The following is a 57,671-nucleotide window of genomic DNA, read 5'->3' on the forward strand; positions in this document are numbered from 1 at the left end:
TGACGTGTGTTCAGCGGTGTGCTCTTCCGAACCCCGCCCCCCGCGCGGTGCGGCCCGCCGGGCCGCCCCGGACCCGCACGATCGGAAACCCAACGCCATGGCCCACACCCCCCGCCCGAAGGCCCGGCTGCTCGGCGCCGCCGCACTGGCCGTCGCCGGCGCGCTCGCCCTCACCGCCTGCTCCTCCTCCGCAGGCGGCGACGGCGGCACGGCCGCCGCCGTGCACCGGGCGAGCAGCTCGTCCGCGTACCAGGGCAGCGTGCTCAGCAAGCACTTCGACAAGCCCGACCTGGTGCTGACCGACACCGCCGGGCAACCGTTCGACCTGCGCAAGCAGACCGCCGGCCGGCCGGTGCTGCTCTTCTTCGGCTACACCAGCTGCCCCGACGTCTGCCCGACCACCATGGGCGACATCGGTGTCGCGATGTCCAAGCTGTCCGCCGAGGACCAGAAGAAGATCGACGTCGTGTTCGTCTCCACCGACCCCGAGCGGGACACCCCGAAGGTGCTGCGCACCTGGCTGGACTCGATGGGCACGGGCTTCATCGGCCTGACCGGCGACCTGGCGAAGGTGAAGACCGCCGCCCGGACGGTCGGCGTCGCCGTGCAGGACCCGGTGGTCAACGCCGACGGCACGGTCACCTCCGCGCACGGCGCCCAGGTGCTGGCCTTCCTGCCGTCCGACGACAAGGCGCACGTCCTCTTCATGGGCAGCAGCACCGTCGAGACCTACACCCACGACCTGGCCCTGCTCGCCCGGGGGGTGCCGGCATGAGCCGGTCCTTCCGGCGTTCGGCGCTGATCGGCGCGGGGCTGGCCACCGTGCTGGCCACCGGGACGATACTCGTGGCGTGCGGAACGGGATCCGACGGCGGACGGGCCGAGCTCAGCATCCGGGACAGCTACGTCCCGGTGCCGGCGCTGCCCGGTGGGATGGGCGCGGGCTACCTCACCGTCCGCAACGACGGCGGCTCGGCCGACCGGCTCGTCGCGGTGACCAGCCCGGACGCCGGCTCCGTCACCCTGCACACCTCCGGCGAGTCGACGATGACGGCGGTGGAGAGCCTCCAGGTGCCGGCCCACGGCGCACTGGAGCTGGCCCGCGGCGGCCACCACCTCATGATCATGGGATGGCAGAAACCTCCCGCCGTCGGCGACGAACTGGAACTGGACCTCACCTTCGCCAAGAGCGGCACGATCACCGTCACCGTGCCGGTGAAGCCGCTCACCTACCGGCCCGGGAGCTGACACAGATGCCGAGGAGAGTCGCGTCGCTGCTGGCCGTCCTGGCGGCGGCCGTCGCCGTGCTGTTCGGCGGCGCCGGCACCGCCGCCGCGCACGCCACGCTGGTCTCCACCGACCCGGCGCAGGGGGCGGTCACCGCCACCGCGCCCGCCGCGGTCACCCTCACCTTCAGCGAGGGCGTCTCGCTGACCGCCGACTCCGTGCGGGTGCTCGACCCGGCCGGCAAGCAGGTGGACAACGGCGACGCGGCCCACGCCGACGGCAAGGAGGCCAGCGCCCGGGTGACGCTGCGTTCCGGGCTCGGCAACGGCACCTACACCGTCGCCTGGCGGGCCGTCTCCGAGGACTCCCACCCGGTCGGCGGCGCCTTCACCTTCTCGATCGGCGCGCCCTCGGACACCACGGTCTCCGCCTCCTCGGTGCAGGGCGCCGAGCCGGACGCCGTGGTCGCCGCCGCGTACGGCACGGCCCGGACGGTCGCCTACGCGGCCTTCGCGCTGCTGGTCGGCGCCGCCGCGTTCGTGCTGATCTGCTGGCCTCGCGGGGTCGCGGTGCACCGGGTGCAGCGGCTGCTGATGACCGGCTGGATCGCGCTGCTGGTCTCCACCGTCGCGGTGCTGCTCCTGCGCGGCCCGTACGAGCGCGGCACCGGGCTCTCCCAGGCCTTCGACCTCTCACTGGTGCGGGCCACCCTGGACGAGCGGATCGGCACCGCGCTGGCCGCCCGGCTGCTGCTGCTCGCCGCCGGCGGCGTCTTCCTCTCGCTGCTGGTCGGCCAGCTCGGCCAGGACCGCGCGCCGGAGGAGGCCGCGGACCCGGCGGATGCCGCCGAGCCGCCGGAGAGCCGTGCCGAGGACGGCGAGGAGGCGGAGCTGCGCGCGCTGGAGCGGCGCGCCGCCGAGCGGCCGCTGCGGGACGCCCGGCTGGGCCTGGGGGTCGGCGGGGCGGTGCTCGCCGTCGCGCTGAGCGCGACCTGGGTGGGCGCCGACCACTCCTCGGTCGGCATTCAGGTGCCGCTGGCGCTGCCCACGGCCGCCCTGCACCTGCTCGCGATGGCGCTCTGGCTGGGCGGTCTGGCCACCCTGCTGGTCGGGCTGCGGCACGGCGTGCCGACCGCGGCGGTCGAGCGGTTCTCCAAGCTGGCGCTGGGCGCGGTGACGGTGCTGACCGTGACCGGCGTCTACCAGTCCTGGCGCGGACTGGGCAGCTGGGGGGCGCTGGTCGACACCGAGTACGGGCGGCTGCTGCTGATCAAGACCGGCCTGGTCGCCGGGATGGTCGGCCTCGCCTGGATCTCCCGCGCCTGGGTCGCCCGGCTCCGGACCGCCGACGAGGCAGCGGACGGAGAAGCGGCGGACGAAGAGGCGGAGCAGGAGGCCGGGGCCGGGGCGGCCGTCGGCAGCAAGCAGGCCGCCGGGGCCACCGCGCGGGGCGGCGACGACCCGGCGCGGCGCGCCCAGCTGGCCCGCCAGCAGGCCGCCCGCGACAAGGCCACCGAGCGGCGCACACGGGACGGTGTGCCGGCCCGGGCCGGGCTGCGGCGGACGGTGCTGGTGGAGTCGGTGGTCGCGGTAGCCGTGCTGGTGGTGACGACCATGCTGACCAACTCGCCGCCCGGCCGGGTGGCCGAGGCGGTCGCCGCGACCTCGCAGTCGCCGGCGGCCGGGGCGAGCACGGTGCCGGGCCGGACGGTGGAGCTGAAGCTGCCGTACGACACCGGCGGCAGCACCCCGAACGCCAAGGGCACCGCCACGGTGACGGTCAACCCGGTCGCGACCGGTCCGAACGAGGTCACGCTGAGGCTGGACGACAAGGCGGGCAAGCCGGTCGAGGTGCCGGAGGTGCAGCTCGCCTTCACCCTGCCGGACCGCGACCTCGGGCCGCTGCCGGTGACGCTGGCGCCGCAGGGCACCGGGCGCTGGTCGGGCACCGCCCAGCTGCCGCTCGCCGGAAACTGGGTGGTGTCGGTGACCGTCCGCTCCTCGGACATCGACCAGAGCACGGCCACCGAACAGCTGAAGGTCGGCTGACGGCGTCCCGCCCCCGGCCGACCCGCGCGGTCGAACGGGGGCGGGCGACCACTCGGCGGAACGGTGTCCGGACGGGCGCCGGGAGTGACTATCGTGGCAGGCCGAGTCCTGCTCAGCACCACCCTTGCGTACGGAGGCGGCATGTCGGCGACCCGCTACACCTATCTCGGGCCGGAAGGCACCTTCACCGAGGCCGCCCTGCGCACGCTGCCGGAGGCGGCGACCCGCGAGCTGGTGCCCTTCGCCTCCGTCCCGGCGGCGCTCGACGCCGTGCGGGCGGGCGAGGCCGCGGGCGCGTTCGTGCCGGTGGAGAACTCGGTGGAGGGCGCGGTCACCGCGACCAGTGACGAACTGGCCTCCGGTGCGCCGCTGATGATCTACCGCGAGGTGCTGCTGCCGATCACCTTCGCGCTGCTGGTGCGGCCGGGCACCTCGCTGGCCGACGTCAAGACCGTCACCAGCCACCCGGTGGCGCAGCCGCAGGTGCGGCGCTGGCTGGCGGCGAACCTGCCGGACGCGCAGTGGGAGGCGGCGGCGTCCAATGCGGACGGTGCCCGGCTGGTCCAGGAGGGCCGGTTCGACGGTGCCTTCGCCGGTGAGTTCGCGGCGGCGCTCTACGGGCTGGAGCCGCTGGTCAGCGACATCCACGACGCGGCGAACGCGACCACCCGCTTCCTGCTGGTGGGTCGGCCGGGGCGGGTCTCCTCGCCGACGGGGCTGGACAAGACCTCGATGGTGGTCTGGCTGCCGGACGACCACCCGGGTGCGCTGCTGGAGCTGCTGCAGGAGTTCGCGGTGCGCGGCATCAACCTGATGCGCATCGAGTCCCGGCCCACCGGCGAGGGCATGGGCAACTACTGCTTCCTGATCGACTGCGAGGGGCACCTGAGCGAGCGGCGGGTCAGCGAGGCCCTGATGGGCCTCAAACGGATCTGCCCGCAGGTGCGGTTCCTCGGCTCGTACCCGCGGGCGGACCGGGGCAGCCAGCGGCCGGTGCGGCCGGGCACGTCCGACGCGGACTTCTCCGAGGCGGCGGACTGGCTGTCGCGCTGCCTCGACGGCCGCGGGGAGATCTGACCGGTTCGGTCACGGTGGGGAGAACGGCCGCCGGGCGGCCGTTCATCCACAGGCGGTGCGCTTCGTCCACAGGCTGTACGGACTCCGGGTTATCCACAGGCTCAGGGTCGAGTCGACAAAACGGTATAGCCACTGCCGGAACTGGTCAGATCATCACACTTGGCTGCAGAGGCGACTGATCGCACCAGAGTCACCCTTCCGCCAGCAAATCACCCGTCCGAGCGAGCGAAATCCCTCACCCGAGAAGGTCTATCGAGGTTTCAAACCTCAATTCCTTCGCCGATCGAGGCGCGCGCCTCGAGTTTCGGTTCGTCCACAGGGCCGGAGCGGAACCTGTGGACAAACTCCGCCCGGCGGGGTTTCCCACAGGAGTTATCCACAGGATCGCGGGAGTTATCCCCAGGGCGTCGGCGGCTCTCCACAGCCCCTGCCGCGCCCCCGCAGCGGGCGCCGGCGGACGGGATCGCAGAATCCCGGACAGGAAAGGACATAGCGGGCGGAGTTCTCGGTCGGACCCGAAAGCAGTGAATCACGGGGCCCGGCCGCCACTTCCGGGCACCGTGCCTCCCGGTCGGCAGCGGGGCGGTTCGGCGGGCGAAACCCGGGAAACCGGTTCCGGTCCGGGGCCCGCCCACCGGTAGGCTTGGCCCGTGATTGACCTTCGCCTGCTCCGTGAGGACCCCGACCGAGTGCGCGCCTCGCAGCGCGTCCGTGGTGAGGACGTCGACATCGTCGACGCCCTCCTCTCCGCCGACGAACGGCGCCGGTCCTCGGGCAGTCGCTTCGACGAGCTCCGCAACGAGCAGAAGTCGCTCGGCAAGCTGGTCGCCAAGGCCCAGGGCGAGGAGAAGGCGGCGCTGCTCCAGCGCACCAAGGACCTCGCCGCCGAGGTGAAGGCCGCCGACGCCGAGCAGAACGAGGCCAAGGAGGAGGCGGACCGCCTGGTCCGCTCGCTGGCGAACCTCATCGACCCGGCCGCCCCGGTCGGCGGCGAGGAGGACTTCGTCACGCTGGAGGAGGTCGGCACCCCGCGCGACTTCGCCGCCGAGGGCTTCGAGCCGCGCGACCACGTCGAGCTGGGCCAGCTGCTCGGCGCCATCGACACCGAGCGCGGCGCCAAGGTCGCCGGCGCCCGTTCGTACTACCTGACCGGCGTCGGCGCGCTGCTGGAGCTCGCCCTGGTCAACATGGCGATGGCGCAGGCCACCGCCGCCGGCTTCACCGCCATGATCACCCCGGCCCTGGTCCGCCCGGCCGCCATGGACGGCACCGGATTCCTCGGCCAGGCCGCCGAGAACGTCTACTTCCTCGCCGAGGAGGAGCGCTACCTGGTCGGCACGAGCGAGGTCCCGCTCGCCGCCTACCACATGGACGAGATCCTCGACGGCGACCGACTGCCGCTGCGCTACGCGGGCTTCTCCTCCTGCTTCCGCCGCGAGGCCGGCACCTACGGCAAGGACACCCGCGGCATCATCCGGGTGCACCAGTTCGAGAAGGTGGAGATGTTCGTCTTCACCTCGCCGGAGGAGGCCGAGGCGGAGCACCGCCGCCTGCTCCAGTGGGAGAAGGACTTCCTGAACGCGCTGGAGCTGCCCTACCGGGTGATCGACGTCGCCTCGGGCGACCTCGGCGCCTCCGCCGCGCGGAAGTTCGACATCGAGGCGTGGATCCCGACCCAGGGCAAGTACCGCGAGGTCACCTCGACCTCCAACACGACCGAGTACCAGTCGCGCCGGCTCTCCATCCGGATGCGCGAGGAGGGCAAGGTCCGCCCGCTGGCGACGCTGAACGGCACGCTGGTCGCCGTCCCGCGCACCATCGTGGCGATCCTGGAGAACCACCAGCAGGCCGACGGCTCGGTGGTCGTGCCCGAGGCACTGCGGCCCTTCCTCGGCGGCCGCACGGTGATCGAGCCCGTCGCCAAGTGAGCACCGCCCCCGGTGGCGGCCTGCCGTACCGGCTGGTCGCCACCGACCTCGACGGGACCCTCCTCACCTCCTCCGAGAAGGTGACCGAGCGGACCCGTGCCGCGCTCGCCGGCGCGGTCGCCGCCGGGGCGCAGCACATCATCGTGACCGGCCGCTCGGCGGCCTGGGCCCGCCCGGTCTTCGACGAGATCGGCTACACGGGTCTGGCGGTCTGCGGCCAGGGCGCCCAGGTGTACGACGCCGGGGCGCACCGGCTGCTGACCTCGCTCACCCTGGACCGGCTGGTGGCCGCGCGGGCGCTGGCCGCGATCGAGGAGGCAGTGGGCCCGCTGGCGGTGGCCGCCGACCAGGACGGCCTGGACGGCCTGGTGCTGGCCGGGCCGGGTTTCCGGCTGCAGATCGGCACCGAGCTGCCGGTGGTGTCCGCCGCCCGGGACGGGCTGCTCGCGGAGCCGGTGGCCAAGCTGTACATCCAGCATCCGGAGCTCTCCGACGACGCCCTCGCTGCGGCCGCCGTGCAGGCGGCCGGCGGCCTGGTGGGCGTGGTGATGGCGGGGCCCGGCGTGGTCGAGCTGCTGCCGGTCGGGCTGTCGAAGGCGACGGGGCTGGCGGTCGCCGCGCTGCGCCTGGGGGTGAAGCGCGGCGAGACCATCGCCTTCGGCGACATGCCGAACGACATCCCGATGTTCTCCTGGGCCTCGTACGGGGTCGCGATGGCGGAGGCGCACGAGCAGCTGCGGGCGGTGGCCGACGAGGTGACCGCGGGCAACGACGAGGACGGCGTGGCCGTCGTGCTGGAGCGCGTCTTCGGGCTGGGCTGAGCCCGCCCGTGCGGGCCGCCGGGCCGGTGGGTCCGGCCCGGCGCGGCCCCGGTCAGCCGTAGCTGACGTTGGAGCAGGGGTCGTCGTCCGCCGAGCGGGCGTCGTTGGCGACGCTGGACGGCAGGGTGCTGGGCACCGCGGCCGCTCCGCCGCCACCGGCGCCGCCGGCGTAGTCGGCGCCGAGCACCAGGCTGACTCCGGCCCTGGTGGAGGACTGCAGGGTGGCGCCGGGGAAGAGCTTGGCGACCTGCTCGGCCTCGTCCTTCTGGCCGGGGCCGTACTGGACGAGCGTCGTGTCGTGGTTCTGGGCGGCGGCGTTGCCGCGGGCGGCGATGGTGAAGCCGGAGCCGGTGAGGGTGGCGGCGGCCTTGGTGGTGAGGCCGCTGGTCAGGGTGCCGTTGTAGACGCCGACCCTGATGCCGGCGCCGTTGACGGTGACCGGGGTGGGGCTGGGGGTGGCGGCGGCGGCGGGGCTGGTGCCCGCGCCGGCGCTGGCGTCCTGGCCGTCCAGGGTGCGGTCGGCCTTGAGGGCCTGCCACAGGGTGTCGACGTCGGGGTGGACGAGGTCGATCCGGGCGCCGGAGAACTTCCACGGCGTGGTCAGGAACTTGATGTTGTGGAGGTCGATGTCCTTCATCTGCATGGCGAAGGAGATCAGCTTGGCGGGGGAGTTCAGCCCCGGGTCGACGATCATCGACTTGGTGGCGGCGTCGGCGAGCGGCAGCAGCGTGGTCGGGTCCATGCCCTTGCTCTTGACGCTCTTGATCAGCGAGGCCATGAAGGCCTGCTGGCGCTTCATCCGGCCGACGTCGGAGCCGTCGCCGATGCCGTGCCGGAGGCGGACGTAGTCGAGTGCGGCCTTGCCCTCGACCTTCTGCTCGCCCTTGGGGTAGAGCTCCTTGCCCTTCTTGCCCAGGTTGGGGTTGAGGTCGCCCTCGTAGATGGCGTTGGGAAGGCAGACGTTGACGCCGCCGACGGCCGAGGTCATCGCGGAGAAGCCCTCGAAGTTGACCACCATGGTGTGGTCGACGCGTATGTTCGTGAGCGCCTCCACCGTGTTCTGGGTGCAGGCGGGGTTGCCCTCCTCGGTGTTGCCGGTCGAGAAGGCGCTGTTGAACATGACGTCGGTCTTCTTCTTCGTCCACGAGCCGTCGGGCAGCTTGCACGGCGGAATGTCGACCAGTGCGTCGCGGGGGAAGGAGACGCCGACGGCGTGCTTGTGGTCGGCGTAGACGTGCAGCAGGATCGTGGTGTCCGAGCGGGCTCCGCCGTCCTCGCCGCCGCCGAGGCTCTTGTTGTCGCCGCTGCGCGAGTCGGAGCCGATCAGCAGGACGTTGATCGGGGTGTGGCCGTTGGCGTCGGGGGTGGCGGCGTCGGGCCGGTTCTTGCTGAGGCCGTCGCCGTCGAAGGCCTTGATGTTGCCGCTGAACTTCAGGTAGAGCGCGCCGCCCGCGGCGGTGACCAGGGCGAGTGTGGTGACCGCGACCCAGACGACGACCTTCTTGCGGCCGCGGGGTTTCTTCCGGTTGCGGCGGGCCTCGGCTCGGCCGCCGCCGGGGCCGTCGTCCCCGCCGCCGCCCCCGCGGCCCTGCTGGGCGCGGCGGGCCTCGGCGCGGCCGCCCTGGCGGGGTACCTGGCGGCTGTCCTGCTCCTCGCTGCGGCCCGGCCGGGGCGCTGCGGGGCGGCGCGGCGGGGCGGTGAAGGCGTCCTCGCGGTACGGGGCGTCGTCACGGTACGGGGCGTCGTGGCGGTAGCCGTCCTGGTAGCGGGCATCGTCGTGCCACCAGCCGGCGTCGTGGTCCGACGCCCCCGCCCTCTGGCCTGACATTCGTACACCTTCCACCGGCGCAGCCAACACACGAGCCGCAGCGACGCACCCTGGTGGCGTACTGCCGCATGAGCTTCTGCGGAGCATATAAAGGCATCATTGAAGAGTCACGGGCCGGGCCGCCGATTGCACAATCGGACAAGACCGGTGCCCGACTCTCGAAGAAGATGCGACGAACTCGGGAGTAGCCGATTCTAGGTCGGTTGTCGCACCAGTCCAGTTGTAGGATGACTGGGCAAGCCGACCTCCGACCCGAAGGGAGCCCCCATGGCCGGCCGTACCGACGGTCTGCACGCCGCAGGGCGCCGCTCCCTGGTGGACGAGACGATCGAACAGTTGCGCGATCAGCTGGGCTCGGGCGTGTGGCAGGTCGGGGAGCGCATCCCCACCGAGCACGAGCTGGCCGAGCGCCTCCAGGTCGGGCGGAACACCGTGCGGGAGGCCGTCCGGGTGCTGGCGCACGCCGGGATGCTGGTCTCCCGGCAGGGCGAGGGCACCTTCGTCCGCTCCACCAGCGACCCGGCCGCGGTGCTGCGCGGCGTGCAGCGCTCCGGCGTCCGGGACGTGCTGGAGGTGCGGGCCGCGCTGGAGGCCGAGGCGGCCCGGCTGGCCGCCGTCCGGCACACCGCGGAGGACGTCGCGCGGATGCGTGCCGCGCTGGCCCGGGAGGCCGAGGTGATGGCCGCCCACCCGGAGCGGGCCGGCCGCGAGGCCACCGTCGAGCACGACCTGGAGTTCCACACCGCGCTGGTCGAGGCCGCCCACAACCCGGCGCTGGCCGAGCTGTACCGCTACTTCGGTGCCTCCGTGCACGAGGCGATGCAGGCCGCGTTCGGCGACCACGAGATGCCCGAGGTGTCGCTGGAGACCCACGGCGCGCTGGTCGACGCGGTGGAGAGCGGCGACCCGGAGCGCGCCGAGGCGGCCTGTCGCGCGCTGCTCGCGGGGCCCACGGCCGCCGTCGAGCAGCTGATCGCCGCCATCGCCGCCCGGAAGTGAGGCCGGGGCCGCGCGCCCTCCCCGGCACTCCCGACCTCTGACGCACCGACTTCGAAAGAGCTCTGCCAACCATGGCGGTCACCCGCGCCCCGCAGCCCGTCGCCACCCCGGTGGTCCGTACCCGCACCGCCCTCGCGCACCCCGCACTGATGCTCGCCGGCATCCTGCTGGTCGCCCTCAACATGCGCGCCTGCCTGGCGGCGATCTCCCCGATGGTCGGCGAGATCCAGCGTGCCCTCGGCCTGTCGGCCACCGCCAGCGGCCTGATCACCACCGTGCCGGTGCTGTTCCAGGGCGTCGGCGCGCCGCTCACCCCGCGGCTGACCAGGCGCTTCGGCGCCGAACGGGTGGTGCTCGGCGCGGTGCTGGTGCTGGGCGCGGGCGTGCTGCTGCGGGTGCTGCCGTCGGCGGCGGCGCTGTACGCCGGGTGCGTGGTGATCGGCGTGGCGATCGCCGTACTGAACGTCTCGATGCCGGCGCTGGTCAAGCGGGAGTTCCCGCACCGGGCGGCCGCGATGACCGGCGTCTACTCGACCACCATGCTGGTCGGCGCCACCCTGGCGGCCGGGGTGTCGGTGCCGCTGGAGCACGCCCTGGGCGGCGGCTGGCGGGCCTCGCTCGGCGCCTGGTCGCTGCTCGCCCTGGTCGCGGCGCTGGCCTGGCTGCCGCAGCTGCTGCACACCCGCAGGCCGCGGACCGCCGCGCCGGCGCCCGCACCGGCCGCCGCCCCCGGGTCCGCTCCGGCGGCGGGCCGCGGGCCGTGGCGGTCCGGCACGGCCTGGCAGATCAGCGCCTTCATGGGGATCTCCTCGCTGCTGGTGTACAGCCTGGTCGCGTGGCTGCCCACGGTGCTGGCCGACCACGGCATGGACCGCGGCGAGGCCGGCCTGGTCTTCGCCTTCTCCAACCTGGTGCAGGTGGCCGGCGCCTTCCTGGTGCCGCTGATCGCCGGCCGGATGACCCGGCAGCGGGCGCTGGCCGCGACGATGGCCGCGCTCAACGGCGTCGGCATCGCGGTGCTGCTGCTCGCCCCGGTCTCCGGCGCGTGGGCGGCGGCGGCCGTCCTCGGCGTCGCCCAGGGCGGTTCGCTGGGCCTGGCGCTGGCCTTCATCGTGCTGCGCACCGACAGCGCGGCGGGCGCGGCCCGGCTGAGCGGGATGGCCCAGGCGGTCGGCTACCTGGTGGCGGCGGCCGGCCCGGTCGGTGCGGGTGCGCTGCACCAGCTGACCGGCGGGTGGACGGTGCCGCTCGCCCTGCTGCTGGTCCTGGCGGTGGGCGCCGCCGCGGCCGGCTGGGGAGCCGGCCGGAACGTCACCGTGCGCTGACGGAAAACGGCGGGGCACGCCGAGCTCTCGGCCCGCGTGCCCCGCCGTTCCGTACGGCCTGCCGCTCTTCTCCTACTCCTCGCCCGCGAGGGTGAGGCCGCCGAGCCGGACGGCGGCCAGCACCGTGGAGGCGACCGCGACCACGGCGAGCAGCGGGACGGCGGCGGTCAGCGCCACGTCCGCGGCGATCGAGCCCGGAGCGGCGATCGACTTCGCCACCGAGAGGCCCCACTGCTGGACGCTCAGCGTCCGGGCGCCGGGCACGAAGTTGCCGACCAGGCTCTCCCAGATCAGCGCGTAGCCGAGGCCGGCCACCACCGCGTGCCGGGTGGCGACACCGAGCAGCAGGAAGAGCGCACTGTAGGCGGCGCCGGCGACCAGCGTTCCGGCGGTGTAGGCGACGGCCAGGCCGTCCCGGGTGCCGCAGAGCACCAGGCCCGCGATCAGGGTGGGGACGGCGGCGAGCAGCCAGGTCGCGGCGATCGCCACGGTGAGCTTGGTGGTGACGATCCAGTGCCGCGGCAGCGGCTTCGCCAGCAGGTAGACGATCGAGCCGTCCTCGATCTCGGTGGCGATCACGCCGGTGCCGACGACCAGCGAGAGGATCGGCAGCAGGGTGCCCATGCCGAGCCGGCCGAGGACGGTGGCGGCGAGGTCCTCCGGGGTGTCGGCGGTCAGCCGGGCGATCACGGCGACGAGCAGCAGCAGGGCGGGGACGACCAGCAGCAGGATGCCGCGGCGGCGCCCCAGCAGGCCGCGCGCGGTCAGCCTGGCGACGGTCACGTTCACGGTTCGGCCTTCCTTCGGGCGTGGTTCGGAAGTGGTTCGGGGCGGTTCGGAAGTGGTTCGGGGCGGTTCGGGAATGGGTCGGGGACGGTCCGGGACCGGCTCAGGAGGCGACGAGATAGGAGAAGACGCTCTCCAGCGACTCGTCGGCCGGGGACACGGTGTACAGCCGGATGCCGGCGTCCTTGGCGACCCGGGGCAGCAGGGTGGTGAAGCCCTGGAAGTCGACCGCCTGGATGCGCAGGGCGCGCTCCTGCCCGTCGAACTCGATGCCGCTGGTGGAGCCGTCCGCGATCAGGGCGGCGGCGAGCCGGCGGTCGTCGCTGGAGCGGACCAGGTAGCGGTGCGGACGGCTGGTCATCAGCCGGCGGATCTTGCGGAAGTCGCCGGAGGCGGCGTGCCGGCCGGCCACCACGACCTCGATGTGCCGGGCGAGCTGCTCGACCTCCTCCAGGATGTGCGAGGAGAACAGCACGGTGCGGCCCTCGGCGCCGAAGCGCCGCAGCAGTTCCATGAGCTGGAGGCGCTGGCGCGGGTCCATGCCGTTGAAGGGCTCGTCGAGCAGCAGCACCGCCGGGTCGTGGACGAGCGCGGAGGCCATCTTGACCCGCTGCTTCATGCCCTTGGAGTAGGTGCCGGTCTTCCGGTCCTGGGCGTACTCCATCTCGACCAGGCCGAGGGCCCGCCGGGCCGCGGCGGCCGGGTCGGCGAGGCCGTGCAGCTCGGCGTTGGCGAGGACGAACTCCCAGCCCGTCAGGTAGTCGTACATCGACTCCCGCTCGGGGACGAGGCCGATCGCCCGGTACGCCTCCTGGTTGCGCCAGATCGGCACGCCGTCCAGGGCGACCTCGCCGGCGGACGGCGGCAGGAAGCCGCTCATCATGTGGATGAGGGTGGACTTGCCGGCGCCGTTGGGGCCGAGTAGTCCGGTGACACCGGGCCCGATCTGCATCGAGACGTCGTTCACGGCGACGACGTTGCCGAACCAGCGGGAGACCCGGTCGATGGTGATGACGGCCATGGCGAGCTCTCAGATCTTCCGGTAGCGGCGGTCGGTGAACCAGTAGCAGGCGCCGGTGAGCAGCAGGATCTCGACGCCGAAGAGCACGGCGGCGCCGGCCCCGGGGGCGTGCACCACGCGGGAGTTGGCGACCAGGCCGAAGACCTGGTTGGTGAAGCCCTGGACGAGCCAGCTCGGGGAGAGCATCGCGGCCCAGTTGGCCTTCTCCGGGACATCCGCCCACTCGCCGCCGCCGAGCACGTACACGATCCGGGCGATGACACTGCTGACCGCCATCACGCCCATGATCGACGCGACGCCGAAGCCGCGGCGCGGAGTGCTCGCCGCGATCAGCAGGCCGATCGCGGAGTAGAGCACCGCGTAGAGCAGGGCGGCGGCCAGGCCGTAGAGCAGGTGGACGGTGTGGTGGCCGAAGTCCATGCGGCCGAGCAGCGCGCCGATGTACAGCACCAACAGCGGCGCACCCATGACGATCATCATCGCGCTGATCATCGCCGCGAACTTGGCGCGGACGTAGTCGGCGCGGGTGATCGGGCGGGAGAAGTACAGCGGGACGGTGTGGTGGCGCAGGTCGCGGGAGAGCAGGACCGGTGCCTGGGCGGCCAGGAAGATCCAGGTCATCAGGACGACGGCGTCGAGGAGCTCGGTGTAGTCGAGGATCGGCTTCTCGATCTTCATGAAGATCTGGATGGAGGCCACGACCAGGGCGATGATCAGCGGCAGCGCCAGCATCGCCATCGGCAGCACCTTGGAGCGGCCGGAGCGGCCGAGGCCGAAGGCGGCGCGCAGGCTCTGCTGGTAGAGCGAGCGGGTGGCGTAGCCGCGGCCGAGCCGGGGACCCTCGTAACGGCGGTAGCCGATGTTGTGGATCACTCCGCCGTCGGCGGCGGTGCGGGCGTCAGGAGACGGCTGCATCTGCGGGACCTCCTGTCCGCTCGGTGCTGTGCGCGGGCTGGGTGAAGATCTCGGCGACCCGGTGGCGGCGCTGCTCCAGGCGGACGAGGCCGAGGCCGAGGTCGGCGACGGTGTCGCGGACGGTGTCGTAGGTGCTCTCGTCCTTGATCTCGACGAGCAGGATCCGCGAGCCGTCGATGGTGACGGAGAGCCCGGCGGCGGCGAGGCGCTCGCGGACGGCGGCGTCCGGGTCGGGCAGGGCGTCCTGCGGGTGGTCGGTGACCTCGACCGCGAGGAGCTGGGTGGCCTCGGTGAAGGAGGCGGTGGAGGACGAGCGCAGCAGCCGGCCGCCGTCGATCACCACGAGGTGGTCGCAGGTGCGCTCCAGCTCGCCGAGCAGGTGGGTGGTGACGAGCACCGAGATGCCGAAGTCCGAGTGGATGCGGCGGATGAGCGCCAGCATCTCGTCGCGGCCGACCGGGTCGAGGCCGTTGGTCGGCTCGTCGAGCAGCACCAGCTGCGGGTCGTGGACGAGCGCCTGGGCCAGCTTGACCCGCTGCTTCATGCCGGTCGAGTAGCCGCCCATCGGGCGGTAGCGCTCCTCGTACAGGCCGACGTGGCGCAGGATGTCGGCGGTGCGTTCGCGGGCCGCGGCGGCCGGCAGGCCGGTCATCCGGGCCATGTGCACCACGAACTCCGTCGCGGAGACGTCCGGCGGCAGGCAGTCGTGCTCGGGCATGTAGCCGACCCGCTCGCGGATCGCGGCGCCCTCGGTGGCGATGTCCAGGCCGAGGACCCGGCCGGTGCCGGAGGTCGCCGGGGACAGCCCGAGCAGGATCTTGATCAGGGTGGACTTGCCCGCGCCGTTGGCGCCCACCAGGCCGACCACCCCGGGCTGCACCTCTACGGTCAGCTGGTCGAGGGCGGTGACCCGGGGGAACCTCTTGGTGAGGCCGTCCGTTGCGATGACTGTGGACACGCCCCTCAACGTAGTGGTGCGACGCCCCCACGGGAATGAGCTGGGATGACGAGCCCGGCGTGATCCTTCGGGATGACGCGGTGGCGGCGTCCCCTAGGGGTCGCCGCCACCGCGTGTCCTGCCCGGTGGCGGCGCCGGTCAGCGCAGCATCTGCGACTGCAGCAGGGCGACCTGCCGGTAGGCCTGCTCCGCGACCCCGCGCGGGTTGGTCATCACGATGCTGGCGGCCACGTCGCCCTGCGCCAGGAAGGCCGCGCGGGCGGTGGGCCGCCCGTTCGCCTTCTCGTCGGACGCCCGCACGGTCAGCGAGGCCGGGCCGAGCGCCGGGTCGACCGCGGTGTCGGAGAAGCCCAGCACGGGCACGCCCTTCGGCCGGGACGAGCCGAGCTGCGCCAGCATGCCGCTCGCCTCGGCCCGCGAGCCGAACCGGAACAGCCAGATGTCGGTGCGGGTGCCGTCGGCGGCCGTCCAGGTCCTGCGGGTGGCGGCCCGGCAGGCGAACTCGGCCATCCCCGCATCGAGCCCGGCCTTCGCCGAGTTGTCCGCCGTGTAGGCGGCGCACGGCAGCCAGGGCACGCCGGGTGCCGCGGCGGACGCGCTCGGCGCGGTGCCCGCGGCCTGTTCCAGGACGGCGCCCTTCGGCGGCGGCAGCAGCAGGCCGCGCAGGTCGGCGAAGTGCCGGCCGTACGAGCTCGGCTCCTCCGGGGCGGCCTTCCCCGCGGGGAGCGGAGGGAGCGTCAGCGGCGGGAAGGCGTACCGCCCGTCGCCGGGGGTGGCCAGACCGGGGATGTCGGTGCGGTCCGGTGCGGCGACGGCCAGCGCGGCGCCGGTGCCGGACAGCAGCAGCACCAGCGCGGCCGCACCCCAGCGCACCAGGCCGGCCCGGCCGCGCCGACCGTCGGGGGCAGGCTCCGGGCCCGCGAGGACGTCGGGACCGGGAACGGCCTCCGGAACGGACTCCGGACCGGCCTCCCGACCGGGAGCGGTGTCGGGGACGGGCACGGCGTCGGTCGGCGCGGGTGCCGGCTGCGGCGGCACGGGGGCGGTGGTGTCGGTCATGCGGACGCTCCGGGGACTGCCAGTCGGTCGAGCTGCTGGGCGAGGAGGGGGACGATGCGGTCCTTCGGCAGCGGGGCGATGCCCTGCACGCCGAGCACCACCCGCAGGTCGCCGACCGCGGCCGAGCACTCGAGTTCGTCGATCTCCGCACCCGGGGCGGCGTGCGGCAGGAAGCAGTGCGCCTCGGGATGCCCCGGGATCTGCGGGCCGACCCGGTACAGCCCGGAGTCCGAGCCGAGCGCCGCCACCCAGGCGTCGTGCGCCTTGACCGCGGTCTGGTGGTACTGGAGCAGCCAGACGGTCGCCTGCAGGCTGCTGTCGTCGGACACCAGGCTGCGGACGCCGCCGCCCTTGAGGGCGGACTCCTGCCAGGCCTTGCGGACGCCGTCCTGCAGCTTGACGGGCAGTCCGCGGACCTCGTCCTCGACCCACGCCTTGCGCTGCTCCTCGGTCAGCTCGGTGTCGTTGCCGAACTGCCCGGAGTCGGGGCCGAGGTGGTAGCCGGCCGGCACGGGCAGCAGCAGGTCCTTCATCGAACCGAAGTGGCTGCCGTTCTGCTTGGCACCGAAGGACGGGCCGGCCGAGGCGGTCGGCGAGGCCGAGGGCGCCGCCGGGGCGGCCGAGACCGCCGGGCCGTCGTCCTCGGCCTTGAGGACGCCGAGCCCGATGCCGACGCCGAGCAGCGCGGCGACCGCGACGGAGGCCGTGGCGCGGACGGCGAAGCCCGTCCGCGCACCGGCCGGGGCCGGGAGCTGCGGAGCCGGCACGGGCGGCAGGTCGGCCGGCGCCTGGGCCGGCTCGGGGACGGCCGGGTTCATGGTGGTGTCGCTCACTTCAGCCGCTCCCACTGACGCATCGCCAGTTCCTTGATCTCGCCGCCGTCGACCGGCTTCGGGGAGAACATCTCGATGTGCATGACGACGGTGCCGCGGACGGCGGTCGCCCGGGCGTAGTAGAACTGCTCGGTGCTGTCCGCGTAGTGCTCGGGCTCCCGGGGCGCCTCGTAGTGGCCGTTGACCGTGCCGTCGAGCGATCCGCCGTTGTGCGGGACGAGGATCGTGAACGCGCCGTCGACGGAGGCCATGTCGTCCGCGCCGAACTGGATGAGCTCGATCCGGTAGTCGACGTCGCCCCTGTGGTACGCGAGCATCGCGTCGCGCCGGAAGTGGTGCTGCATCAGGCGGCGGTACTCGGCGGCCGAGTCGCCGAGCATCATCGCCTTGCCGCCGGCGGTCAGCCAGCCCGTACCGGCGACGCCGTAGTCGTCCCAGTCCTCGGCGTCCGCGGGCCGCCCGACGAGCAGCTTCCGCAGGTCGCCGTCGATGGCGAGCGGCTTGGGCTCGGCGGCCGCGGCGGCGGCCGGGTCGAGCGGCTCCGTCGGGTAGTGCAGGGTGTCGACCGACAGCGGAGGCAGCGGGGTCGCCGGCCGGGCGGCCTGGACGGCGTAGCCGACACCGGCGCCCAGCAGCGGCCCGAGCAGCACGGCGGCGAGCAGCAGCCGGGCGGTCCGCGGGGCCCGGGCGGGGCTTGCGGCCTCAGCGGCCTCGGCGGGCGCTTCGGACTCGGTGGCCTCGGTGGGTGCTGCGGCCTCGGGAGGCTCGGTGGGCTCCGGCCGGTTCTCGGTGTCCGGGGACGCCGGGGTGTCGGTGGTCACGGGGTGCTCCTGGTCGGAGGGGGAGGGCGCCGGTTCCGTGTCCGGCCTGGGCTCAGCCACCGGTGGCCAGCCGTTCGCGCTGGCGCTTCATCGCGTCGACCAGCAGCGCCTTGTCCGGCGTGCCCTTCACGTACACGGTGACCTCGTACTCGATGTCACCGGAGAAGGAGACGCCGACCATCTTCCCGGTCCAGGCCTCCTGTTCGGGCTTGAGCATGATGCCCCGCGCGTTGCCGTCGCCCGCGATGTCGAAGGTGTCGCCGCGCTTGAAGCTCAGCCCGTCGGCGAACTCCTCGGCCATCTGGCGGCTCTTGAAGCGCAGCAGCCGGACGTACACCTCCTGGGTGCCGTCCGCGGTGCGGTAGCGGCGCTCGGCGGCGTCGTCCCGGTAGCCGTAGGAACGGAGGATCTCCGGCATCTCGGAGGCGTTGCCGAACTGCTGGGCGACGTCGTCGGTGCTCAGCTCGGTGCCGTCGGACGACCCGTAGGACTCGGCGCGGGCCGGCATCGGCAGCAGGAAGTACCGGATGTCGCCGCCGTGCGTGGAGCCGTCGACGGTGCCGTGCACGGTGCTCGCCGGCGTGGGCGTCGGCGCGGGCGCGACCGAGGACGGGGGTGCGGAGGGTGAGACGGACGCGGAGACCGTCGGGGAGGGTGCGGCGGCGGGTGCCGCCGCGGCCGGCCGCCGGGTGTCGGGGCGGCCGACGGCGACCGTGGCGGTGGCGCTGGCCGCCGTGACGGCGAGCAGCCCGGCGGCGGCCAGTGCCACCCGTACTCCGCGCGGCAGTCCGCGGAGGGGGCCGGCGGGGGCGGCCACCGCGGCTTCCGGCGCGTCAGCAGCGCTCTGGGGCGCGGCGGACGGCGGAAGCGGCGGCTCGGCGGCGGGCTCGGGCGGCGCGTTCTCGGGCGGTGCGTTCTCGGGCGCGGCCGCGCTGTCGGGCACGGTCGCGTTTTCGGGCGCAGACAAGGGACTCCCCGGAAATGGCAGACGGATTGCCGCGTGCGGGCTCCGGACGGGCGCCCCCGTCGACCGGTGTCCGGGCCGCTGACCACGCGTGACACGGAATTATGAGAGTCCGGTGCCGTCGCCGACAACGGAGTTGTCGGCGACATTCCGGCGAGGTCCGCCCATGTCCGACACGTCGTGATCGAACCGCAACGAGCGGCGGTTCTGCCGGTGTCAGCCCTCCGGGGTCTCCGGCTTCGCCGTCCCCGGCTCCGTCCCAATCTCCGTCCCCGGCGCGGAGGCGGACGGCTCGCCGGCCGCGGTCTCCGCGGCGGGGGCTCCGGGCTGGCCCGGAACGTGTGCGGCGGGCCCGCCGCGCAGGCCGGCGGCTTCGGCGAGCGCGATGTCCAGGCTCTCGCGGCGGATCCGGCGGTCGATGTACAGCAGGCCGTTGGTGAGCGGCGTCAGCGGCACGGTCAGCGCGGTGGCCAGGACGGTGCCCACCGCCAGGCAGAAGAACAGGGTCACCAAGCCGGCCACGGGGGGCGGCGCGCCCGGTCCGTACGGGTCGGCCGTCGCGGAGTCCGTCGAGGAGACCATCACGAGCATCCCGCCCACCATGAACGGCACCAGGACGATCTGGGCGGCGAACGATCCGATCAGGCCGACCACGTACGGGATGCCCAGGCTGCGCCACCAGTTGCCCTCGTTGAGCCGCCAGGCGCGGCGCAGCGCGGCGACCGGCCGGGTGTTCTCCAGCACCAGGACGGGGATCTCCAGGACCAGCCGCACCTGGATGTAGACGGCGCCCGCCCAGCCGGGCACGGCGAACAGCAGGCCGGCGGCGAGCGCCGGGCCGGCGCCGAGGAAGAGGCCGAGCAGCGCGGCGGGCAGCAGCGAGACCAGCATGACGGCGGCGGCGAGCAGGCCGGTGAGGATCTGCGCCACCGTCACCCGCCAGAGCAGCGGCCTCGACTCGGCCCAGACCGCCCGGGCGGAGGCCTTCCGGCCGATCACCGCGGACCGCAGCACCACGGTGGCGGTGGCGGAGGAGACCGCGTAGAGGGCGGTCAGGGCCACCGTGAAGAGCAGCAGGGCGGCGGCGGCCGTCGACACCACGGTCAGCAGCTCCGCCGTGGTGGGCGTCCGGTCGGCGCGGATGGCCTCCCACGGCCCGTCCAGGACCTGGACGGCGACGACGGCCATGACGCCGAAGGCCGCCAGGCTGCCGAACGCCGTCCACAGCACCGGGACGAACAGGGCGGCCGGGTAGCGCTGCAGGGTGGCGAAGACGCCAGAGATGATCTCGCCGATGCCCAGGGGCTGCAGCGGGACGACTCCGGGTCTGGGCGCCTGCACGGCGTACCCCCACGGCGCCCCGCCGCCGGGCCCGGGCCCGTACTGCGGCCCCCGCCAGTCTCCGTTGCTGCTCATCGCCGGTCCTCTCCCCTCGACCTGCCGCGGCCGCGGCGCGAGACCGAAGCGTAGAAGGCGGCGCCGACCACGGCGGACCGGGGGTCGGGGACGAAGCACCGGGGGCGGGCGGGCCCGGGAGCGGGGGCCTCGGCCGACGCCGGATCAGCCCAGCTGTGCCAGGCCCTCGGTGGCGATCTTCTCGAACACCGCGAGGTCGTTCTCGAAGATCGAGTCGGGGACGGGCCAGTGGATGACCAGCTCGGTGATGCCGAGCTCGCGGTAGGTGCCGGCCCAGTCGACGAAGGCGTCCAGCGAGACGAGCGGCCGCTCCGCGGTCGAGCCCTGCAGCAGCACCTTCTCCAGCTCGGCGGCGTCCCGGCCGCGGGCCTCGCAGGCGGCCGCGAGCTTGGCCAGCTGGGCCCCGACCACTGCGGGGGCCTGGTCGACCGGCACGTCCGCGGGGCCCTTCGGGTCGCCGTAGGTGACCCAGCCCTGCCCGTACTCGGCGGCCAGCCTCAGCCCGCGCGGGCCGGTCGCGGCCACGTAGAACGGCACCCGGGGCCGCTGCACGCAGCCGGGGATGTTCCGTGCCTCGACCGCGGAGTAGTAGGTTCCCTCGCGGGTCGTGGCATCGGTGGTGAGCAGCTCGTCCAGCAGCGGCAGGAACTCGCCGAAGCGGTCGGCGCGCTCCTTCGGCGACCACGGCTGCTGGCCCGTCGCCGTCGCGTCGAAGCCGGTGCCGCCGGCGCCGATGCCGACCGTCAGCCGGCCGTCCGAGACGTCGTCGACGGTCAGCAGGTCCTTCGCGAGGGTGACCGGGTGCCGGAAGTTCGGCGAGGTGACGAGGGTGCCGAGGCGGATCCGCTCGGTCGCCGTCGCGGCGGCGGTCAGGGTCGGGACCGCCCCGAACCACGGCGCGTCCCGGAAGGTCCGCCAGGAGAGGTGGTCATAGGTGTACGCGGCGTGGAATCCGAGGTCCTCGGCCCGCCGCCAGATCTTCTGCCCCTCGCTCCACCGGTGGATGGGGAGGATCACCGTGCTCAGTCGCATGTCCCCGACCCTAGCCCGACGCACCGGCCGTGCGGCGGGTTCGTCGTCCGACCCAGCCGCTGGGCCGTCGAGTGCAGCTCACGGCAGGCACCAGGACGGCCGGAACGTCTGACATCCCTCCCGTGGGCCATTGCAGCCGTCTGTGGTGCCGGGCCCCGCAGTCCTCAAGACCGGAGCGACAACACCCACTGAAAACACCCGAGGCCGACGAGATCGAGGGCAGGGGGAAACCGGTTGTCGGTGCTCGCACGGCTTCTTGTAGCCTGACGCCGCCACAGGGGTGATTGTCAGATCCTTCTAAAACTGGGGGGCCGGTGCACAACCGCCGTCTCGTTGCGACCGCTGCGGCTCTTGCCGCCGGGTTCGCCTTCCTACCGGGCCGGGCGTACGCCGCCGACCCGGTCCCGAACGCCGTACCGGCTCCGGCCCGGAGCGGGTGGGAACTGCCCGGCGCCAAGACGTTCACCAGCCCGGCGGGCAACTCGTCCCGGGTGCAGGGCCGGGCCGTGGTGGCCGCCCGGGCCGCCGCCGTGCCGTCCACCGGCCGGACGGTCTACGTCCTCACCCGCACCACTTGCACCACGGACACCGGGACGGGCACCCAGGCGGCGCCGTTCTGCAGCCTGCAGCACGGCGTGGACGCGGCCGTCCCCGGCGACACCGTCCGGGTCGACGGGAAGGACGAAGGGGTCAGCCCACCCGGGGACATGGAGGCCGTGGTCGTCCGCACTTCCGGTCTGACCCTCGTCGGCGGTACCAACGCCCCGCAGATCAGTTCGTTCAACAACGCGGCCGGAAGGCCCGCCCTGACCCTCGACGGCGTCAGTGATGTGACGGTCGGTCATCTCGCCTTCGCCGGGGGTAACGCGCCGAGCCTGCTCGTCAAGGGCTCCAGCCGGATCACCCTCGACTCCGACCGCCTCGACGGGTCCGGCGGCAACGCCCTGACCATCGACGGCACGTCGAGCGCGATCACCGTGACCAGATCGCACGCCTCGATGTTCTACCCGGTCGCCGGCAGCGCGACGATCTCGGTGGCCGCCGGGGCGAAGGACGTCACCCTGGCCGGCAACCTGGTCAGAGGCGCGACCACGGACAACACCCAGACGACGTACCAGGCGACCGGCGGCATCGCTGCCACCGGAGTGCAGGGCCTGAACGTCACCGGCAACACCGTTCAGCGCGGCTGCCTCCCGGGCATCGCCGTGGACGGCGCCTCGACCGCCGTGTCGATCCAGAACAACCTGCTGGTCGAGACGGCCGCCGTGGCCGACTGCGACTCCGGCCAGCCCGCCGTGACGGTCTCGGCCGAGTCCGCCCCCGCGACCACCACCGACTACAACGACTTCTACGCCGAGTCCGCCACTGGCGCCGGGCCCTACCGCTGGGCCGGCACCGCGTACCCGACCGTCGCCGCCTTCAAGGCCGCGCAGACCCAGGGCGCGCACGACACCGTCGAGACGGTCGCACCGCAGCAGGTCAACAGCGGCGGGGACTGGGGCGTCGCCTACGCCCTGCAGACCGGCTCCGCCGCGATCGGCACCGCCAACCAGTCCGCGCCCGGCGCCCTGACCACCGACTACTTCGGACACGGCCCGATGTCCGACCGGGGAGCGGTCAAGTTCCAGAGCAACAACCCCGGCTTCGCGATGGCACTGACCGCGAAGAACACCAGCGCGTTCGGCGTCTCGCTGGACCTGGACGTGACCACCCTGCCGGTCGCCCAGGACGTCTACATCCAGTGGGGCGACGGCAGCGCCGTCGACGTCCTCAACTTCTACGGCGACAAGCCGGTGAAGATTACCGCGGGTCACACCTACGAGAAGCTCGGCGACTACACGATCACCGTCACCGACTACGAGAAGACCGGCAACACCATCCGCAACACGGTGAAGGTCTCCACCCTCGGCTCGCAGTACACCGCGTACGGCCCGAAGCGGCTGCTGGACAGCCGGGACGGCACGGGTCTCGCGGCCGTCGGCCGGATCCCGGCGTACGGGACGGTCAAGCTCAAGGTCGGAGGTGCCAACGGCATCCCGGCGAACGCGACCGCCGCGGTGCTGAACCTGACCGTGACCGGCCCGGCCGCCGACGGCTACGTCACGGCGTACCCGGACGGCGGCCCGCGGCCGACCACCTCGAACGTCAACTACCGGGCCAACCAGACCGTGCCGAACCTGGTGATGGTGCCGATCGGCGCCGACGGCCACGTCGACCTGTACAACGGCGGCCGGGGCACCACCGACCTGGTCGCCGACATCACCGGCTACTTCACCCCGACGGCCGCGGCCGGCTTCGCCCCTGTCGGCCCGAGCCGGCTGGTCGACACCCGGAACGGCACCGGCGCCCCGCGTGGCCAGATTCCCGGACGCGGCTCCATCCCGGCGCAGATCGCCGGCGCCACCCCCGGCCTGCCCAACGGCAGCATCACCGCGGTCGCGCTGAACGTCACCGTCACCAACCCGCGCGGGGACGGCTACCTGACCGTCTACCCGAGCGGGCAGGCCACGCCCACCGCGTCCAACCTGAACTTCACCTCCGGGCAGACCATCGCCAACTCGGCCGTCGTCCCGGTGGGCGCGGACGGCAAGATCCGGCTGTTCAACGGCGCCTGGGCCGGGGCCGACGTGGTCGTCGACGTGGTCGGCTACTACAGCGACTACGAGATGGGCGCGTTCATGCCAGTCGCCCCGGAGCGGCTGCTCGACACCCGCGACCCGGCGACCTGGGGCAGCGGCCCACTGAAGGGCCGTTACTACGCCTACATGTCGATGACCACCCACACCGACATCCCGGCGTTCGTCTTCAACGCCACCGTCACCAACACCGGCGCCGACGGCTACTTGGCCGTGGCCTCCGACCCGAACGTCCTCGCCGACTACAGGAGCGGGCACCCGTATCCGGTGTACCCGCCGAACACCTCGTCGCTGAACTGGCGGCGCGGCAGCACCGTGCCGAACCTGGTGCAGGTCACGCCGGGCCGGGGCGTCATCGACTTCTTCAACCAGAGCGATGGCGACATCGACCTGATCGTCGACATGTTCGGTTACTACCAGAATGCCTGACGCTCACTCGGCCCGAACTCCGGTCAGCGACTGACGCGGACAGGGATGACGCACAGAGGTGCCTTGCTTCCGGCCCGGAGCAAGGCACCTCTCTCGCATCGGCCTCCGGCACACCACCTCCAACGCCCCCTGCCACGACCGATTCCGTCCGTGCTCCCGGCATCCCCCGGACCCTGCGCGTGCGCTCCGGCGGGTGAGGTACAGAGCAACCCGCGGTGACGACACCCTTCGGGCTTGAGCGATCGGCTCAGCTCTCGACGAGGTGGGCGAAACCGATCTCGAAGCGTTCGACGGAGACGATGGCGGTTCGGTCGCGCTCGGCGCTCTCCTCGCGGATCTCGGTGGCGCGGACCTCGCTGGCGCGCATCGCGGCCTCGTCCGCCCAGAGGGTGAGGGTGAGGGTCTTCCCGTCGGCACGGTCGGCCAGCAGGTAGACGCCGCGGAAGCCGGGGATCTCGAGGACCTGCTTGAGTGCGGGCTCGCTGTCGGCGGTCAGGTCCTGCGCGGCGGGGATCGGGTCGCCCCGGTAGGTGCTCAGCCGTGCGTACATCACGGCCATCTCCTTCGGTTCGATGCCGACCCAGGTCGGCCGGCTTCTCGACTTCCAGGTTCGTCGGGACCGGTGGCGCGCCGCATCGGTGGTTTCCCCCATCTTCCGACCGTTGCTCTCGCAAGCCCGCCGGTCCGGCTAGTGCCCGGTGAGCAGCCCGTGCTCCATGGCGTAGAGGGCTGCCGCCGGGCGGGTCGCGCACCCGGTCTTGGCGTAGATGTGTTCCACGTGGTGCTCGGCCGTGCGCGGCGAGATCGTGAGCCGCTCGGCTATGGCCCGGTTGGTGCTGCCCCTGGCGAGCAGCCGCAGCACGTCCACCTCGCGGTCGCTGAGTCCGGCCGGCCACGGGGCGCTGCGGTGCCTGGCGGCGCCGGCGGCGTCCAGGACGGCATGAACGGCCTGCGGGTCGAGTCGCCCCTCCCTGGCCTCGCGTTCGAGTTCGACAGCCGCACGCGCGGCACTCAACTCCTCTCGATACGGGCGGGGTTCGGTCATTGCGTGGTAAACGTCGGCTGCGGCCAGCAGCCGGGAGGCGGGCAGCACGGCCGCACCCGTGGCCTGCCGGTGGTAGCCGGAGCCATCGAGCCGCTCATGGTGCTGGCCGACCACGGTGGCCAGTTCGCGCAGCGCCGCGCAGCGCCCGAGTACCCGTTCCCCGTGGTAGGCGTGCAGGTGGACGGCCTCGCGGTCGAGCGCGGTGAGCGGGCCGGACATGTCCCAGATCCGGCTGGGTACGGCGATCCGCCCGAGGTCGTGGACGAGTGCCGACCGTCGCGCCAGGGTGCGGTCCCCCGGCTCGGCCGCATGCTGGGCGAGTTCCGCCACTCCTCGTGAATGCCCGTGCAGAAAGGTCGACTTGAGGTCGGCCAGGTCGCCGAGTGCGGCGGCCAGCCGATCCACGTCGGGGTCGGCGAGCCGCCGCCAGGGCACCGGCTCGGCGGCCAACGCGTCCTCGTACGGGTCCGTCGTCTCGGCGAGCAAGTCGGTGCCGTCCGTTCCGAATTCGGCTACCAGACCCGGGCCGAGCCAGCTGCCGCGCTTCCGCAGCGCCGCAACCGCTGCCGCGGGCCCACCGGTCGCGGCGAGCCGTACGGCCTGGGCGGCGAGCACCGCGATCCGGGCGGGCAGTGTGAACTCCTCGTCCCGCACCCCGTCGGGTCCGCCCTTGCCGTCCCAGCGCTCGAACTGCTGGTGCAGCGCCTCCTGCACCCCCGGCCCGAGCCCCAATCGTCCCGCCATCGCCGCCGCCACCTCACAGGTGGCATGCTGCACGCCCGCGCCCCACCGGTTCGAGGCCGCAAGCCGCCCGGCGAGCCCGAGCCGCCGGCCCGGCGGCACCTTCGCCGTGGCGGCCCGCAGGAAGGGCAACATCTCCGTCGGACCGGTGAAGTCCGTGACCGTGACGAGGGGCCGCAGCACCGTCTCGTCCACCCGGAACCGGGCGGCCTCCTCCGCCGCCGTGGCCGTACAGCCGATGTGGTGCAGCAGCGCCGTGTAGTACACCTCCGTCAGGCGTTCCCCGGTCAACCCGAGCCGCCGGCCCAGCCCGACCGCCACCAGGCACGCCCGGACCGCCTCCCCCTGCTCCTCGCCCATCCCCAGATCCGTGACCAGCGAGACGGCGGCGAGCACCTCGGCCAGGCGCGGCGCGCCCCCGGCACCCGCGACAGCGGCGCCCATGCCTCCGTTCTAGCCGAGTCCCGGCCGGTTCGCGACCGGCCCACCGGGCGCAGCGTACGAATCCTGCGGGACAGGCCAACGAAATGCGTCCGTCGTTCGTGGGAGTCGGCGAGAGGGAGAAGGAAGAGGTGAGGTGTGAGCTGGCATGACGTCGCGGGCGAACTCGTGCAGGTCAGGGGATCCGCGCTGAAGAGGTACGGGTACCTGCTGTGCGGTGACCGTACGGAGGCGGACGACCTGGTGCAGGACGCACTGGTCCGGGTGTTCGCCCGGCCCCGACGGGGTTGGAGTGTCGAGTCCGCGGAACCGTACGTTCGTCGCGTCATGCTGAACCGCTACCTCGACCAGCACCGTCGCCGGGCTCGCTGGACCAGCCTGCTCCCACGTCTGGCGACGCCGGCCTCGACGGGTGACTTCACTGCCGCCAGTGGTCATCGGATGGACGTGGTCGGCGCACTCGACACCCTCTCCCCGCGGCAGCGCGCCTGCGTGGTCCTGCGCTTCTACGAGGACCTGTCGGTGGCCGAGGTGGCCGCCCGGCTGGGCTGCAGCGCGGGGACGGTCAAGCGGCACCTGAGCGAGGCCGTCGCGAGGCTCGGCAAGGTCTTGGTGCTCACCTCTCTCGATGGGGACGGACATGGTGAATGAACAGGACGTGATCAGGCAGCTGCTGCTCGACGCAGCGGACCGGGCCGGGCCGCTCGGTGCGAGCCCGGACAGGGTGACCGCACTCGTCAGAAGGCGGCGGCGCGTGCGCAACTGCGCCCTGGGGCTTGCTGCGGGCTGCATCGCGGCGGGTGCAGCGATCACGGTGCAGGTCGCCGACGGACCGTCATCACGTGTGGACGGTCCGGTGTCGACACAGCCGATCGGCACACCCACGGCACCGAACTGCGTTTCCGCACCGCCGCTGCCCGGCGACCGCCCGGTCGACCGGCTCGGGGACTTCCGATCCTGTCAGTACGTCGGACTGACGTTGGAGGCCGCTCGCACGCTGGCGGCCACGGAGCACCGCGACCTGCAGATCATCAGCCGGGACGGAACGAACTTCGCGATCACCTTTGAGCGCCGCGCCTCCAGGGTGTGTGTCAGGGTCGTCGGGGACCGTGTGACCGCTGCCTTGATCGGCTGACAGCACGCCCGATGCCCCGGCGGGCGGCGTGCCCCGGCCGAGAAGGCGGCGAAGCCGGCCCGGTACTGGTCCGGGCCGGCTTCGGGTCTGCTGGGGCAGCTGTGGCTACTCGGGGTCCGGCACGACGCCCCAGCCGGAGGAGCTGCTCAGGCCGGACACACCGGCCACGCTGGTCGCGGTGGCACCGACGATCAGGTCGTACCGGTCGGTCACGGTGTGGGTGAAGGTGGCACGGCCGTCGACCGCCTGGACGGTGGCGCAGGATGCCTTGACGACGCAGTACCGGAAGGACGCGACCCTGTCCCGGTCGGCAGGGCTGACGATGCGTTCGGTGATGGTGAATTTGACCGTGTCGCCGACGTGGATCGGGTACGACTGCGGATCCGCCGTCACGTCCGGCGGCTCGGGGACGGCGTCGGTGCCGACCCGGAAGCTGCACGGGTAGCTGGGCTCCGAGGAGTGCTCGCCGTCGGTGGCGTAGGCGTACCAGGTGTAGGTCGCGCCGGGCGTCAGGTTGTGCGCCACGCCCTGCAGGTGGCCGGTGCCTTCCGCCGTGTCGACCACGGTGCTGCCCTCGGGGCCGGTCAGGACGAACCGGCCGCGTTGCGGCGCGGTGGCACCGGGGACGGGGAAGAACTGCGCGGTGAGGTTGAAGGCGCGGTCGGTCGGGGACAGGTAGCGCGGCTGGAGCACGCCGGGTGTGCTCGTGCAGTTCGGAACGCCCTGGTACGGGAGCGGGAATCCGAGGTCGGTGGGGCCGTGCGTCGGGAGCTGGAAGTAGCCGAACACGTCGGCCACCACGTCGACGTCGCCGCTGTTGTTGTAGAAGTCGACGAACCCGTTGCGGCCGATCCGGGCGACGACCAGGTTGGACACGGTCTGGTCGGCGGTGAAGTTCAGGTTCGACGTGGCGGGCCGGGGTTCGAGGCTAGGCCCGACCGCCAGGTATCCGGCCGCACTCGGCCTGACGGCGGTCACGTTGAGGACGACGGCGGCCGGGCCGGTCATCGGAATGCCGTTCGCCCCCGAGACCCGCAGGGAGACGTGCCGGCCGGAGCCGACACGCTGCACGACGCCACCGGTGCCCGTCCCGTCGCGGGTGTCGAGCACCCTGCCGGGCGTCAACGGCACGAAGCCGGCTCCGGTGGGGGCGCTCTCGTAGTAGCCGAACACGTCGGCCACCGCGTCGACGTCGCCGAGGAAGTTGTAGAGGTCGACGCTGCCGTCCGCGCCGAGCGGGACGGTCACCAGGTTCGGGACGGTCTGCCCGGCGACGAAGTTGAGGTTCGACGTGGCGGGCCGGGGCGTGCCGTGCGGGAAGACGGTGAGGTAGCCGCCGGACGAGGAGCCGGTCGCGGTCACGTTCATCACGACACCGGTGGCACCCGCCGGAACGCCGCCCCGGCCGGCGACCTGGAGCCGCAGGGTGGCACCGGCGTGGATCGGGGCCTTCGCCCGGTCGTCGGTGGACGTGCGGGTGTCTAGCAGGCGGGCGGGGCTGAGCGGCTGGAACGAGGAGCCGGGCACGGCCGGGTCGTCGGTGTAGTAGCCGGCCAGGTCGGCGGCGATGTCCGTGGTGCCGCGGAGGTTGTAGAAGTCGACGTACCCGTTGGAGACCGGGACGGTGACCAGGTTGGGAACGGTCTGGCCGGCGCGGAAGTTCAGGTTCGAGGTACCGGGGCGCGCGGTGCCGTCCGGGTGGACCGTGACGAAGCCGTCGGCCGTGGGATTGATCGCGGTCACGTTCATGACCACGGCCTTGGCGCCGGACGGCACACCCACGGGCACCCGAATGCTGCCGCCCGGGCCGACCGGGTGTGCGGCGGGGACACCGACGGCCGTGCGGGTGTCGAGTATCCGGGTGGGCCCGGTCGGCACGAACTTTCCGATCTGGGCCGGGGGCGGAAGGGGCGCGCCCTGGTCGGCGGCGGCCGGTGGGACGGTGGCACAGGCCAGCGCTGCCGCGGCAAGGCCGGACAGGGCTGTCCGGCGGGCGGTTCGCGGGTGGGTCCGCCGAACGGACGGCTGGATCATGGGAGCGGCTCCGGATCGCGGGACGGGACGTCGGCGCCCGGGCCATGGCCCGGCGGCCTGTCGGGGGCGAACTTTCGTGGGCCTTTCTATCGCAGGCCGGTCCGTCCACGACGTACGGGGTGGCGGGTGACCGCGCAGGCCGGCACCCGGGCACAGGACCGTGGTGGGGCCGATGCGGTGACGCGGCGTCATGCGACGGTCGTACGGATCTCCACCCATGGGAATCTGATGATGATTTAGTAGTTCTCCGTGACCAGTCCATTCATGCGCACGTCGGCCGCCGTCTTCGGCCTCGCCTCCCTCCTGTTGCTCTCCTCCTGTTCCGACGCCGGGACGGGCGGTGCTGCCGCGCCCTCCTCCGCGCCGGCGACCGCGCCGACCGCCGCGGGGGCGGCCGGCGCGAGTGCGCCCGCGGTGGTGGAGGCGCCCGATGCCCCGTCGCTCGCCGCGTCGGTGGCCCTGAAGCCGCAGGAGTGGGCGGCCGGGTTCGTGCCGGGCCAGCCGTACGAGGTCGCCTCGCTCGCGGAGCGGATGGTCGACACCTCCTGCGAGTACGTGCCGAACTCCCAGGGCACGGGCCGGATCGGGACGATGGCCCGGACGGTGCGCCGCCCGGCTCCGGCGGGCGGCGCGGCCACCGCGGTGAACGGCCGCTCGACGGCCGACGTCTACGTGCGGGCCGAGGACGCGCACGAGGCGGTCGCCGCCCTGCGGACCGACGCCCGGCGCTGCCAGGAGGTGGTCGACAAGCAGTACGGCCGGACGTACCGCGCGACCCGCGAGGTGGCCCCGCCGCGGACCACCGCCGCCGACGAGGTCTACGCCGAGGAGGGGCAGACGGCCGCGCTGGGCGCCTTCGCCGAGTTCCCGTTCGTGCACCTCGCGGCCCGCAAGGGGTCGGTGGTCGTCGACGTGTTCGTGGAGGTGGAGCAGGGGCAGGGCGTGGCCGCCGCCCGCGAGCAGTCCCGCACGGTACTGGCCGCGTTGCTGGCCAAACTGCCGAAGCAGTAGCCGGACGCCGGGGTGTCCGCTCCGGCCGCCGATACGGGGAGGGGGTATCGTCGGCCGGAGCGGAACGACCACGGCGACGGCGCGGCGGAAGGGGGCGGAGGGTGCGCGGCAGAACGACCGGTGCCCGGGCCGCCGTGCTGTACGCGGTGCTGCTCGGCCTCTTCCTGATGCACGGCAGCCCCGCCTCGGCGGCCGGGTCCTGCCACGGGGACGGCCGCCCGGGCCGGCCCACCGCCTCGGCGCACGCCGCCGTGATGCCCGCACCCTCGATGCGCCCGGTCCCGATGCGCCCGGTCCCGATGCCGGCCGTCCCGACGCACCGCACCGGCTCGGCCGGGCCGACCACCGGGGGACCGGCCGTCCGGGCCGCGCAGCCGTACGGCACCGCCTGGCACTGCGTCTCCACCCAGGCCCGGGGCGGCGCCCCGCTGCCGGCACCGGGTCCGGCGCCGCTGGCCGGGGACGGCGCGATCGCCGGCCCGGGCGGCCCGGGAGCCCTTCCCGCTGCCGGGGCGAGCGGGCGTGCCCCGCCGGCGGGCGGGCGCGGCCTACTGCTGAAGGTGTGCGTGGCGCGGAGGTGAGCACGCCACCCGGCTCCCCCGTGGGGCCGGGCGCCGCCGCACGCCTTCCCGCGGCCCCCGTCGAGGGGCCCGTACACCTCGGAGCACACCTGTGAGCACGAAGAACCGCCGTACCCGCGTCCTCGCCGCGGCCCTCCTGGCACTGGCCCTGACCGGCTGCGGCTCGGCGGCGAGCGGCGACGGCATGTCCGGCATGCACCACGGCTCGGACGGCCACACCCACAGCCACGCCACCGCCTCCGGCTCCGCGCACGCCGGCGCCGACCACACCTCGGCCGGCGACGGCCTCGGCGCCGAGCAGGGCGGCTACCGGCTGGACCTGGCCGTCGCACAGCTGCCCGCCGGAGCCCCCGCCGAACTCCGGTTCGGTGTGACCGGCCCGGACGGCGCCCGGCTGACCGCCTTCCGGCCCGAGCAGACCAAGCCGATGCACTTCTACGCGATCCGCTCGGACCTCACCGGATTCCAGCACCTGCACCCCACGATGGCCGCCGACGGCACCTGGACGGCGCCGCTGGCCGCGCTGCCGCCCGGCAGCTGGCGGGTCTACGCCTCGTTCGTCCCGGACGCCGGGGCCGGTGCGGGGACGGACCTGGTGCTCAGCCGCCCGCTGACGGTGCCCGGCACCGCCGCGGACACCCCGCTGCCGCCCGCCGCGGCCACGGCCGCCGTCGACGGCTACACCCTCACCGTCTCAGGCGCGCTGACCGCCGGCACGGCCGCCGAACTCAAGGTCACGGTGAGCAGGGACGGCCGGCCCGTCACCGACCTGCAGCCCTACCTCGGCACCTTCGCCCACCTGACCGCCTTCCACGCCGGCGACCAGGCCTTCGCGCACCTGCACCCGCAGGCGGCCGAGGGCGCGGCCGGGGGCCCCGAGCTGACCTTCCACGCCGAGCTGCCGAAGCCCGGTGACTGGCGGCTCCACCTGCAGTTCCAGACCGGCGGCACGCTGCACACCGCCGCCCTCACGCTGCACGCGGCCTGAGCCCCGCCCGGGAGGGGGCGGACACCGCGCCCCCTCCCGGACCCGCCCCCTCCCGGGCCCGCGGCGCGGTAGGCGAAGATGGACCGGTGACCGCCACCCCGCGCCCCCGCCTGATCGCCACCGACCTGGACGGCACCCTGCTGTGCAGCGGCGGCACCGTCTCCGACCGGACGGCGGCGGCGCTCGCCGCGGCCGAGCGGGCCGGCCTGCAGGTGGTCTTCGTGACCGGACGGCCGCCGCGCTGGATGGCGCAGCTCAGCGGGCACATCGGCGGCCACGGGGTGGCCATCTGCTCCAACGGCGGCGCGGTCGTCGACGTGCGGCGGGGCGAACTGCTGGAGACCTTCCCGCTCGGGGCCGAGGAGGCCCTGGCGGTGGTCCGCGCGCTGCGCGAGCGGCTGCCCGGCACCGCGTTCGCCTTCGAGTTCCCGGGCGGCTTCGCGCGGGAGCCCGAGTACACCCTGGTGATGTGGGAGTCCGACAAGGAGCACCCCGTCGCGGACGCCGAGAAGCTGATCGCCGACGGGCGGGTCGACGGCCTGTTCAAGCTGCTGGCGAAGCACCCGGACCTCGACCCGGACACGTTCCTCGTCCGGGCCCGCGAGGCCGCCGGGCACCTCTCGGAGATCACCCGCTCCAGTCCGGTCAGCCTGCTGGAGATCAGCGCCGCCGGGGTGACCAAGGCCAGCACCCTGGCTCGCTGGTGTCAGGAGCAGGGCATCGACCGCTCCGAGGTGGTCGCCTTCGGCGACATGCCGAACGACCTGGAGATGCTCGCCTGGGCCGGTGTCTCGTACGCCGTCGCCAACGCCCACCCGGACGTGCTCGCCGCGGTGGCCCAGCACACCGTGAGCAACGAGGACGACGGCGTGGCGGCCGTCATCGAGACGCTCTTCTGAGCTGCCCGACGACCGGCGCGGTCAGAGCCGGGCCGTCCAGCGGACCCGGGTGCCGCGGCCACGCGGACCCGGCTCGTGCCAGGCGTCGCCGCCGAGTGCCTCCGCCCGGCGGGCGAGATTGCGCAGACCGCTGCGGCGGCCGCCCTCGGGGATGCCGACACCGTCGTCGGTGACCGTCAGCAGCACGCCCGGTCGCCCGCTCTCCAGCAGCTGCGGGTCGCCGCCGGAGGGCCGGCCCTCGGCGTCCAGGTGCACGGTGGCGTCGACCTCCACCGCCACCCGGGAGGCCCGTGCGTGCCGTGCCGTGTTGGACAGCATCTCCCGCAGGGCGGCCAGCAGCTGACGGCCCGTGCCCTCCCCCACCAGGCTCTCCACCGGGCCGGTGAACCCCACCGAGGGCTTGAACCCGAGCGCCGCCCCGGCCTGGCTGGCCTCCCGCAGCACCCGGGTGCGCAGGGTGTCCGGCTCACCCCCGGTGTCGTGCTGCAGGGCGTAGATCGTGGTGCGGACCTCCTGGATCGTCGCGTCCAGCTCGTCCACCGCCTTTCCGATGCCCTCCCGCACCTCCGGGACGACCGCCCGGCGGGCCGCGCCCTCCAGCATCATCCCGGTCGCGAACAGCCGCTGGATCACCAGGTCGTGCAGGTCCCGGGCGATCCGGTCGCGGTCCTGGAACACCGCCAGCCGCTGCTGGTCCCGCTGGCCCTCGGCCAGTCGCAGTGCCAGCGCCGCCTGCGAGGCGAAGGTCTGCGCGAGCTGCTTCTCGCCGTCGGTGAACGGCGCCGCCCCACGGTCGCGCCACACCACCAGTCCGCCCAGCACCCGGCCCGCCGACACCATCGGCACCGCCATCGCCGGACCGAACCGGCGGGCCAGCCGGATCACCACGTCCGGATCGGTGGACATGTCGTCGAAGAAGACGCTCTCCCCCGCCAGCAGCAGACCGGCGAAGCCGCCCTGCGGCATCAGCTCGCCGCGGACGAACTCCGCGGCCTCACCGGAGGCGTGCGCCACCCGCAGCTGCCCGTCCGAGGTCGGCAGCAGGATCATCCCCAGCGCGCCGTCCGCCAGGTCCCGGACCTGCTCGGCGGCGACGGTCAGCGCCACCTCGGCCTCGTCCGTGGAGAGCAGGGCCGTGGTGACGGCCGCCGCACCGGCGATCCACCGCTCGCGCCGCCGCCCCTCCTCGTACAGCCGGGCGTTCTCGATCGCGACCCCGGCGGCCGTCGCCAGCGCCTGGACGACCTGCTCGTCCTCCGGGGTGAAACCGCCGCCGCCCTGCTTCTCGGTGAGGTACAGATTGCCGAACACCTCGCCGCGGACCCGGATCGGCACCCCCAGGAACGAGGTCATCTGCGGGTGGTGCGGCGGGAAGCCGGACGAGCGCGGGTCCTGCCGCAGGTCCGCCAGCCGCAGTGCCTCCGGGCGGTCGATCAGGACGCCGAGGATGCCGCGGCCGGAGGGGAGTTCGCCGATGCTCGCCGCCGTCCGGTCGTCGATGCCGACGTGGATGAAGTCCGACAGGCCGGTGCCGTGCGGGGAGACCACGCCCAGGGCCGCGTACTCGGCGTCGACCAGCTCAGCGGCGCCGGCGGCGATCCGCTGCAGGGTCACGTGCAGGTCCAGGCCGGCACCGACCGAGACCACCGCCTCCAGCAGGCGCTGCATCCGGTCGGTCACCGCGGCGGCCGACTGCAGGCGCTCGGCCACCTCGCTGACCAGGGTGTCCAGACCCAGCGCGGCGATCTCGGGAACGCGGTGCGGCTCCATGCAGCGAGCCTAGGCCCTCTCTTTCGGCAGCGCGTGGAACGGCGGGGGCGACCCGGGGGCGTGTGGGGGCAGCTCAGTGCTGGGGGGTCAGTTCGTGGTGGGCGAGGGCGGCGAGGAGGGTGTCGGGGCGGGTGATCAGGTCGGACCAGCGGCCGCGGTCGGCGATGCGGCCGTGGTCGAGGACGATCACCTCGTCGACGGTGGTGTCGTCCAGGCCGGCGAGGCGGTGGGTGATGAGGAGGGTGGTGCGGCCGGCGGTGGCGGCGAGGAGGTCCGCGGTGAGGGCGTCGGCGGTGGGCAGGTCGAGGTGTTCGGCCGGCTCGTCGAGGATCAGGACGGGGAAGTCGGCGAGCAGGGCGCGGGCGAGGGCGAGCCGCTGGCGCTGGCCGCCGGACAGCCTGGCGCCGTGCTCGCCGACCATGGTGTCGAGCCCGTCGGGGAGGGTGTCGACCCAGGGGAGCAGGCGGGCTGCGGCGAGTGCCCCGCGGAGCGCGTCCTCGTCGGCGTCCGGCCGGGCGAGCCGCAGGTTCTCCCGCAGGGAGCTGTCGAAGACGTGGGCGTCCTGGGCGCAGAGGCCGATCACCCGGCGGACGTCCTCGCCGGTGAGGGTGCGGGTGTCGACGGCGTCCGGGCCGAGGGTGACGGTGCCGCCGGTCTGGTCGAGGAACCGCAGCAGGACGTGGGCGAGGGTGGTCTTGCCGGAGCCGGAGGGACCGACGACGGCGATCCGGCGGCCGGGGGTGAGGTCGAGGTCGATGCCGTGCAGGGCGTCGGTGTGCTGTCCGGGCCAGCGGGCGTGGAGGCCGCGGACGGCGACCGGCAGCGGGGCGGCGGGCAGCGGGCGGGGCGCGGCGGGTTCGGTGACGGGTTCGGGGGCGGTGAGGACCTCGTCGAGGCGGGCCCCGGCGGTGCGGCTGCGTTCGCGGAAGCGGACGGCGGTGGGCATCCCGGCGACGGCCTCGAACGCGGCGAGCGGGGTGAGCACGACGACGGCGAGGCAGACCCCGGACAGCGCGCCGGTGGCGACGGCGTGCACCCCGGTGGCGGCGGCGAGGACGACGGTGAGGCCGGTGACGAGGGTGGTGAGGCCGGCGCCGAGGGCGGTCCCGGCGGCGGAGCGGGCGGCCAGGGCGGTGAGCCGGGCGTCGGCGTCGCGGGTGGCGGCGAGGCGGCGGGGGAGGGCGCCGGCGACGGTGAGTTCGGCGGTGCCGGTGAGGGTGTCGACGACGGCGGTGGTGAGGGCGCCGCGGGCGGCGGCCCGGCGGCGTTCGGCGCGGCCGGAGATCCGGGCGGCGAGCGCGGGCACGGCGGCGCCGGCCAGCAGCAGGCCGAGGGCGAGTACGGCTCCGGCGGCGGGCAGCAGCAGGCCGAGGGCGGCGGCGGAGCCGGCCGAGACGAGGACGGCGACGGCGGCGGGCAGTCGCCAGCGCAGGTGGTGGTCCTGGACGGCGTCGACGTCGGCGACCAGCCGGGCGAGCAGGTCGCCGCGGCGGTAGCCGGGCAGGCCCGCGGGGGCGAGCCGTTCGAGGCGGCGGTAGACGGCGACCCGGACCCCGGCCAGAGCCTTGAGGACGGCGTCGTGCGAGACCAGGCGTTCGGCGTAGCGGAAGACGGAGCGGCCGATGCCGAACGCCCGGACGGCGGTGACGGCGACCATCAGGTACAGCACCGGCGGCATCTGGGAGGCGCGGGAGATCAGCCAGCCGGAGGTGCCGAGCAGGGCGACGGCGCAGCCGAGGGCGAGGGTGCCGAGCAGGACGGCGGTGGCGAGCCGGGGCCGGGTCGGCGGCTGCGGTTCGGGTCCGTCGGCCGCGGCGGGCCGGACCCGTGCGGGCGGGGCGGGGGCGGCGGGCAGTGGTTCGACGGGGGTGTCGGCGGCGGGGCCCGGCAGGTGGTGGACGCGGTCGGCGGCGGCGAGCAGGGCGGGGCGGTGGGCGACCAGGAGGACGGTGCGGGTGCCGCGCAGGGCGTGGACGGCGTCGACGACGGCGGCCTCGGTGGCGTTGTCGAGGTGGGCGGTGGGTTCGTCGAGCACGAGGAGCGGGCGGTCGGCGAGCAGGGCGCGGGCGAGGGCGATGCGCTGGCGCTGGCCGGCGGAGAGGCCGGCGCCGCCTTCGCCGAGCGGGGTGTCGGGGTCGGCGAAGTCGAGGGCGTGGGCGGCGGCGAGGGCGGCGCGGACGTGGGTGTCGGTGGCGTCGGGCCGGGCGAGCCGGACGTTGTCGGCGACGGTGCCGGCGAAGAGGTGGGGCTGCTGGGGGACCCAGGCGATCTGTCGGCGCCAGCCCTCGGGGTCGAGGTCGGCGAGGTCGTGGCCGCCGATCCGGATGGTGCCCGCGTCGGGGCGGACCAGGCCGAGGAGGGCGGCGAGCAGGGTGGACTTGCCGGCACCGCTGGGCCCGGTGAGGGCGGTGGTCGTGCCGGGTTCCAGGGTGAGGGTGGCCCGGTCGAGGGCGGGGGTGCCGCGGCCGGGGCGCAGCACGGTGACGCCGTCGAGTTCGATCACGGCGTCGGCGAGCGGCGGGACGGGCCGGGTGCCGGCGGCGGGCAGCGGGGTCTCCAGGACGTCGAAGATCTGCCCGGCGGCGCCGAGTCCTTCGGCGCTGGAGTGGTAGAGCGCGCCGACCTGGCGGATCGGCAGGTGGACCTCGGGGGCGAGGACGAGGACGAGGAGTCCCGTCTCCAGATCGAGGCTGCCGTCGACGAGGCGGAAGCCGACGGAGACGGCGACCAGGGCGACGGAGAGGGTGGAGAGGAGTTCCAGGGCGAAGGAGGAGACGAAGGCGATCCGCAGGGTGCGCAGGGTGGCGCGGCGGTGGTCGTCGGTGATCCGGGCGATGGTGCGGGCCTGGGCCTTGGCCCGGCCGAAGACCTTGAGGGTGGGCAGGCCCGCGACCACGTCGAGGAAGTGGTGGGAGAGCCGGGCGAGGTGCTGCCACTGGCGGTCCATCCGGGCCTGGGTGGCGAGGCCGATCAGCACCATGAAGAGCGGGATGAGCGGCAGGGTGCCGGCGATGATCGCGGCGGAGAGAAGGTCGGCGCCGAGGATGCGGGCGAGGACGACGGCGGGGACGACGACGGCGAGGGCCAGCTGCGGGAGGTAGCGGGCGAAGTAGTCGTCGAGTGCGTCGATGCCGTGGGTGGCGAGGGTGGCGAGTTCGCCGGTGCGGCGGGTGTCGAGGGCGCCGGGGCCGAGGGCGGTGGCGTGGTCGAGCAGCCGGCCGCGGAGGGTGGACTTGACCCGGGCGACGGAGCGGTGGGCGGTGAGTTCGGTGAGCCAGGCGACGGCGGCCCGCCCGGCCGCGGTGGCGGCCAGGGCGAGCAGCGGCCCGGTGAGGTCGTGGTCGTGCTGCTGGAAGGCGCGGACGACGATCTCGGCGATCAGGCCGGCCTGGACGACGACCAGGACCGCGCCCGCCCCGCCGAGCAGGACGGAGCCGGCGAGGAAGGCGCGGGTGGCGGCGGCGTACCGCAGCAGCCGGGGGTCGACGGGCTTCATCAGTGCTGCACGGCCGCGGGGATGTGCTGGACGCCGATCCGCCGGCGGAACACCCAGTACGTCCAGCCCTGGTAGAGCAGCACGATCGGAGTGAAGACCAGGGCGACGACCGTCATCACCTTGAGGGTGTAGGGCGAGGAGGCCGAGTTCTCCACGGTGAGGCTCCAGGCGGGGTTCAGGGTGGAGGGCATCACGTCGGGGAAGAGCGCGAGGAAGAGCATCGCGGTGGCGGCGGCCACGGTGGCCCCGGAGAGGGCGAACGCCCAGCCCTCGCGGCCGATCTGGTTGGCCGCCAGGGCGCCGACCAGGGCGAGGACGGCGACCACCAGGGCGGCGAGGCTCCAGGCGTCGCCGGAGTCGACCTGGGTCCAGATCAGGAAGGCGGCGGCGAGGACGGCGGTGGCGAGGCCGAGCCGCAGGGCCTGGGCCCGGGCGCGGTCGCGGATGTCGCCGACGGTCTTGAGGGCGGTGAAGACGGCGCCGTGGAAGGTGAAGAGGACCAGGGTGGTGAGTCCGCCGAGGATCGCGTAGGGGCTCAGCAGGTCCCAGAAGGTGCCGGTGTAGTTCTTCTGCGCGTCGATGTCGACGCCGTGCACGATGTTGGCGAAGGCGACGCCCCAGAGGAAGGCGGGGATCAGGGAGGTCCAGAAGATGGCGGTCTCCCAGTTGCGCTGCCAGTGCTCCTCGGTGCGCTTGGCGCGGTACTCGAAGGCGACGCCGCGGACGATCAGGCAGACCAGGATGACCAGCAGCGGGATGTAGAAGCCGCTGAAGAGGGTGGCGTACCAGTCGGGGAAGGCGGCGAAGGTGGCGCCGCCGGCGGTGAGCAGCCAGACCTCGTTGCCGTCCCAGACCGGGCCGATGGTGTTGATCAGGACGCGCCGCTCGGTGGTGCCGCGGGCGAGGGTGCGGGTGAGGATGCCGACGCCGAAGTCGAAGCCCTCGAGGAAGAAGTAGCCGGTCCACAGGACGGCGATGAGGATGAACCAGAGGTCGTGGAGGTGCATGCCGTTTCCGTCCTCAGTAGGCGAAGGCGAGGGGCTTGTCGGCGTCGTCGCCGTCGGACGGGCCGCGCAGTACCGGGTCCTTCGCGGGCGGCCGTTCGGAGGTGTCGGGGCCGGGCTTGGCGTACTTGACGAGGAGTCGGACCTCGATGACGGCGAGGACGGCGTACAGCGCGGTGAGGGTGATCAGCGAGCCGGTCTGCAGGCCGACGCCGACGCTGGGGGAGGAGGCGTTGGCGGTCTTCATCAGGCCGAAGACGACCCAGGGCTGGCGGCCCATCTCGGTGAAGATCCAGCCGAAGCTGTTGGCGATCAGCGGGAAGCCCATGGTGAGGATGCCGATCCGCCAGCTCCACCTGGTGAAGAAGGTGCTCATCTCGCGGTGCTTGGTGAGCATCAGCCGGGGCGGTTCCTCCTCGCCGGTGCGGTACTCCTCGGCGAGCCAGAACTTCCGCCGGGTGGTCCACAGGCCGATCAGCGCGGCGACGAAGGACGTCATGCCGAAGCCGATCATGAGGCGGAAGCCCCAGTAGGTGACGAAGATGCTCGGGATGTAGTCCTGCGGCTGCCCGCCGTACTTGGCGGCCTCGGCGGCGGCGGTGTCGTTGATGCCGGGTACGGCGGTGGAGAAGTCGCTGTGGGCGAGGAAGGACAGTATTCCGGGGATCTCCAGCTCGACCGAGTTGTGGCCCTGGGAGACGTCGCCGACGGCGAAGATCGAGAACGGGGCGGGCGCCTGGGTGTCCCAGAGCGCCTCGGCGGCGGCCATCTTCATCGGCTGCTGCTCGAACATGACCTTGGCCAGGGTGTCGCCGCTGACGGCGGTGCCTAGGCCGGCGACCACGGCCATGGCCAGGCCGACCCGGAGCGAGGTGCGCATCGCGGCGGTCTTCCGCCCGTCGGTCTCCTTGCCGCGCTTGGCCCGCCACAGGTGGTAGGAGGCGATGCCGACGACGAAGGCGGCACCGGTGAGGAAGGCGGCGGTCAGGGTGTGGAAGGCCTGGACGAGGGTGGTGTTCTGGAACAGCACCCGGGCGATGTCGGTGAGCTGGGCCTTGCCGGTGGCCGGGTCGACCTTGTAGCCGACGGGGTGCTGCATCCAGGAGTTGGCGGCCAGGATGAAGTACGCGGAGAGCACGGTGCCGATCGCGACCAGCCAGATGCAGGCGCAGTGGATCTTCTTCGGCAGCCGGTCCCAGCCGAAGATCCACAGGCCGATGAAGGTGGACTCGAAGAAGAAGGCGATCAGCGCCTCCATCGCGAGCGGGGCGCCGAACACGTCGCCGACGAAGCGGGAGTAGTCGGACCAGTTCATGCCGAACTGGAATTCCTGGACGATGCCGGTGACCACGCCCATCGCGATGTTGATCAGGAAGAGCTTGCCCCAGAACTTGGTGGCATGGAAGTACTTCTCCTTGCCGGTCCGGACCCAGGCGGTCTCCAGGCCGGCGACGGTGGCGGCCAGGCTGATCGTCAGCGGGACGAACAGGAAGTGGTAGACGGTGGTGATGCCGAACTGCCATCTGGCGACGGTCTCGTGTGCGACTGCCAGGTCCACAGCGCTCTCCTCAAATTCACCATCATCCGGACGAATGGGTGTCTAGCACGCATCCACGCCGAAGCATGCCAAGCTTGTCCGCTTGTGAACGTGAACACGTTCACAAGCGCAGTATGCACCACCCCTACATCGGGAGATGCGGCGGGGGTGTGTTCGTACGTCCACCGGATGATCCGACGGATGCCGGGGCGGTCACAAGCGGCGACCGGGCAGGCCTGTTGGACGACCCGGCACTTGACAGCGCGGGCCGGGGGTCGAACGGCTCAGAGCTGGCGGGGCAGCAGCACCCGGAAGGCGGCGCCCGCGCCGGGTGCGGTGTCCAGGGTCAGCGTGCCGCCGTGCGCGCCGACCAGCGCGGAGGCGATGGCCAGGCCCAGGCCCGCTCCCCCGCCCTCCCGGCGGCTGCGCGAGGCGTCCACCCGGTAGAACCGCTCGAAGACCAGGGCGGCCTGGTCACCCGTCAGGCCCGGCCCCCGGTCGGCGACCTCCAGCAGGCAGCGGCCGTCCACCGAACCGACGCCGATCCGCACCGCGGTGCCCGGCGGGGTGTGCTTGACCGCGTTGCCGACCAGGTTGGTGACCACCTGGCGCAGCCGTGCCTCGTCGCCGAGGACCGGCGCGGCCTGCGGAGCACCGGAGCCGGCCGGTCCGGTGAGCGAGACGGGCCGGCCCGGGTCGAGCGCGGTCAGGTCGTGCAGCGCGTCCGCGGCCAGGGTGCGCAGGTCCATCGGCGCGAGGTCCAGCGGGCGCTCCTCGTCGAGCCGGGCCAGCATCAGCAGGTCCTCGACCAGGCCGCCCATCCGGACGGCCTCGGCTTCGATCCGGTCCATCGCCCGGTCGGTGTCCGGCAGCGCGCCCATCCGGTGCAGCTCGGCGAAGCCACGGATGCCGGCCAGCGGGGTGCGCAGCTCGTGCGAGGCGTCGGCGACGAAGCGGCGCATCCGGGCCTCGGACTCGGCCCGGGCCGCGAAGGCCGCCTCGATCTGCGCCAGCATCCCGTTCAGTGCCGCGGAGAGGCGGCCGACCTCGGTGCCGGGCGCCAGCGCGGGCATCCGGTGCGAGAGCTCGCCGGAGGCGATCCTGGCGGCGCCCTCCTCGATCCGGCGCAGCGGGTTCAGTCCGGCCCGGACGGCGAACAGGCCGAGGACGGCGATCAGCAGCAGCACCGCGCCGCCGATCGCCAGGAAGGCCGTCCGCAGCCGGTCGACGGTGCCGCGGACGTCCTCCAGGGAGACCGCCACCAGCACGTACGCGGGGAGCTGCTGGTTCTGGCCGGTCGCGGTGGTGCCGGCGGCGGCGCCGGGCATGCCGACCGAGGCGGCCGGGTCGACCGGCAGCACGAGGACGCGCCAGTCCCCCGCGTCGTGCTCGGCCGGGACGTCGAAGGCGGTGCGCTGACGGGCCGCCAGGGTGCCGCCGTTGAGGCCGCCGAGGAAGGGGGCGCCGTCGGCGTCGCTGACCGGCTGGCGCAGCACCATCTCGACCGCGCCGTTCGAGTCGAGGTACTGGACGACGTACTGGCTGGGCAGGAACTGGTTGATCCGGCGCCCGCCGCCCTGGCCACCGCCGTCGCCCTGGGCGTTCCCGGCTCCGGCGCGCTGTCCGGCGCCCTGGCCGCCGGGCTGCGTGCGGCCCGGGACGCGGCGGGAGAGCGGCTCGCCGAACCGCTGCAGCTGCTGGTCGGTGCGCTCGACCAGCTGCGACTCGACGGTGGCGATCACCAGGGTGTCGCTGACCACCAGGCCGGTGGTGACCAGCAGCAGGGCCAGCAGGAGCAGCCGGACGCGCAGCGAGAGACGGGCCAGCACCGGTCAGGCCTGCGGCGGGCGGCGCAGCGCGTAGCCGATGCCGCGGACGGTGTGGATCAGCTTGGGTCCGTGCACGGCGCCGCCGGAGTCGAGCTTGCGGCGCAGGTAGGAGATGTAGGACTCGACGATGGAGAGGTCGCCGCCGAAGTCGTACGCCCACACGTGGTCGAGGATCTGCGCCTTGGAGACCACCCGGCCGACGTTGGCCATCAGGTAGTGCAGCAGCTTGAACTCGGTGGGGGAGAGCGAGACCGGGCGGCCGGCCCGGGTGACCTCGTGGGCGACCGGGTCGAGGGTGAGGTCGGCGACGATCAGCCGGCCGTCCTCGGCGGGGCCGCCGGCCCGGCGGAGGATGGCCCGGATGCGGGCGATCAGCTCCTCCAGGCTGAACGGCTTGGTGACGTAGTCGTCCGCGCCGAGGGCGAGGCCCTGGACCTTGTCGCCGGTGGCGTCGCGGGCGGTGAGCAGCAGCACCGGGACGTGCTCGTTGGTGGTCGGCCAGCGGGTCTGGTCGCGCAGCCGCTCGACGACGGTGAAGCCGTCGAGGTCGGGGAGCATCACGTCGAGGACGACGAGGTCGGGCCGCTCGGCGGCGACGGCGGCGAGGGCCTCCTCGCCGGTCGCCGCCGAGGCGACCCGGAACCCGGAGAAGCGCAGGCTCGCGGAGAGCAGTTCGCGGATGTTCGGTTCGTCGTCGACGACCAACAGGAACGCCTCACCGGAAGCGGACGGCCCGCCTGCGGTCTGTACTGTCCCTGACATGTGCGCTGCGCCTCCCGGTCCTCACGAAATCTTCTCATCGGACGATAGCCCGGGAAGGCTATGCGGGGTTGATGAAAGTTGGATGATTGTGGCCCCCGCCATCGTAAGCGCTCCGCACGGCTACCCGGCCGCGGCCGCCCGGGCCGCCGCACCGCGGGCCCGGGCGCGCTTGGCGTAGAGCACCGTCCACAGCACCAGCACGCCGGTCACACCGTAGGCGAGCACCGAGTTCACCGCGACCATCGCACCGGTGGACAGCACGTACGCGAGGCCGACCCGGACCAGCGCCTCGGCGACGTAGCCCACGCCCCAGCCGATGGTCAGGTTGCGCTGCACCGTGCGGAAGGCCTCGAACTCCCAGAGCCCGTTCCACCGGGCCAGGCCCTCGGCGGTGCCGTCGGTGCCGAACTTCCGGCCGAAGTAGAACATCAGCGGCCGGGGTGCGGCCAGCGACGCCAGGCAGACCACGCCGAACAGCCCGGTCACCAGCGAGTCCTTGACCAGCAGCAGCTTGGCGCTGTTCGGGCCGGCGACGGTGACCAGCACCGTGATCGCCAGGAAGACCAGGGTGATCGCGGCGAACTCGTCGACGCGCCGGTGCCAGGCCAGGTAGATCACCACGTCGACCACCGGCCACAGGCCGGAGAGCAGCAGGGCGGTGACCTCGCTGTGGCCGTGGTCGACCAGCTGGTTGTAGGTGAGCAGCGGCGCCACGATGTTCAGGCCGATGGTCAGCACCCAGCCCAGCGCGACGGCGCCGCCGCGGGCAGGCTTGTTCTCCGACACGTCTCCCCCGATTTCTCTGTACATGTCGAGCCGGACCAGCCTAGTGAGGCCGGATCGGGCGCGCCATGAAAGAAAAGGTCAAGGACCGGGCCGGGTACTGACGTCCGGTCAGCGGCTGCCGGTGCCGCCGGCCGTACCGGTGCCCGTGCCGCCGGCGCCGCGGCCGCCGAAGCCGCCCGCCGCGCCCTCGCTGAGCTGGGTGGCGGTGTAGGAGCCGTCCGAGCCCTTCTGGCCCAGCACGGTGACGGTCTGTCCGGGCTGCAGGTCGGCGACCTTCCCCTCCTTGTTGAGAGTGATCTTGGTGCTGTCGCCGGTGGTGACCTTCACGGTGTTGCCGGAGGCGTCGGTGAGGTAGACGGTCGTGCCGTCCACCGAGGCGACGGTGCCCCGGGTGAACCCGGCGTTCTGGCCGCCGGGGGCGTTCCCGCCGGCGGCGTTGCCGGCGCGGCCGCCGTAACCGCCCGCCCCGGGGAACCCGCCGTAGCCGCCCGCTCCGGCGCCCTGGCGGCCGGCCGCCGCCTGCCGGCCGCCGTTGCCGTTGCCGTTGCCGTTCCCGTCGCCCTTGGCGTACCAGGCGCCGCCGGCGAAGGAGACGGTGGCTATCACCGCGCCGGCCAGGACCAGGCTCGGCCAGGGCAGGCGGCGGCGCGGCGGGGCGGCGAGTTCCGCGGCGATGTCGCGGCCGTCGGGCGCGGTGGACAGCAGTTCGGTCGCCTCGACCTGGCCGAGGGCGCGGTCGGGCTCGTTCTCGCTGGTCATGTCGGATGCTCCTGGGTCACTCGTGGCGGAGGGCTTCGATCGGGCGCAGCGAGGCGGCCCGGCTGGCGGGGTAGCTGCCGAAGAACAGTCCGATGGCGACGGCGATGCCGAAGGCGCCGAGGACGGACTCCGGGATGACCACCGGCTCGATGCCGACGATCGTGAAGTGCGAGCCGATCAGGCCGGCGGCGACGCCGAGGCCGGCGCCGGTCACCGAGAGCAGCGTGGACTCGGTGAGGAACTGGCCCAGGATGACCGCGCGCGGGGCGCCGAGCGCCTTGCGGATGCCGATCTCCCTGGTCCGCTCGGTGACGGTGACCAGCATGATGTTGGTGATGCCGATGCCGCCGACCAGCAGCGAGATCGCCGCCACCGCGCCGAGCAGCACGGTGAAGGTCTTGGTGGTGGACTCCCTGGCGGTGAGCAGCGAGGTCTGGCTGCTGATCCGGAAGTCGACCTTGGTCGCGTCGGTGATGGCGTGGGTGCCCATCAGGATCCGGGTGATGTCGCTCTGCGCCTCGGTGGTGGCCTCGGCGGAGGCGGCCTGCACCATGATCTGGTTGACCGAGCCGAAGCCGGTGAAGGCGTTCTGCACGGTGGGCAGCGGGGCGATCACCACGTCGTCGGGGTCGTTGAAGCCGGTGGAGCCCTTCGCGGTGAGCACGCCGACCACGGTGAACGGGGTGCCGCCGATGGTGATCCGCTTGCCGACGGGCTCCTCGGTGTCGAAGAGCTGCTTGGCGGTGGTGGCGCCGATCACCGCCACCTTGCGGGAGTTGAGGACGTCGTCGTTGGAGAAGTAGTCGCCGTCCCTGACCTTCTGGTTGGCCGTCTCGAAGTACGCCGGGTAGGTGCCGACGATCGAGCCGGGCTGGTACGAGATGTTGCCGTACAGCGCGGTGCCGGTGGTGGTGACGACCGGCGCCACCGACTTGATGGACGTGCTGTCGGCGTCGGTGGCGAGCGCCTTGGCGTCGGCCACGGTGAGCGCCTTGGCGGCGGTGGCGGAGCCGCGCCCGGCGTTGGAGCTGACGGTCAGCGCGTTGGTGCCGAGCGACGTGATGGACGCCTTCACCGCCTCCGACGAGCCGTTGCCGACGGCGAGCAGCAGGATCACCGAGGCGACGCCGATGAGCACGCCGAGCATGGTGAGCGCGGAGCGGACCTTGTTGGCGACCAGGCCGCCGACCGCGAAGCGGATCATCTGCCAGAGGATCACGCGGTCACCTCCGCGGCGAGGGCGGGCGGCGGGCCGTCCACCGGCGCGCGGCGGACGTCGTCCACGATCGCCCCGTCGACCAGCCTCAGGACCCGCTTGGCGTGCCGGGCGACCTCGTCCTCGTGGGTGATCACCACGACGGTGCGGCCGGAGGCGTTGAGGCGGTCGATGATCGCCAGCACCTCGGCGGTGGAACGGGAGTCGAGGTTGCCGGTGGGCTCGTCGGCCAGCAGCATGGCGGGCGCGGTGACCAGGGCGCGGGCGACCGCGACGCGCTGCTGCTGACCGCCGGAGAGCTCGTTGGGCTTGTGCCCGGCGCGCTCGGCGAGGCCGACCAGCTCCAGCGCGGCAAGTGCCCGGCGGCGCCGTTCGGCGGCCCGCACGCCGGCGTAGGCGAGCGGCAGCTCGACCTGGGCCAGGGCGGTGGTCCGGGGCACCAGGTTGAACGACTGGAAGACGAAGCCGATCTTGCGGTTGCGCACCAGCGAGAGCCGGCCCTCGTCGAGGTGGCCGACGTCGGTGCCGTCGAGCAGGTAGCGGCCGGAGGTCGGCACGTCCAGGCAGCCGAGGATGTTCATCAGGGTGGACTTGCCGGAGCCCGAGCTGCCCATCACCGCGACGTAGTCGCCCTCCTCGATGTCGAGGCTGACGCCCAGCGGCTCGCCGGTGCCCGGTGCCGACGGGCCGCGCAACGCGTGCACGGCGGAGTCGCCCTGGCCGTAGGACTTGGTGACCCGGCTGATCCGGATCACCGGGGGCTTGGTGGCGGCCATCAGCGGTTGCCACCGCCGGTGCGGGTGCCGCCGGTGGTGCGGGTGCCGCCGCCGAATCCGCCCGTGCCGCCCGCGCCGCCGAGGCCGCCGGCCGCCCCGCCCGCGCCGGGGAAGGAACCGTTCGGGAAGCCGTTGCCGGTGGCGGCGGTGGTGGAGGTCAGCTCGACCTTGTCGCCCTCGGCGAGGCCGTCGACGACCTGGACGGTGGTGTCGCCCTCGATGCCGACGGTGACCGACACCCGCTCGGTGCTGCCGTCCTCGTGGACGAGGGTGGCGGTGCGGGAGCTGCCGGTGCCGGCGAGCGCGGCGGTGGGCACCGAGAGCGCGTTGTCGGCCTCGCCGACGACGACCGAGATGGTGGCGCTCAGGCCGGTGCGGAGCTTGCTGGTGTCGCTGCTGATCTGCAGCACCGCGCCGTACTGGACGGCGCTGCCGTTGCCGCCGGAGGAGCTGGGCAGCGAGCTGACCGAGAGCACGGTGGCGTTCAGCTTGGTGTCGGACTGCGCGTTGAGCGTGACGGTGGCGGACTCGCCCTTCTTCAGCTTGAGCGAGTCGAGCTCGGAGAAGTTGGCCGTGACCTGCATGCCGGTGGGGTTGGTCAGCACCACGAAGCCGGTGGGGGTGGTGGAGGAGGTGGTGGTGCTGCCCGTGCCGGTGCCGGTCCCGCTGCTGCCGCTCTTGCTGCCGCTGCCGGTGGAGCCGGTGCCGGAGGAGCTGCCGGTGCCGCTCACCGTCTCGCCGACCTTGCCGGCGACCGAGGCGACGGTGCCGTCGGCGGTGGCCTTCAGGGTGGTGCCGTCGAGTGCGGCCTCGGCGTTGGTGAGGGTGGTCTCGGCGGAGTCCACCTGCTGCTGGGCCTGGGCGACCTGCGCGGCGTCCACCTTGGTGGTGGTCGTGGTGGTCGGCGTCTGCTGCGCCCCGCTGCCGCTGCGGCCGCCGGAGGTGCCGGCGGAGCCGCCGGTCGTGGTGGTGACGGTCTCACCCGCCTTGGCCTTGGTGAGGTTGGCCTTGGCGGTGGCCAGCGCCGACTCGGCGGCGTCCACGTCCTGCTGGGCGGCGGTGGTGTCGACGGTGGCCAGCACCTGGCCCTTGGTGACGGCGTCGCCGACGGCGACCTTCACCGAGGTGAGGCGGCCGCCGGTGGCGAAGTCCTGCCCGGTGTCGGAGGGCGAGGAGAGCGTGCCGGAACCGGACACGGTGGCCAGGACCGTGCCCTTGGCGACGGTCGCGGTCCGGACCCGGGTACCGCCCGCGGCGGAGCTGGTTCCGGAGTCCACGGTGGTGTACGCCAGTGCGGCCCCGCCGACCAGGGCCACACCGAGCGCGGAGTTGACGAGGACGGCACCACGCCGTCGCGGGAACACCTTCATGGCGGACAGCTTCGCCCCGCGCTCTTTCCGGTTGCTGGCCCCGTCCTGGGAGTCGGCTGATGGCGCCAATCCTGACAATTCACGCATATCACCGCGCCAGGGCGGTTCTCTCTACCCGCCGGGGATGATTCGTTGATCCGATGCCCAGGGAATTCCCAGAATTTAGGCCGAGCTTCTGAACTTGCCCGGACCGGGACGCGGGCATGCTGCGGGCCCGCCGCCGTCGCCGGCAGCGGGCCCGCAGGTGCCCGGCGCGGAGCGCCTGCGGCTGAGAACTCCTGCAGCTCGGAGCTCCTCGGCTCAGAGCTCCTTGCGGAAGGCCTCGGCGGTCGCCAGGAAGATGTCGTTGCCGGCCGTCTCGCCGATCGACACCCGGACGCCCTCGCCCGGGAACGGCCGGACGACCACGCCGGCGGCGGCGCAGGCGGCGGCGAAGTCCAGGGTCCGCTCGCCCAGCCGCAGCCAGACGAAGTTGGCCTGCGAGTCGACGACCGTCCAGCCCTGGGCGCGCAGCCCGGCCAGCATCCTGGTGCGCTCGGCGACGAGCGACTCGACCCGCTCCAGCAGCGCCTCCTCGGCGCGCAGCGAGGCGACGGCGGCGTCCTGGGCGAGCTGGCTGACGCCGAACGGCACCGCGGTCTTGCGCAGCGCGGTGGCCACCGGCTCGTGGGCGACGGCGAAGCCGACCCGCAGGCCGGCCAGGCCGTAGGCCTTGGAGAAGGTGCGCAGCACGCAGACGTTCGGCCGGTCCCGGTAGAGGTCGATGCCGTTGGGCACCTCGGCGTCGCGGATGAACTCGATGTAGGCCTCGTCGACCACGACCAGGATGTGGCCGGGCACCGCGTCGAGGAAGCGCTCCAGCTCGGCGCGGTGGATGACGGCGCCGGTCGGGTTGTTGGGGTTGCAGACGAAGATCAGCCGGGTGCGGTCGGTGATCGCGGCCAGCATGGCGTCGAGGTCGTGCGCCTCGTCCGCGGTGAGCGGGACGGGCACGGGGGTGGCGCCGGCCACCTGGGTGATGATCGGGTAGGCCTCGAAGGAGCGCCAGGCGAAGATCACTTCCTCGCCGGGGCCCGCGGTGGCGAGCACCAGGGACTGGGCGACGCCGACCGAGCCGGTGCCGGTGGCGATGTGCTCGGCCGGGACGCCGAAGCGGGCGGCGAGCTCCTCGGTGAGGCCGGTGACGGCCATGTCCGGGTAGCGGTTGAACGAGCCCGCGGCGGCGGTGGCCGCCTCCAGCACGCCGGGCAGCGGCGGGTAGGGGTTCTCGTTGGAGGACAGCTTGTACGCGTCGGCACCGGCCGGCTTGCCCGGCTTGTACGTGGGGATGCCGTCCAGGGTCGGCCTCAGCCGGGGCCCCTGCGCTGCGGTACCGCTCACGGTCGTTCTCCTTCTGTGCTCTCTTGGGCGCACGTGCCGGGCCGCGCGCGCCGGGTTCGCCGTTGCCGCGCCGCCCCTCGCCACACACCCGCGCCACCCCGGTCGGGTGCCCCGCACGATACCGGCCGGGCTCACCCATGCGGGTGAGATGCCCGATCGGGTTACGGGTGCAGATCAGCCATTCTGCCGCGTTCCCACGGCACATGTCAGAGGTAACAAGGCCGGATCAGCGCGGGTATCGAAGGGTGTGATCCCTCCCGGCTCTTGGAGAAACGTATCTTCAGACCGGTGGCCGGGGCCGGTCACAGCCCGCTGTCATGCGCCATACGATCGGTCCGCCATGACAGCAGCAGCCAACCAGAGCGGTCGGCGGTCCACCTCGCGGCGCCTTGAGCGGGCCGGCATCCGGGACGTGGCGGCGGCCGCCGGAGTGTCGATCACCACGGTCTCGGACGCCCTCAACGGGAAGGGCCGTCTGCCCGACGAGACCAGAAGCAGGGTGCGCGAGGTCGCCGAGCGCCTGGGCTACCGCCCGTCCGCGGCCGCCCGCACCCTCCGCACCGGCCGCTCGGGCCTGATCGGCCTGACCGTCACCACCTACGGCGAGGAGCCGTTCACCTTCACCGAGTTCGCCTACTTCGCGGAGATGGCGCGGGCCGCCACCAGCGCGGCGCTCGGCCGCGGCTTCGCGCTGGTCGTGCTCCCCGCCTCGTCCCGGCACGACGTGTGGGGCAACATCGCGCTCGACGGCACGGTGGTCATCGACCCGCCCGACCAGGATCCGCTGGTCACCGAGCTGTACCGGTCCGGCGTGCCGGTGGTCAGCGACGGCAAGCCGGGCAACTGCCCGGTCACCGCCTGGGTGGACAACGACCACGAGGCCGCGGTGCTCGACATCCTGGAGCACCTCTCCGAGGCCGGCGCCCGCCGGATCGGCCTGCTCACCGGGACGAGCACCGACACCTACACCCGGCTCTCCACCGAGGCGTACCTCGGCTGGTGCCGGCGGGTGGGCCAGGAGCCGGTGTACGAGGCCTACCCCGCGCACGACCCGGCGGCGGGCGCCCTCGCGGCCGACCGGCTGCTCGCCCGGCCGGACCGGCCGGACGCGGTCTACGGCCTCTTCGACCCGAACGGCACCGATCTGCTGGCCGCCGCCCGCCGGTACGGCCTGCGCGTCCCGGACGACCTGCTGCTGGTCTGCTGCAGCGAGAGCGACGTGTACGCGGGCACCGAGCCGCCGATCACCACCCTCTCGCTCAAGCCCCGCAAGATCGGCACCACCGTGGTCAACCTGCTGATCGACGCGATCGAGGGAGTCGACTCCGGCTCCGGCGCGGCGGCCGGGCAGCGGGGGGAGGGCGCGCGGCTCTTCCCGCCGCGCTTCCGCACCGCCGGGACGGGCCCGCCGCCGGGCACCCTGATGCCCACCGAGCTGATCGTCCGGGCCTCCTCGCAACGGCGCAGCCCCCGGACGACGGTCAGCCCGCCGCGGTCCCCGGGCCAGGGGTAGGGCGTGCCCCGCCGATCCCGCCGGGGCCGGTCCGGCCGGCTCCGGCCGGCTCCGGCCCGAGGTCCAGACCATCCCAGACCGGGTCGGACCGGGCCGCCCGGTCCCGTCCGGTGACGCTCCGAAGGATTGGATGCCCACCAGGTGAGGACGGCGGGAGAGTGGTCTTCCTATGATGGTCGAATGACACCCGAGGACCGCTTCCCCGGGCCTGATCAGCCCCACTCAGGCCCCCGCCACCACCAGGACCTCGACGTGCTCCCGTACGGCTCCTACTACGAACCCTCCGAGCCGCCGACCGGCTACGGCTACGACGAGACCTACAGCGGCTACGGCGGCGCCCACTACCTCGAGCAGCACTGGCACGCCCCGATCCACCACGGTGCGCACCCGGCCGGCCACGACGCCACCGTGCAGCTCGGCACCCTGCACCAGGCCGGCCCCGAGCAGGCGGCGCCCGAGCCGCCGCAGGCGCCCGCCGCGGGCGGCGAGGACCCGCCGACCATCGAGCTCGGCCCGCCGCTCACCGAGCAGCCGGTGAACTTCCCGTACCCGCAGCCGGAGCCCGGCGAGGCCCCCGGCCCGCTGTACGTGATCGGCGACGTGCACGGCTACCTGGACGAGCTGCTCGCCGCCCTCCGCCACGCCTCCCTGATCGACGCCGACGGCCACTGGGCGGCCGGCCGCTCCCGGGTCTGGTTCCTCGGCGACTTCACCGACCGCGGCCCCGACGGCATCGGCGTGATCGACCTGGTCATGCAGCTCGCCGCGGAGGCCGCCGCGGCCGGCGGCTACTGCCGAGCCCTGATGGGCAATCACGAACTGCTCTTCCTCGGCGCTGCCAAGTACGGCGACGAGCCCGTCCAGTCGACCGCCGGAACCGCCTCCTTCCTCGCCGCCTGGCGTCTCAACGGCGGCCAGCAGCACGACCTGGACCGGCTGGAGTCGCACCACATCAGCTGGCTCTCCCGGCTGCCCGCGATGGCGCTGGAGGACGGCCACCTGCTGCTGCACTCCGACACCACTGCCTACCTCGAGTACGGCGAGTCGATCGCCGAGGTCAACGACGCCGTCCACAACGTGCTCGCCGACGAGGGCGCGGACGAGTGGTGGGACTGCTTCCGGCGCTTCACCAAGCGGTTCGCCTTCCGCGGCGAGAACGGCCCGGCCGCCGTCCACGAGCTGCTCGGCGCGTACGGCGGGTACCGCGTGGTGCACGGCCACAGCCCGATCCCGTACCTGACCGGCGCGGTGCACGCGGACGACGGCGCGCCGCCGCACGTCCCCGGCCCGTACATCTACGCGGACGAGCTGGCCGTCGCGATGGACGGCGGGGTCACCATGGACGGCCGCCTGCTGATCGCCCGGCTGCCGGTGAACTGAACGCGGGGCTGCACGGGCTGAACACCGCCGACCTTCCTGACGTTCCGTCGGGGTGGGCTGACGGAGCGTCGACGAACCGTCCGGAACGTCCACCGGGCGCACTGAAAATCCGGAAAGCGACTGTCTGAGCCTCGGTGGTCCCCCCTACCATCGAGGCACCACGCAGCCGCCCGCCCGTCACCGGGCCGCCGCGCCGCACCAGTCCACCGCCGTGAATCAGCGGAACGGGGTCCCCATGACCGACGCCCCGCACCTGCTCGCCGAGGACCGCCCGGACTACGAGCGCATCCTCGACGAAGCACTGCGCGACGGAACCATCCTCGAAGCCCTGCGCGAACCCGAACCCCACCTCAACACCGAGCAGCTGCGCACCAAGGCGATGCTCAACGCGGGAACGGTGGCCGCGGCCGCCGCCCCGGAGTACCGGCACTACCTCGGCCTGCGCGAGGACCTCAGACGCTCCGCCGCGCCCGGCGGCGAGCGCGGCGGCCTCGGCGGCGAACTCTCCGGCCGGCTGCGCTCCGACGAGGGGGCCGGCCTCTTCCCGGTGCTCACCGTCCTCGCCCCGGTGCTCTCCTGGTCCGCCGCCGCCCTGCTGCTCGCCATCGGCTACGCCCTGCGCGCCGCCCGGCCCGCCCTGCCGCTGGGCCGCAGCGTGGTCACCGCCGGCTGGGCCGCCATCGCCGTCGGCACCGCCGCCATGGCCGTCGGCATCGTCGGCCTGCTGCTCACCGCGCTGCGGGACAGCTCCGCGGGCCCGGCCGGGCAGGACCCGAACCTCGCCGCGGACGTCGCCGAGGCCCGCCGGGCCTGGCACACCGCGCTGCGCGAACGCGCCCTGCTCCCCTACCTGTACGACAACCTCGGCTCCGCGCCGGCGCTCTCCCCGCAGCCCACCGGCCGGCCGGTCCCGCCCGACCTGCTCAGCCCCGGCTACAGCCGGCCCGGGTACAGCAGCGCCGGATTCACCAGCCCGGGCGTCGAGGGGCTCACCGACCAGGAGGGGCGGGAACCCCGCACGGCCGAGTTCACCAGCCCCGGCTACACCCCGCCCGGCTTCACCGGGCCGGACGAGGTCTCCAGCTGAGCCGCGCCCGCCGGGCCGCCGCCGCGCCGCGCCCGGGTTCACCCGGACGGGCGGTCGGGCTGGGCCGAGCGGCGCAGATCACCGGTGGCACCGAGAACGGAACGGCCCCACCGGCCCATCATCCCCGGCATGAGGACCTCTCAGCGGGCCGTGCGAACCGCGACGGTGCTCGCCGCCACCCTGGTGATCACCGCATTCGTGCTGCCCACCGGCGGCGTGCGCAACGGCAGCCTGCGGTCGGCGGGCCGGGCGGTGCACCCGGAGCCGGAGTCCCGCTGCCCGGCCCTCGCCGTGGTGGGCCACCGCGGTGCGCCGAAGGCCGCCGCCGAGAACACCATGGCCGCCTTCCGGGCCGCCCTAGACGGCGGCGCGGACTGGTTGGAGACCGACGTGCAGACCACCCGGGACGGCGTCCCGGTGCTGATGCACGACGCCACCGTCGACCGGGTCACCGACGGCCGCGGCAGTGTCGGCGACCTGACGGCCGCACAGATCGCCGCCCTGCACGTCACCGTGGGCCCCGGACCGGCGCAGCCCGTCCCCACGCTGGACGAGCTGCTCCGGGAGATCGCCGGCACCGGCACCCGGCTGCTGATGGAGATCAAGGAGCAGCGCAGCCCGCAGGACGCGGCCCGGATCGCCCGGGCGGCCGCCGCGAGCGGGGCGGACGTGGTGCTGTACTCGTTCTTCCCGGCGATGCTGCGGGCGGCCCACGAGGCCGCACCGGAGCTGCCCGCCGTCCTGCTCCAGGGCGGCCTCCCGACCCTGGACCCGGGCGGGCTGCGGCTCGACGGCATCGCCCTGGACGAGCAGCTCGCCACCCCGGAGCGGATCGCCCGGGAGCACGCCGCGGGCCGCCAGGTCTACGTGTGGACGCTCGACCGGGAGAGCGCCTGGCGGACGGCGGCCGACCGGCACGCCGACGCGGTGATCACCGACATCCCGGCGGCCGCCCGCGGCTGGACCGACGCCAACTGCCCGCCGTTGCTCTGAGCGGCCCCGAGCGGACGGTGCCGACGGGCCGTCAGTGCAGGATGCCGGCCTGCCGGGCGGCGGTGAGCCAGGAGGGGAACTCGGAGAGCAGCCGGTCGTAGAGCTCGGGGTCGGAGATCGCGTCGATGTCGTCCACGGCGAAGAAGCCGACGTTGTCCACCCGGCGGCCCGGCAGGGTGTCGAACCGCTCCAGCACGCCGTAGTCGGCCCGGCCCAGGCCGACGAACTGCCAGAAGACCGGCTCCTCGACGGCCGCCCGGAGCTCCTGCTCGATGGCCGCGTTGCGGTAGACGCCGCCGTCCGAGAAGAACAGCACCAGGGTCGGCTCGGCGGCCGGGTGCGCGCGGACGAACGCGCGGACCTCGGCGATCACCTTCTGCTCCTCGTTCTGGATGCCGACGAACCGCATGTCGACCTGCCCGGGCAGCATGCCCGGACGCGGCCTCTTCGGCCGGCCGAAGAGGGTCAGCTCGCCCACCCGCACATGGCGCGGGATCCACTCCGGCAGCTCGGCGGCGTACAGGTCCGGGAGACGGGCCGGGTGGGTGGCGAAGGTCCACGCGGGCATCGGGCCGTCCTCGGACAGCTGGGCGGCAACCGCGGCCATCCGCTCGACCACCCCGGCCACCGTGCCGCGGCGGTACAGGCCGGACATCGACCCGGAGGCGTCCAGCACCAGCACCACCCGGGCCCGGACGCCGGCCGCGCCGTGCTTCTGCAGGCTGACCGCCACCTGCTGCTTGCGCAGCGAGAGCCGCTTGCGGATGTCCACCGGCAGCGCCTGCTCCTCCTCCGGCCCGGTTGCGGCGTCCGCCGGCTCGACTCGGGGAGGCTCGGGGCGCGGGGGCTCCGGTCGGACGGCGGGGGCGGGGGCTGGGGCTGGGGCTGGGGCGACCGGTTCGACGGCCCCGTAGTCGGCGGTGAGACCGGACCAGCCGGTGTCGTAGCCCTGGCCCACGGCGCGGAACTTCCACTGGACGGCCCTGCGGTAGAGCTCGCCGCCGACGATCGCGGTCTCCCGTCCGGCCTCGATCGGGAAGTGCGCCACGGCGGCACCGGTCCGGCTGTCCGTCAGCACTAGTTCCAGGGCGCGCAGTTGGCCGAGGGTGCCGCCGTCCTCGGCGGTGGCGCAGAGCAGGATCCGTTCGACCTCGGGGGCGAGCCCCGCGAGGTCCGCGTCGACCGTGCGCTCGCCGCTCCGCCGGACGCGGCCGGAGGGGTCGGCCTGGCGGGTGCCGCCGACCGTACCGCCCTCGCCGAGCACCCGGCCGTCGCCGCCGAGCAGAAGCGCCCAGATCCGGACGGCCGGTCCGCCCGGCGCGGGCGCCCAGGAGAATGCGGCCCGGACCTCCGGCGCCCCGACGGCCAGATTGGCGCCCTTGCCCAGCGAACTCGACGTCATCCCGCCAGTGTGCCAAGCGGGCCCGTCCGACGGCGTCCCGAAACCGACTTTCGCCGTGGACATTCCACGGAGAACAGCGCCGGATAGCACGCGGAATTACCCCTGTCCATCACGCTGCGGAATGGCTTGACTACGGATCCGGCGGGGCGATTGGATGGCGCGGTCGCCATCGGCGGAACATGCGCCGGCTGTCGGCACCGGACCGTTTCCGGCCGTTCCCGACCATTGCCAGCAGGCGGGCGCCGGCGCCCCGGACATCGGTCCGGAATTTCCGGCCGCAGCGGAGCGCGCGGCCGCGGACGGCGAATTGCCGGAACAGGAGAGACGTGAGCAGCGACCACGGCGAATTGCTCGCCGAAATACGCGCACTGCGCGACCGGGTGGCCGGTGTCACCGATCTGGCGTTGGCGGCCGTGGACGGCCTGCTGATCACTGCGGACGCCGAGGAGGGCCTCGACACCGAGAGCCTGGCCGCGCTGGCCGCAGCCTCACTCGGCCTGGCCCGGCGGGCCGGCCACGCCACCGGCAAGGGGCTGCTGCACCGGACGGTGGCGCAGTTCAGCCACGGCTACGTGGTCGTCCAGCCGATCGGGCGGCTCGGTCTGATGACCGTCCTCGGCGACGCGGAGCTCGACATCGACCACCTGCACGCCGAGTCGCAGGCCTCGGCCGAGAGGATCGACCTGCTGCTGACGGCGCCGCGCACCTGAAACACCCTCCAGGCGATGCGGGGGCGGTGGGCGGGCGGCGTGGCGGACGGGAAGCGGACGGATCCCGACCTGATCGCGCCGTACCGTGGTGCCCGCCGAGGAGGAAGGGCTCCCACCGGCCGCGAAGGAGTGTCATGGGCAACGAGGTCCCTCCGGTGCCCGCCGGCTACCGCACCGTCACCCCGTGGATCGTCGCGCGGGATGCCGCCGGGCTGATCGGCTTCCTGACCGAGGCGTTCGGGGCGACCGAGGTGGCCCGGGTGCTCGATCAGGACGGCACCGTCGGCCACGCCGAGGTCCTGATCGGCGACTCGGTGGTGATGCTCTTCGACGCCAAGGAGGAGTGGCCGGACACCCCGGCCTTCCTCCGGCTGTACGTGCCGGACGGCGACGCCGTGCACCGGCGCGCGGTGGCGGCCGGCGCCGAGTCGGTGACCGCGATGACGGAGCTCTTCTTCGGCGACCGGGTGGGCCGCGTCCGCGACCCGTGGGGCAACCTCTGGTGGATCCAGACGCACGTCATGGACGTACCGCCCGAGGAGATGGCCGCGGCCTCCCTGGAACCGGCGCAGCTCGCGGCGATGCGCCGGGTCCAGGACTCCCTCGACCGCGAACTGCGCAGCCGCAGGGAGCCCTGATCCCGGCGCCCCGGGGTCATTCGGCGGCAGGTCATTCGATGCCGGTCATTCGGCGGCGGGGCGGGAGGTGCCGGGCGCGGGCCGCCCGGTCGCCGGGCGGGTGCGGCCCTCGGTGAGCAGCATGACGCCGGACAGCAGGACGACGACGGCGGCCGAGACGTGGACGCCGATGGCGGTGGCGACGGTACCGCCGTGCGTGACCACCGCGAGCGCGTCACCCAGCGGGACGATCGCGTCGATGAGGATCACCCAGCCGAGCACCCGG

At 73.6% G+C, this 57,671-nt stretch carries 49 protein-coding genes (1 of these 49 running past the window's edge); 21 read left to right on the plus strand and 28 right to left on the minus strand.

What is annotated here, in order from left to right; genetic code table 11:
• The first annotated feature begins 97 nt into the window (after positions 1-97).
• From AB0P35_RS28915 to AB0P35_RS28940, 6 genes are all read left to right on the plus strand, one after another.
• Positions 98-775 (plus strand): SCO family protein, encoded by a 678-nt coding sequence (locus AB0P35_RS28915; RefSeq protein WP_363516402.1) that lies wholly within the window; start codon positions 98-100, stop codon positions 773-775.
• Positions 772-1,248 (plus strand): copper chaperone PCu(A)C, encoded by a 477-nt coding sequence (locus AB0P35_RS28920; RefSeq protein ID WP_363516405.1) that lies wholly within the window; start codon positions 772-774, stop codon positions 1,246-1,248. Before AB0P35_RS28915 ends, AB0P35_RS28920 begins: the two co-directional genes overlap by 4 nt.
• Before the next feature lie 5 nt (positions 1,249-1,253).
• Positions 1,254-3,275, plus strand: a complete 2,022-nt coding sequence (locus AB0P35_RS28925; protein WP_363516408.1) for a FixH family protein — start codon at positions 1,254-1,256, stop codon at positions 3,273-3,275.
• A 141-nt stretch (positions 3,276-3,416) separates the two neighbouring features.
• Positions 3,417-4,352 carry a prephenate dehydratase gene (gene pheA / locus AB0P35_RS28930; protein WP_095873740.1) on the plus strand — a complete coding sequence of 312 codons (936 nt, stop codon included), beginning with the start codon at positions 3,417-3,419 and terminating at the stop codon, positions 4,350-4,352.
• A gap of 650 nt (positions 4,353-5,002) precedes the next feature.
• Positions 5,003-6,280, plus strand: a complete 1,278-nt coding sequence (gene serS / locus AB0P35_RS28935; RefSeq protein WP_095873741.1) for a serine--tRNA ligase — start codon at positions 5,003-5,005, stop codon at positions 6,278-6,280.
• Positions 6,277-7,101 carry an HAD family hydrolase gene (locus AB0P35_RS28940; RefSeq protein WP_363516411.1) on the plus strand — a complete coding sequence of 275 codons (825 nt, stop codon included), beginning with the start codon at positions 6,277-6,279 and terminating at the stop codon, positions 7,099-7,101. The genes serS and AB0P35_RS28940 overlap by 4 nt, the downstream gene beginning before the upstream one ends.
• Positions 7,102-7,153: 52 nt before the next feature.
• Here the strand turns inward: AB0P35_RS28940 and AB0P35_RS28945 are convergent, their stop codons facing one another.
• Complete coding sequence (locus AB0P35_RS28945) at positions 7,154-8,929, minus strand: LCP family protein (RefSeq protein WP_363516414.1); 1,776 nt, start codon at positions 8,927-8,929, stop codon at positions 7,154-7,156.
• A gap of 267 nt (positions 8,930-9,196) precedes the next feature.
• On the opposite strand from AB0P35_RS28945, the gene AB0P35_RS28950 reads away from it, so the two are divergent.
• The gene (locus AB0P35_RS28950; RefSeq protein WP_363516417.1) at positions 9,197-9,928 is read left to right on the plus strand and encodes a FadR/GntR family transcriptional regulator; all 732 of its coding nucleotides are present in this window, start codon (positions 9,197-9,199) and stop codon (positions 9,926-9,928) included.
• A gap of 71 nt (positions 9,929-9,999) precedes the next feature.
• Positions 10,000-11,253, plus strand: coding sequence for an MFS transporter (locus AB0P35_RS28955; RefSeq protein WP_363516420.1), 1,254 nt, complete (start codon positions 10,000-10,002; stop codon positions 11,251-11,253).
• A gap of 72 nt (positions 11,254-11,325) precedes the next feature.
• Here the strand turns inward: AB0P35_RS28955 and AB0P35_RS28960 are convergent, their stop codons facing one another.
• The 10 genes from AB0P35_RS28960 to AB0P35_RS29005 form a co-directional block, all read right to left on the minus strand.
• Positions 11,326-12,042: an ABC transporter permease subunit gene (locus AB0P35_RS28960; protein WP_095873746.1), complete on the minus strand. Its 717-nt coding sequence runs from the start codon at positions 12,040-12,042 to the stop codon at positions 11,326-11,328.
• A gap of 100 nt (positions 12,043-12,142) precedes the next feature.
• Entirely contained in the window at positions 12,143-13,060 is a 918-nt protein-coding gene (locus tag AB0P35_RS28965) for an ABC transporter ATP-binding protein (RefSeq protein ID WP_363516423.1), read from the minus strand.
• Positions 13,061-13,069: 9 nt separating this feature from the next.
• Positions 13,070-13,975 (minus strand): ABC transporter permease, encoded by a 906-nt coding sequence (locus AB0P35_RS28970; protein WP_095873748.1) that lies wholly within the window; start codon positions 13,973-13,975, stop codon positions 13,070-13,072.
• Positions 13,959-14,933 (minus strand): ABC transporter ATP-binding protein, encoded by a 975-nt coding sequence (locus tag AB0P35_RS28975; protein ID WP_095873749.1) that lies wholly within the window; start codon positions 14,931-14,933, stop codon positions 13,959-13,961. The genes AB0P35_RS28970 and AB0P35_RS28975 overlap by 17 nt, the downstream gene beginning before the upstream one ends.
• 138 nt (positions 14,934-15,071) lie before the next feature.
• Positions 15,072-15,992, minus strand: coding sequence for a hypothetical protein (locus tag AB0P35_RS28980; RefSeq protein WP_363516427.1), 921 nt, complete (start codon positions 15,990-15,992; stop codon positions 15,072-15,074).
• Positions 15,989-16,825: a hypothetical protein gene (locus AB0P35_RS28985; RefSeq protein WP_363516430.1), complete on the minus strand. Its 837-nt coding sequence runs from the start codon at positions 16,823-16,825 to the stop codon at positions 15,989-15,991. Before AB0P35_RS28985 ends, AB0P35_RS28980 begins: the two co-directional genes overlap by 4 nt.
• Complete coding sequence (locus AB0P35_RS28990) at positions 16,822-17,646, minus strand: hypothetical protein (protein ID WP_363516433.1); 825 nt, start codon at positions 17,644-17,646, stop codon at positions 16,822-16,824. The genes AB0P35_RS28985 and AB0P35_RS28990 overlap by 4 nt, the downstream gene beginning before the upstream one ends.
• Before the next feature lie 52 nt (positions 17,647-17,698).
• Positions 17,699-18,613 carry a hypothetical protein gene (locus AB0P35_RS28995; RefSeq protein ID WP_363516436.1) on the minus strand — a complete coding sequence of 305 codons (915 nt, stop codon included), beginning with the start codon at positions 18,611-18,613 and terminating at the stop codon, positions 17,699-17,701.
• Between the two features lie 213 nt (positions 18,614-18,826).
• Positions 18,827-20,026 (minus strand): hypothetical protein, encoded by a 1,200-nt coding sequence (locus AB0P35_RS29000; protein ID WP_363516439.1) that lies wholly within the window; start codon positions 20,024-20,026, stop codon positions 18,827-18,829.
• A gap of 144 nt (positions 20,027-20,170) precedes the next feature.
• Positions 20,171-21,058 (minus strand): LLM class flavin-dependent oxidoreductase, encoded by an 888-nt coding sequence (locus tag AB0P35_RS29005; protein ID WP_363516442.1) that lies wholly within the window; start codon positions 21,056-21,058, stop codon positions 20,171-20,173.
• 314 nt (positions 21,059-21,372) lie between these two features.
• On the opposite strand from AB0P35_RS29005, the gene AB0P35_RS29010 reads away from it, so the two are divergent.
• Positions 21,373-24,123: a right-handed parallel beta-helix repeat-containing protein gene (locus tag AB0P35_RS29010; protein WP_363516445.1), complete on the plus strand. Its 2,751-nt coding sequence runs from the start codon at positions 21,373-21,375 to the stop codon at positions 24,121-24,123.
• A 247-nt stretch (positions 24,124-24,370) separates the two neighbouring features.
• Here AB0P35_RS29010 and AB0P35_RS29015 read toward each other — a convergent pair whose 3' ends face one another.
• Positions 24,371-24,673, minus strand: coding sequence for a hypothetical protein (locus tag AB0P35_RS29015; protein ID WP_363516527.1), 303 nt, complete (start codon positions 24,671-24,673; stop codon positions 24,371-24,373).
• A gap of 138 nt (positions 24,674-24,811) precedes the next feature.
• Complete coding sequence (locus tag AB0P35_RS29020) at positions 24,812-26,353, minus strand: HD domain-containing phosphohydrolase (RefSeq protein ID WP_363516448.1); 1,542 nt, start codon at positions 26,351-26,353, stop codon at positions 24,812-24,814.
• 135 nt (positions 26,354-26,488) lie between these two features.
• On the opposite strand from AB0P35_RS29020, the gene AB0P35_RS29025 reads away from it, so the two are divergent.
• Together AB0P35_RS29025 and AB0P35_RS29030 are read left to right on the plus strand one after the other, a co-directional pair.
• Positions 26,489-27,001 carry a SigE family RNA polymerase sigma factor gene (locus tag AB0P35_RS29025; RefSeq protein WP_363516451.1) on the plus strand — a complete coding sequence of 171 codons (513 nt, stop codon included), beginning with the start codon at positions 26,489-26,491 and terminating at the stop codon, positions 26,999-27,001.
• The gene (locus AB0P35_RS29030) at positions 26,991-27,485 is read left to right on the plus strand and encodes a hypothetical protein (protein ID WP_363516454.1); all 495 of its coding nucleotides are present in this window, start codon (positions 26,991-26,993) and stop codon (positions 27,483-27,485) included. The genes AB0P35_RS29025 and AB0P35_RS29030 overlap by 11 nt, the downstream gene beginning before the upstream one ends.
• A gap of 105 nt (positions 27,486-27,590) precedes the next feature.
• Here the strand turns inward: AB0P35_RS29030 and AB0P35_RS29035 are convergent, their stop codons facing one another.
• Positions 27,591-29,519 (minus strand): hypothetical protein, encoded by a 1,929-nt coding sequence (locus AB0P35_RS29035; protein ID WP_363516457.1) that lies wholly within the window; start codon positions 29,517-29,519, stop codon positions 27,591-27,593.
• Between the two features lie 249 nt (positions 29,520-29,768).
• Here AB0P35_RS29035 and AB0P35_RS29040 point away from each other — a divergent pair, with 249 nt between their 5' ends.
• From AB0P35_RS29040 to AB0P35_RS29055, 4 genes are all read left to right on the plus strand, one after another.
• Complete coding sequence (locus AB0P35_RS29040; protein WP_363516459.1) at positions 29,769-30,530, plus strand: hypothetical protein; 762 nt, start codon at positions 29,769-29,771, stop codon at positions 30,528-30,530.
• A gap of 101 nt (positions 30,531-30,631) precedes the next feature.
• Positions 30,632-31,111 carry a hypothetical protein gene (locus AB0P35_RS29045; protein WP_363516461.1) on the plus strand — a complete coding sequence of 160 codons (480 nt, stop codon included), beginning with the start codon at positions 30,632-30,634 and terminating at the stop codon, positions 31,109-31,111.
• 91 nt (positions 31,112-31,202) lie between these two features.
• Positions 31,203-32,099, plus strand: a complete 897-nt coding sequence (locus AB0P35_RS29050) for a hypothetical protein (protein WP_363516463.1) — start codon at positions 31,203-31,205, stop codon at positions 32,097-32,099.
• A gap of 86 nt (positions 32,100-32,185) precedes the next feature.
• Entirely contained in the window at positions 32,186-32,998 is an 813-nt protein-coding gene (locus tag AB0P35_RS29055; protein WP_363516466.1) for an HAD family hydrolase, read from the plus strand.
• A gap of 21 nt (positions 32,999-33,019) precedes the next feature.
• On the opposite strand, the gene AB0P35_RS29060 is transcribed toward AB0P35_RS29055, so the two are convergent.
• The 12 genes from AB0P35_RS29060 to hisC all read right to left on the minus strand — a co-directional run bounded on the left by AB0P35_RS29060 (position 33,020) and on the right by hisC (position 49,683).
• Positions 33,020-34,768: a GAF domain-containing protein gene (locus tag AB0P35_RS29060; RefSeq protein WP_363516469.1), complete on the minus strand. Its 1,749-nt coding sequence runs from the start codon at positions 34,766-34,768 to the stop codon at positions 33,020-33,022.
• Between the two features lie 73 nt (positions 34,769-34,841).
• Positions 34,842-38,264, minus strand: coding sequence for a thiol reductant ABC exporter subunit CydD (gene cydD / locus AB0P35_RS29065; protein ID WP_363516472.1), 3,423 nt, complete (start codon positions 38,262-38,264; stop codon positions 34,842-34,844).
• On the minus strand, positions 38,264-39,271 hold the full coding sequence (gene cydB / locus AB0P35_RS29070; RefSeq protein WP_095873765.1) for a cytochrome d ubiquinol oxidase subunit II: 1,008 nt from the start codon (positions 39,269-39,271) through the stop codon (positions 38,264-38,266). Before cydB ends, cydD begins: the two co-directional genes overlap by 1 nt.
• A gap of 13 nt (positions 39,272-39,284) precedes the next feature.
• On the minus strand, positions 39,285-40,826 hold the full coding sequence (locus AB0P35_RS29075; protein WP_363516475.1) for a cytochrome ubiquinol oxidase subunit I: 1,542 nt from the start codon (positions 40,824-40,826) through the stop codon (positions 39,285-39,287).
• Positions 40,827-41,089: 263 nt separating this feature from the next.
• The gene (locus tag AB0P35_RS29080) at positions 41,090-42,634 is read right to left on the minus strand and encodes a HAMP domain-containing sensor histidine kinase (protein ID WP_363516478.1); all 1,545 of its coding nucleotides are present in this window, start codon (positions 42,632-42,634) and stop codon (positions 41,090-41,092) included.
• A 3-nt stretch (positions 42,635-42,637) separates the two neighbouring features.
• Positions 42,638-43,396 (minus strand): response regulator transcription factor, encoded by a 759-nt coding sequence (locus AB0P35_RS29085; protein WP_363516481.1) that lies wholly within the window; start codon positions 43,394-43,396, stop codon positions 42,638-42,640.
• A 120-nt stretch (positions 43,397-43,516) separates the two neighbouring features.
• Entirely contained in the window at positions 43,517-44,182 is a 666-nt protein-coding gene (locus AB0P35_RS29090) for a VC0807 family protein (RefSeq protein ID WP_257019104.1), read from the minus strand.
• Positions 44,183-44,290: 108 nt separating this feature from the next.
• Positions 44,291-44,941: a DUF5666 domain-containing protein gene (locus tag AB0P35_RS29095; RefSeq protein WP_363516484.1), complete on the minus strand. Its 651-nt coding sequence runs from the start codon at positions 44,939-44,941 to the stop codon at positions 44,291-44,293.
• Between the two features lie 16 nt (positions 44,942-44,957).
• Positions 44,958-46,160, minus strand: a complete 1,203-nt coding sequence (locus AB0P35_RS29100; protein WP_095873770.1) for an ABC transporter permease — start codon at positions 46,158-46,160, stop codon at positions 44,958-44,960.
• Entirely contained in the window at positions 46,157-46,933 is a 777-nt protein-coding gene (locus tag AB0P35_RS29105) for an ABC transporter ATP-binding protein (protein ID WP_095873771.1), read from the minus strand. The genes AB0P35_RS29100 and AB0P35_RS29105 overlap by 4 nt, the downstream gene beginning before the upstream one ends.
• The gene (locus tag AB0P35_RS29110) at positions 46,933-48,303 is read right to left on the minus strand and encodes a biotin/lipoyl-binding protein (protein WP_363516488.1); all 1,371 of its coding nucleotides are present in this window, start codon (positions 48,301-48,303) and stop codon (positions 46,933-46,935) included. The genes AB0P35_RS29105 and AB0P35_RS29110 overlap by 1 nt, the downstream gene beginning before the upstream one ends.
• A gap of 300 nt (positions 48,304-48,603) precedes the next feature.
• Positions 48,604-49,683 (minus strand): histidinol-phosphate transaminase, encoded by a 1,080-nt coding sequence (gene hisC, locus AB0P35_RS29115; RefSeq protein ID WP_363516491.1) that lies wholly within the window; start codon positions 49,681-49,683, stop codon positions 48,604-48,606.
• Positions 49,684-50,023: 340 nt separating this feature from the next.
• Here hisC and AB0P35_RS29120 point away from each other — a divergent pair, with 340 nt between their 5' ends.
• The 4 genes from AB0P35_RS29120 to AB0P35_RS29135 all read left to right on the plus strand — a co-directional run bounded on the left by AB0P35_RS29120 (position 50,024) and on the right by AB0P35_RS29135 (position 54,656).
• Positions 50,024-51,196: a LacI family DNA-binding transcriptional regulator gene (locus AB0P35_RS29120; RefSeq protein WP_095873774.1), complete on the plus strand. Its 1,173-nt coding sequence runs from the start codon at positions 50,024-50,026 to the stop codon at positions 51,194-51,196.
• 180 nt (positions 51,197-51,376) lie between these two features.
• A complete protein-coding gene (locus AB0P35_RS29125; RefSeq protein WP_363516495.1) occupies positions 51,377-52,576 on the plus strand; it encodes a metallophosphoesterase in 1,200 nt (399 codons plus the stop codon).
• A gap of 235 nt (positions 52,577-52,811) precedes the next feature.
• The gene (locus AB0P35_RS29130; protein ID WP_095873776.1) at positions 52,812-53,663 is read left to right on the plus strand and encodes a hypothetical protein; all 852 of its coding nucleotides are present in this window, start codon (positions 52,812-52,814) and stop codon (positions 53,661-53,663) included.
• A 129-nt stretch (positions 53,664-53,792) separates the two neighbouring features.
• A complete protein-coding gene (locus AB0P35_RS29135) occupies positions 53,793-54,656 on the plus strand; it encodes a glycerophosphodiester phosphodiesterase family protein (protein WP_363516500.1) in 864 nt (287 codons plus the stop codon).
• A gap of 31 nt (positions 54,657-54,687) precedes the next feature.
• Here AB0P35_RS29135 and AB0P35_RS29140 read toward each other — a convergent pair whose 3' ends face one another.
• Positions 54,688-56,058: a VWA domain-containing protein gene (locus AB0P35_RS29140; RefSeq protein ID WP_363516503.1), complete on the minus strand. Its 1,371-nt coding sequence runs from the start codon at positions 56,056-56,058 to the stop codon at positions 54,688-54,690.
• 326 nt (positions 56,059-56,384) lie between these two features.
• Between AB0P35_RS29140 and AB0P35_RS29145 the strand changes: the two genes are divergently transcribed.
• On the plus strand, positions 56,385-56,768 hold the full coding sequence (locus tag AB0P35_RS29145) for a roadblock/LC7 domain-containing protein (protein WP_257019105.1): 384 nt from the start codon (positions 56,385-56,387) through the stop codon (positions 56,766-56,768).
• A 134-nt stretch (positions 56,769-56,902) separates the two neighbouring features.
• Positions 56,903-57,406, plus strand: coding sequence for a VOC family protein (locus AB0P35_RS29150; protein WP_363516507.1), 504 nt, complete (start codon positions 56,903-56,905; stop codon positions 57,404-57,406).
• A gap of 45 nt (positions 57,407-57,451) precedes the next feature.
• Here the strand turns inward: AB0P35_RS29150 and AB0P35_RS29155 are convergent, their stop codons facing one another.
• Positions 57,452-57,671: the 3' portion of a DUF4267 domain-containing protein gene (locus AB0P35_RS29155; RefSeq protein WP_363516510.1), read on the minus strand. It continues 218 nt past the right edge of the window; only the last 220 of its 438 coding nucleotides appear in the window; the start codon falls outside the window, past its right edge — the gene reads right to left on this strand; the stop codon is at positions 57,452-57,454.

Source organism: Kitasatospora sp. NPDC085879 (assembly GCF_040686255.1).
Taxonomy (GTDB): domain Bacteria; phylum Actinomycetota; class Actinomycetes; order Streptomycetales; family Streptomycetaceae; genus Kitasatospora.

What these genes read in the sequence shown, in the direction of transcription:
- AB0P35_RS29105 (WP_095873771.1), bottom strand. Translation starts at nt 46,933, where the DNA reads ATGGCCGCCACCAAGCCCCCGGTGATCCGGATCAGCCGGGTCACCAAG.
- AB0P35_RS29095 (WP_363516484.1), bottom strand. Translation starts at nt 44,941, where the DNA reads ATGACCAGCGAGAACGAGCCCGACCGCGCCCTCGGCCAGGTCGAGGCG.
- AB0P35_RS28955 (WP_363516420.1), top strand. Translation starts at nt 10,000, where the DNA reads ATGGCGGTCACCCGCGCCCCGCAGCCCGTCGCCACCCCGGTGGTCCGT.
- AB0P35_RS28950 (WP_363516417.1), top strand. Translation starts at nt 9,197, where the DNA reads ATGGCCGGCCGTACCGACGGTCTGCACGCCGCAGGGCGCCGCTCCCTG.
- AB0P35_RS29020 (WP_363516448.1), bottom strand. Translation starts at nt 26,353, where the DNA reads ATGGGCGCCGCTGTCGCGGGTGCCGGGGGCGCGCCGCGCCTGGCCGAG.
- AB0P35_RS28970 (WP_095873748.1), bottom strand. Translation starts at nt 13,975, where the DNA reads ATGCAGCCGTCTCCTGACGCCCGCACCGCCGCCGACGGCGGAGTGATC.
- AB0P35_RS28965 (WP_363516423.1), bottom strand. Translation starts at nt 13,060, where the DNA reads ATGGCCGTCATCACCATCGACCGGGTCTCCCGCTGGTTCGGCAACGTC.
- AB0P35_RS29135 (WP_363516500.1), top strand. Translation starts at nt 53,793, where the DNA reads ATGAGGACCTCTCAGCGGGCCGTGCGAACCGCGACGGTGCTCGCCGCC.
- cydD (WP_363516472.1), bottom strand. Translation starts at nt 38,264, where the DNA reads ATGAAGCCCGTCGACCCCCGGCTGCTGCGGTACGCCGCCGCCACCCGC.
- AB0P35_RS29110 (WP_363516488.1), bottom strand. Translation starts at nt 48,303, where the DNA reads ATGAAGGTGTTCCCGCGACGGCGTGGTGCCGTCCTCGTCAACTCCGCG.
- AB0P35_RS29030 (WP_363516454.1), top strand. Translation starts at nt 26,991, where the DNA reads ATGGTGAATGAACAGGACGTGATCAGGCAGCTGCTGCTCGACGCAGCG.
- AB0P35_RS28920 (WP_363516405.1), top strand. Translation starts at nt 772, where the DNA reads ATGAGCCGGTCCTTCCGGCGTTCGGCGCTGATCGGCGCGGGGCTGGCC.
- AB0P35_RS29130 (WP_095873776.1), top strand. Translation starts at nt 52,812, where the DNA reads ATGACCGACGCCCCGCACCTGCTCGCCGAGGACCGCCCGGACTACGAG.
- AB0P35_RS29015 (WP_363516527.1), bottom strand. Translation starts at nt 24,673, where the DNA reads ATGTACGCACGGCTGAGCACCTACCGGGGCGACCCGATCCCCGCCGCG.
- pheA (WP_095873740.1), top strand. Translation starts at nt 3,417, where the DNA reads ATGTCGGCGACCCGCTACACCTATCTCGGGCCGGAAGGCACCTTCACC.
- AB0P35_RS29150 (WP_363516507.1), top strand. Translation starts at nt 56,903, where the DNA reads ATGGGCAACGAGGTCCCTCCGGTGCCCGCCGGCTACCGCACCGTCACC.
- AB0P35_RS28945 (WP_363516414.1), bottom strand. Translation starts at nt 8,929, where the DNA reads ATGTCAGGCCAGAGGGCGGGGGCGTCGGACCACGACGCCGGCTGGTGG.
- AB0P35_RS29060 (WP_363516469.1), bottom strand. Translation starts at nt 34,768, where the DNA reads ATGGAGCCGCACCGCGTTCCCGAGATCGCCGCGCTGGGTCTGGACACC.
- AB0P35_RS29120 (WP_095873774.1), top strand. Translation starts at nt 50,024, where the DNA reads ATGACAGCAGCAGCCAACCAGAGCGGTCGGCGGTCCACCTCGCGGCGC.
- AB0P35_RS29035 (WP_363516457.1), bottom strand. Translation starts at nt 29,519, where the DNA reads ATGATCCAGCCGTCCGTTCGGCGGACCCACCCGCGAACCGCCCGCCGG.
- cydB (WP_095873765.1), bottom strand. Translation starts at nt 39,271, where the DNA reads ATGCACCTCCACGACCTCTGGTTCATCCTCATCGCCGTCCTGTGGACC.
- AB0P35_RS29005 (WP_363516442.1), bottom strand. Translation starts at nt 21,058, where the DNA reads ATGCGACTGAGCACGGTGATCCTCCCCATCCACCGGTGGAGCGAGGGG.
- AB0P35_RS29000 (WP_363516439.1), bottom strand. Translation starts at nt 20,026, where the DNA reads ATGAGCAGCAACGGAGACTGGCGGGGGCCGCAGTACGGGCCCGGGCCC.
- AB0P35_RS29140 (WP_363516503.1), bottom strand. Translation starts at nt 56,058, where the DNA reads ATGACGTCGAGTTCGCTGGGCAAGGGCGCCAATCTGGCCGTCGGGGCG.
- AB0P35_RS28925 (WP_363516408.1), top strand. Translation starts at nt 1,254, where the DNA reads ATGCCGAGGAGAGTCGCGTCGCTGCTGGCCGTCCTGGCGGCGGCCGTC.
- AB0P35_RS29125 (WP_363516495.1), top strand. Translation starts at nt 51,377, where the DNA reads ATGACACCCGAGGACCGCTTCCCCGGGCCTGATCAGCCCCACTCAGGC.
- AB0P35_RS28980 (WP_363516427.1), bottom strand. Translation starts at nt 15,992, where the DNA reads ATGACCGACACCACCGCCCCCGTGCCGCCGCAGCCGGCACCCGCGCCG.
- AB0P35_RS29085 (WP_363516481.1), bottom strand. Translation starts at nt 43,396, where the DNA reads ATGTCAGGGACAGTACAGACCGCAGGCGGGCCGTCCGCTTCCGGTGAG.
- AB0P35_RS28915 (WP_363516402.1), top strand. Translation starts at nt 98, where the DNA reads ATGGCCCACACCCCCCGCCCGAAGGCCCGGCTGCTCGGCGCCGCCGCA.